A 45,380-nucleotide genomic window follows, 5' to 3' on the forward strand; every position below is an offset into this window, starting at 1 on the left:
CTGGTCCCGTTACCTGCCGGCCGTGTTTGTCCTGGCCGCCATAGTGCTGCTCGCCGCCGGGCGCCGCAATCGCCGCCAGCTGCTCGTCACCGCACCCTCCCCGTAACTCTTCCTCCTCGGCGATCCCCTTTTGGGGCATTCGCCGCTTTTGTGCACCCCTTTGCAGTTTTTCACCCCACCAAAAGGACTTCCATGCTCTCCTCTTCACCCCGCCCCTTCCGCTCACTGGCACCCGCCTTGATCGCCGGAGCCGCCGTTTTGACGCTCTCCCTGTCCGCGTGCGGCAGCGCGGCCACCACCGACACCGCCGCGGCAGCCAAGGGCGACGCCGCGTCGGTCAGCAATGGCGCAGCCCAGATTGCCGTTAGCGTTGAAAAGGTCGACGGCGAGGACCAGTGTGTGCCGGACTTCGCTTCCGCCCCGGCTGGCCCGGTCACGTTCACTATCTCCAACAAGGACGCCTCGGCCATCAGCGAGGTGGAGCTGCTCAGCGACAAGCGCATCCTCGGTGAGCGTGAAAACGTCATCCCGGGCTTGAAGGCCGTCAGCTTCACCGTGACGCTGGCCGGTGGCGAATACCAGCTCTACTGCCCCGGCGCCGCAAGTGAATACCAGCCGTTTACCGTCACGGGATCGGCAGCCTCGGCCGCCGCCAACGGTCTCAGCGGTCTCCTCAAGGAAGGAACGGCGGGCTACGCCACGTACGTTTCGGGTCAGGTCGATTCCCTCGTGCTCGCCGTCGCCGCACTCCAGGGCGCCGTCGACTCCGGCGATGTGGCCGCCAGCCAGAAGGCCTACGCCGAGGCTCGCCCGTTCTTCGAGCGGATCGAACCGGTCGCCGAGAGCTTCCCTGATCTGGACCCCGCGCTTGACCTGCGCGTGGCCGACGTCGAGCCCGGCACCGAATGGACCGGCTTCCACCCGCTGGAAAAGGACCTCTTTGAGTCCAAGGCCATCACGGATTCCTCCAAGGCACTCGCTGCCGGAATCGTCAAGAACGTGGCCACCTTGAAGTCCCTCACGGCTGAGCTGGAGTACCAGCCGGAGGAGCTGGCCAATGGCGCCAGCGGACTCCTGGAAGAAGTCCAGTCCTCCAAGATCACCGGCGAGGAAGAGGCCTATTCCAAGCTGGACCTCGTGGACTTCGCGGCCAACATCGAGGGCTCACAGCAGGCGTTTGAGTACCTCAAGCCGGCCCTGAAGGACATCGACGCCACCTTGACCGATCAGATCTCGGCCCAGTTCGAGACTGTCAACACGGCACTGGAAAGCTACAAGGACGCTGACGCCCTGGGCGGTTTCAAGGCGTACACGGAGGAACTGAAGAAGTCGGACGCTGCCAAGCTCACGGCCCTCATCCAGTCCCTGCAGGCTCCCCTGGCCAAGATTTCCGAGAAAGTAGCCACGGTTTAAATGTCTGAATCCATCCCGGCCGCCGACACTCTCTCGCGCCGCACCTTCTTTAACGGGACTGCGGCCGTGGCCGGTGTCGGCGGCCTGGTGCTCGGCGCCGGAGGTGCCCTCGCTGGAACCGCAGCCAAGGCACCTGCCGCATTGTCCGACGTCGACCTTATGGCCCAGCGCGCTACCCTGAGCTACCCCTTTTATGGGGGGCACCAGGCCGGCATCGAGACGCCCCCGCAGGACCACCTGGTCTTCACCGCCTTCGACGTCACGGCCCTGACCGCCGTGGAGTTGCAGCTCGTGCTGGCGAAGTGGTCGGCCGCGATGGCGGAGCTGACGGCGGGCGCACCCGTGGGCAAGATCCAGCCCGAGCGCGAGCAGGGCATCCCCGTCGACACGGGCGAGGCCACCGATATGGGGCCGCAGGGTTTGACGTTGACGCTGGGCTTTGGGCCGTCGCTCTTTGACGAGCGCTTTGGCCTGGAGAAGTTCAAGCCGCTGAACTTTGCCGACCTTCCGGCAATGGCCGGCGAATCCTTGAATCCGGCGCTGATGGGCGGGGATCTGTGCATTCAGGCCTGCGCAAATGACCCGCAGGTGGCCTATCATGCGGTCCGAAATCTGGCCCGCATGGCGCGCACAGCCGTGCGCACCAAGTGGACGGTGCTGGGCTTTGGCCGCGCCTCGGCCGGTGCCGCACAAAGCACGCCCCGGAATCTCATGGGGTTCAAGGACGGCACGCGCAATGCCAGCGGCGGCGTTGATTTTGACGAGCATGTTTGGGTGGGTGACGAAGCCGGCCAGCCGTGGATGGTGGGCGGCAGCTACCTCGTGGCCCGCAAGATTCACATGCTCATCGAGACCTGGGACGAAGATCCCATCGGCGATCAGCAAAGCATCTTTGGCCGCGACAAGAAGCAGGGCGCTCCCCTGTCCGGGACAGCGGAGCACGATGTGCCCGATTTCCACGCAACAGTGGACGGCACCCCGGTCATTGCCGCCGATTCGCACATCGCCCTAGCCGCGCATGAAAACAACAACGGCCTGAAGATCCTGCGCCGCGGCTACAACTTCACCGACGGGCTCGATTCCGTGGGTCGCCTCGATGCCGGGCTGATGTTCCTGAGCTTCCAAAAGAGCCCGGAACAATTCATCACGCTGCAACGCAAGCTCGGCAGCTCCGATCGGCTCAACGAGTACATCCGGCACGTAGGCTCGGGCGTCTTCGCCGTGCCGGCCGGAATTCCTGCCGCCGGAAGTTACTACGGCAAGGAATTCTTCGCCTAAAGCGGTGCTGCCGGGCTAGAGTGCCGGGGCCACAATCACGTTGGTCCCGGCCTCCTGGAAGGCTGCCATCTGTTCAGCCGTGATGCGTGAGTCCGTGATTAGATGGCGGAAGTCGTGCTCCTGCATCGTGGCAAAAGCCCGCTTGCCGATCTTGGACGCGTCGGCCAGAATGTACGACTCCGAGGAGCGCATGGCCATCTTGGAATTGATCGACGCCTCGCCCTCATCGTTCGTGGTGGGCCCGGAACCGGGTTCAATGCCATTGACGCCGATGAAGGCAATGTCCAGGGCCACGCGATCCAAAATGGTGTCGGCGTACGGACCCACCAGCTCGTACGAGCGTGGGTTCACGATGCCGCCGGTCACCATGATCTTAAAGTTCGGCCGGATAGCCAACTGTGCCGCGATATTGATGGCGTTGGTGACCACCGTCAGGGTGGGCCTGTTGGACTGCACCATGAGATCTTCACGTGTGGAGAGCACCTGCGCCAGCGCTGTGCTCGTAGTGCCACCACACAGCCCAATGACGGCGCCCTTGGGAATCAAGGCGCTGGCGGCATGGGCGATCTGCTGCTTTTCATCGGCAAAGTCATCGCGGTTATACCGACCGGGAAGATCGTAGGAGACCGAACCACTCCGTGCCCCTCCGCGAGTTCGCGTGAGCAGGCGTTCGTTGGCGAGGGAGTCAAGGTCGCGGCGTGCCGTGGCGGGAGAGACCGCCAGCTTCTCCACGATTTCCTCAACCTCTACCTGGCCAGCGGCAGCCAGGATGTCCAAGATCGCCGTGAGTCGTTCATTTCTGTTCATGATTCTTATCCTAGGTGGCCAGCAGGCCCTCAGGCCTCATTCTGGGCGGGAGTCACACCAGCAAAAACGTTGAGCAGGCGCGAAACTTCCGGGATGAGGGCCGCGCGTCCGGCTCCGAGATACTTACGGGAGTCTACGACGGCCGGGTTTTCATCCAGGTAGCTGCGCACGGCCCGCGTGAAGAAACCGTTCAGGTGGGTGGAAACGTTGATCTTGGTCATGCCTGCGGCAATGGCCGCGACAATATTCTCATCCGAGACACCCGAGGAACCGTGCAGCACCAGCGGCACGTCCAGGGCAGCCTTGAGCTCGGCAATCCGGGCCAGGTTCAAGGCCGCGCTGCGTTCGGTCATGGCGTGTGAAGAGCCCACCGCAACGGCGAGGGCATCAACGCCGGTGGCGGCAACAAAGGCCACGGCCTCGGCCGGATCGGTCAAAACACCCGGCGCATGGGCACCGTCCTTGCCGCCGACCTTCCCCAGCTCCGCCTCGACGTACACGCCCCGAGCGTGGGCATAGGCGGCCACGCGAGCCGTCACCTCCACATTGTGGGCATACTCGAGGTGGGCGCCGTCGAACATGATGGAGCCAAAGCCGAGGTCCACCGCCTGGTAGGCCAGGGCCTCATCCTCGGCATGATCCAGGTGCACGGCAACCGGCACTGATGCTTTGCGGGCGGCGGCCAGGGTGGCCAGGGCAACAGGCTCGAGCCCGCCGTGGAACTTGGCGCAGTTCTCGGAGATCTGCAAGATGACGGGCCGGCCGGCGGCCTCCGCTCCCCCGATCAAACCCTCGATGGTTTCCAGGTGAATCACGTTGAACGCGCCCTGGCCGGTGCCAGCCTTCGCCGCTAGATCCATGATGTCGCGAGTGTTTGTCAAAGCCATGAAGTGCGTTCCTTAGTGGTCTGTGATGATGAGTTGTTGGGCGAGTTCGGCGTAGCTGGGGGAAATTTCCCCCGCGCCGGGCATGAGGACGGCGGCGGCGCTCCACGCGGTGGCCTGCCGCAGAATCTCGCGCAGGCTTTCCTCCCCCTGTGCGAGTGCGACGGCGGCCGCGCTCACCGCCGCGTCGCCGGCGCCCGTGGGGTTGCCGCTGAGCGGGGCCGGCAGTTTGGCCTGGATCCAGGTTCCCGGGGCATCGGCACTGAAGGCCAGCATGCCTTCTTCACCCACGCTGACCAGGACGCGCTTGGCGCCGAAGCTCAGGAGTTTGCGGGCGGCGGAGACGAGGTCTTGCTCGCCCATGGCCTCCATGAGTTCGTGATTATTGGGCTTGAGGAGATCCGCTCCGGCTCGTGCCGCGGCGAGGATGCCACTGCCGGAGGTGTCGATAATGGCAGGAACTCCCGCCGCGTGCGCGAGGGCAACGAGGGCGGGATAAAAGTCTTCCGGCGCCTGGTCCGGGAGGGAACCGGAGCCGACGAGGACTCCTGGCCGGCTCACGCCGTCGGCCGTCTGCACCCCACCGAGGTGATCGACGACGGCGGCAGCCAGGGAGCGCCACTCGGCCGCGGACAGTGCCGGGCCGGATTCGTTGAAAATGCTGGTGGTGTTGTTGCTGCCGGTGTCGACGAAGGCGATGGTGCGGCGCGTTTCGGCGGACACGGGGACGAGTAGATGCGGGATGGCGGCGGCTTCGAGATCGCTGCGCAGAAGCTGGCCCGTGGTGCCGCCGCAGGTGGCGATAGCCAGAGTCGGGAAGCCGAGTTGCTGCGCCACGCGGGAGACGTTCAGGCCCTTGCCACCGGCGCGATTCAAGGGTGCCGGGACGCGGTGCGAGGAGCCTAGGTGGATGCCGGGGACGGTGTAGGTGACGTCGAGGGCGGGGTTAGGCGTGACCGTGAGGACCACAGGGTTCCCGCTCATGCGCCACCGGCAAGGCTGCGGGCTTTCAACGCCGAACCGATCAGGCCGGCATTTTCACCGAGAGCTGCGTGGACATACTCGGGGCGGCGGTGGAAGGTCAAGAGTTCATCCACGCGGGCGGCGAGAGGTTCAAACAAGGCCGGTCCCGCCATGGACAGGCCGCCGCCGAGCACCACGGTTTCGGTGCCCAGAATAGAGACGCACTGACTGATACTAAAGGCGAGGGCGTCGATCGCGTCCTTCCAGACGGCCACGGCTGCCGCGTCTCCCTCGGCGGCCAAGGCCACCACGTCACGGGCTCCGGAGACCACGCTCCCCGTTGCCTGTGTGTAGCGCCTCGCCACGGCACCGGCCGAGCCCAGGGATTCTAGAATGACCGGTGCGCCCTCCGGGCCCGGGACCAGGGCGTGGCCGATCTCGCCGGCATAGCCGCCGCCGGCCACACGGTGCCCGTCGCAGAGGACGGCACCGGCGATGCCCGTGCCAATCACCAGAATCAGCACATCTTTCTTGCCCACGGCGGCACCGAGACGGAATTCCGCCTCACCGGCCATGCTGACGTCGTGGCCGAAACCCACGGGAAGACCTAGGGCCTGCGTCAGGGTGGCCGTGAACGGAAAATCCTTCCACCCGAGGTTCGCCGAGAAGACCCCGATCCCAGCTTCCTCGTCGACAATGCCGGGCACCGTGACGCCCACGGCATCGATCACGAGCTGCGGATATGCCGCCCGATACTCCTGCGTGAGTTCCACGATCCGCGCGCACACGCTCTCGCCGGATCGTGCACCATCTAAGGGTGTGGGGTGGCGGCGCACGTCCAAAACCTCGATGGCCCCACTGTTCACGTCCCCGACGACGATGCCCGATTTCATATCGGTGCCGCCCACGTCAAAGGCCAAAACCGCGTTGCCGTGCTTTGCGGCCGATGAGTTTGCTTCGTGATGAGACGCGGCGGAGGGATCCGTCAAAGTGTTCATGGGAGGTCTTTCCGTGCAAGAGCCAGCAGGCGTGGTGAGAAAAGCAGCAGATCAGGGCGTGGGCATCCCACACAACAGTGGGATGCCCAACACTTTAGCGCGGCAAGATAGCCGCCGCCCGGTGGCCCGTCAACGAAGCTAGTCGTCCAGGATGACCGAACGGGTCAGGTTGCGCGGCAGATCCGGGTTCATGCCGCGGGCGCGGGCGCGTTCGAGCGTGATGCGGTGGACGCGGGCCAGCTCTGCCAGCGGGTGCGTGGTGGTGTTGATGTACAGCGCACCGGTCTTGGCGACGTCGCGGTCCAGGCCTTCGGGCTGCTCGCCGAACATCCAGGTGACACGGTTCGGGGCGGCGATGGAGATGGGGCCGTGGCGGTATTCCTTGGCCGGGTAGGACTCGGTCCAGCCCTGAACGGCCTCGCGCATCTTCAGCCCGGCCTCGTGCGCCAGGCCAACCGTCCAGCCGGTGCCGAGGAAGGTGAACTGCTCGGCGTCGATGAGCTCCTGCTCGACCGGCGCGGTGACGGCCGTCTTGGCATCCTCGACGGCGGCGCTTAGGTCAACACCGACGCTCGTGAGCAGGTATGTCAGGGCCGTCGTAGCAAAGCGGGTTTGAACCACTGACTGCTCATCGGCGTAGGGAAGTTCGACGACGGCATCAGCCAGGGCCATGATCGGCGAGTTGATGTCGCCCACCAAAGCAACGGTGCGCACCGTGCCCTTGATCGCGGTCAGGATTTCCAGCACCTCGGTCGTGGTGCCGGAACGGGTGATGGCAACCACCACGTCATAGCCACGATCCGCGCCCAGGAACGCCTCGGAGGCGGCGAAGGCGTCGGTGACACCCTTCCCGGCAGCCTCGCGTGCCGTGGCGTAGCTCTGGGCCATGAACCACGACGTGCCGCAGCCGATCACGGCAACGCGCTGACCGTCGGTCGGCAGGAGGCTCTCGCTCTTCGCCTGGGCAATAGCCTGGGCCCACACGTCCGGCTGGCTCGTGAGTTCAGCATCCATGAAGGGGCCAAGCTGGGTGTTATCGCTCATGCTGCGCGTTCTCCTTGAAATTTGGGGCTTCTTGAGGCCTCAGCGCCACCGATTCCCGGCAGCTTGAAGCGTTTTCGTCACGCCAATCGTAACACATAATGATCATAAGTTGATAGAAAACGTCACTTTCAATCACTCGAGCTCCTGCGTGGCGGCACAGCACTCCTTCCGGAAATCTTCTCGTAAAGATTCCCCAAACACTCGCCACACCACCGGCGCACTGTTACGGTGTTATGGATAACAGTGATGCGCGCCACCTTGGGGGATTTTCTTCTGGCAGCCTCACCAGCATCAGCCTCATCGATTCAAATGTGCACAAATGCCGTTTGATACCGCACCACAGTTCTTCAAGGAGTTCCTGATGTCATTGATCCGACACCACCGCACGTGGTTGGGGATGGGGATCGCCGGAGCCGTCATGGCCGGCACCATCATCCCCGTCGCGGCGGCAATCCCGGCCATGGCCGCCGAGGGCACGGCGGTGATCACCTCCGGGCAGCTCGCCGTAGAGGTCTCCACGGCGTTCCCCCAAGCACTGAAATACACCCTGTCCGATGCCGGGACACCGAAGACCATGACCGGCGCCACCGCCGTTGCGACGAAGCTGCGCATCAACGGCGTCGACCAGGCCGTCAACGTAACCTCGGCCGTGAATCCTGACGGCACCTCGATCGATTACATGATCGAGGTGCCCGGCATGGATGGCATCAGCCTGAAGGCTAAGCTTTCGGTTGCGAAGAACGTGCTCACGTTCAACATCACCGAAATCAAGGAAACCGGAGCGGATCAGGTCAACCGGATCCAGATCATGGATCAAGACCTGGTGACCGTGTCCTCCGCTGATGCCGGCGCGTCGGTGGCGACGGCTGTCGTCTCCACCGACCGGGCCATCTCCGGAGACAAGATCACCCCCATCACGGCCGGCACGACGGTTGATGCCGCAGCCCAGACATCAATGGTCGCCATCGCCAACACGGCCACCCTGGCCGCTGGTTTCGAGAGCAATTCGCTGTACGACGGCGCGTGGTCCACGGCGGACAACTCCCTCGCCGCCTCCGAGCGCGGGCGTTTCTGGCGCCAGGTCAAGGCCGCCGGCGCCAACAAAAAGGTGGGCATCTCCTCCGGCGCATGGCTGTACCGGGCCAAGGGGTCCACGGAAACCGAGCCACTGCCCGAGGCCAAGGTCATCATCACCGCTGACGCCAATGCGGACGGCACCATCAACTGGCAAGACGGCGCCATCGCCTCACGCGCGATTCAATACAAGCCCAAGGGCTGGGAAGATGTGAAGAACCGTGTAGTTCAGAACATCCCCTTCAACTTCGCCAGCCAGGCCACCAATCCCTTCCTGCGGACCCTTGACGACGTCAAGCACACCGCCCTAGCTACCGACGGCCTGGGCCAGTTCTCGCTCCTGAAGGGCTTCACCTCCGAAGGCCATGATTCTGCCAACACGGACTTCAGCGGCAACTGGAACGAACGCGCCGGCGGCATCAAGGACATGAACACACTGTTGACCCAGGCCAAGGAGTACGGGGCCACATTCAGCGTCCACATGAACAACACCGAGGCCTATCCCGAGTCCAAGGCGTTTAGCGACACCTTCATCAAGCAACCGCCAAGCAAAGGCTGGAACTGGCTCGAACAGTCCTACTACATTGACCAGCGCCGCGACGTGCTCTCCGGCGACCAGAACCAGCGCATCAAGGGTCTGGACGACGCAGCCGATGACAACCTGAGCGCCAATTACATTGACGTGTACTACGAGTCCGGCTGGGTCGGCGAGCGCCTCCAGCGCAACATCATGGACAACGGCTTCTCCGTGTCCTCCGAATTTGCCAACTCCATGGTTCGCAACAACACGTGGTCGCACTGGGCCGTCGATGAAAAATACGGTGGAAGCACGCTTAAGGGCTGGAACTCGGAGATCATCCGTTTCGCTCAGAACTCCCAACGCGACATCTGGAACCCGGACCCGCGCCTTGGCACCCAGCACATCATCGAATGGCAGGGCTGGACGGGACAGAACAACTACAACGCGTTCCTCAAGAACGTGTGGGACAACAACGTCCCCGTGAAGTTCCTGCAGCAGCAGGAAATCTCCACCTGGACCCCCGAGGCCATTACGCTCGGGAACAACGTGCGCGTGACCGGCACCTCGCTGGAGGATCGCGTCATCACCCAGAAGGGCGTTGAGGTGCTCAAGGGCCACGACTATCTTCTGCCGTGGTCCAGCGAGGCCGTGGAGTTTGGCGAAACGGCCAGCAACGACACGAACAAGCAGAGCAAGTTGTACAACTACAGTCTCAAGGGCGGCGCCCAAACGTGGACGCTGTTGCCCGAGTTCGCCAATCAGGCAACCCTGAAGCTCTATGAGCTCACGGATCAGGGGCGTTCCTTTGTCAGCGACGTGGCCGTCACCGACGGCAAGATCAACCTGACCCCCAAGGAAAACACCGCCTACGTTTTGGTCCCCACCACGGCACTGGCCACAACCCCGGCCATCACGGCCGTTGACACCGTGATACCCAATGCCACGACCGATTGGGGCCACGGCTCGAACGTCACTGACCCCGGCTTCAATGCCGGAAACTTGACCGCCTGGCATCCGAACGGAAATGTGAGTCTAGCCCGTTCCGCCAAGGGACTGACCTCGGCCCGCTTCGGCGATGGTGCCGCAAGCATCACGCAAACCTTGGGTGCCTTGCCACAGGGCAGCTACTCCGTCAGTGCGTGGGTTGAAATCGATCCCACCCTGGCCAGTGTGGAAAAATCCCCCCGCGGTAAGCGGGAGACCACGATCAGCGCCGCGGTCTCCGGCTCCCCCGCCGTCACCAACACGGTGAACTCCTCCGCCCTGTTCAATACGGTGGCGGCCGATCAAAAGAATCGTACCTACGCACAGCGGGTCCGCGTTCTCATCGACGTCAAGAACGACGGCGACAAGCCGGTCCTGACGATCTCGGCCGGAGCTGGCACCACCGCCGTCCTCATCGATGACGTGCGCGTGGTCAAGACCGCTAAGGTGAGCGGGTCCGACGTCGTCAGTGGGACCGTGCCAACCGGGGTGGTCCTCGCGGAAGACTTTGAAAACGTCGACCAGGGCTGGGGCCCGTTCGTCAAGGGCAACGCCGGCGGCATCACCGACCCGCGTACCCACCTGGCGCCGATCCACGCCCCCTTCACCCAGAAGGGCTGGAACGGCAAGGTCATGGACGATGTGCTCGATGGCGCCTTCTCCCTGCATTCCCATGAGGAAAACGGTGGCTTGGTGTACCGAACCACACCTGCCACCGTGAAGTTCACGCCCGGCCACGACTACGAAATCTCGTTCAATTACCAGTCCACCAAGGCCAATGAGTATTCCTGGGTGGGTGGCTACGATGGCTCGGCCGGAGCGGTTCAGACGCAGTCGACCCCGTTCCCGGCGATGCACGAAACGACCCGCTGGGTGCAAAACTTCACGGCGTCGGCCTGTGGTGATAGCTACGTTGGGCTGTTGCGCAACGGCTCCACGGCCGCGGATCTGTCCTTGGACAATCTGTTGATCCGTGACCTGGGCGAATCCACCGCCACACCGGCCTGTGCGCAGCTCTCGCTGACACAAACCGGACCCATCATTGAGCAGAACACCGTCAATGAGTTCACCACAACCCTGGTCTCCAATGAGCCCGCCCCGGTGAGCAACGCCGTCGTGACGCTGAAGCTGCCCGAAGGCTGGAGCGCCACCCCAACAACCCCCGCAACAGCAGCAACGCTGGCCCCGGGCGCCAAGCTCGTCACGAAGTGGAATGTCTTTGCCCCGGCCTCGGCCGACGGCAGCTACAACATCTCGTCCAACTCGGTGTACACCACCACGGTTGAGCCGATCGGCGAGCGCAAGGCGGAATCCACGCTGGGTGTGTACACCATGCCGCACCCGCCGGTGAAGGATACCTACGCCTCCGACATGCAGTGGATCGGCACCCCGACGAATGGGTGGGGTCCTGCCGAGAAGGATCTGACGAACGGTGAGCAGGGCGAGAAGGACGGCCCGGCCATCATGCTGGACGGCAAAGCCTATGCCAAGGGTCTGGGCGTGCATGCAGCCTCCACCGTCAAGTACTTTGTCGGCACACAGTGCGCCGCCTTCACGGCTGTTATCGGCATCGACGATTTCCAGGCCACGCGCGGCTCGGTCATCTTCAAGGTGCTCGGCGACGGCGTGGAACTGTTCAACTCCGGCGTACTGACGGGTGCCTCACCGGCGCTGCCCATCAATGTGGACCTGAAGGGTGCCAAGTACGTTGAACTTGTGGTTGACCCCAATGGCAGCAATGGCAATGACTGGGCCGACTGGGCGGACGCCATGTTCCGTTGCTCGGATGAGGCTCCCGCATTGGCGTTGACCCCCGTGGTCAACCCGGGCGGGCCACTGGAACGCGGCACTGACTACAGCGTCAGTGTTGGCGAGCTAACGGCCGGCACAGAAGCCACCTTCTCACTGGGCACCGCTGAGCTCGGCAAAGCCACGGCCTCCGCTGATGGCGTGGCAACCTTCTCCTCGAAGATTGCGGCCGACGCCGCCCTTGGTGCTGCAACCATCACGGTTGCTGGCACCGATACGAACGGCAAGGCAGCCACCGGCTCTGTTCCCGTGAGCATTGTCGGCACTCCCCCCGCAGCTCCCACCGCTGACATCTTTGCCAGCGACATGGAGTTTGTGGGCACGCCCATCAATGAGTGGGGTCCCGTGGAGCGCGACCTCAACAACGGAGAAAACGCCCAGGGCGATGGCACGCCCATCACGATCGACACCAAGGTCTACGAGAAGGGGCTCGGGGTCCACGCCGATTCCAGCGTCCGCCTCTACCTGGGCGGTCAGTGCACCTCCTTCAGCGCCCTGGTGGGCATTGACGATGCGAAGCTACCCAAGGCGCACCGCGGCAACGTGGTGTTCACCGTGGTGGGCGATGGCAAGACCCTTGCTACCTCACCCCAGTTGACGGTCGACGATGCGGGCTACGCCCTCTCCGTCGATGTCACGGGCGTGCGATACATCGATCTGAACGTCGCCAAGGTCATGGTGGCTGGTCTCAATGGCGACGAGTGGGCCGACTGGGCCGATGCCAAGTTCAGTTGCGCTGACCAGACGCCGGCCCTGGTGCTGGCTCCGGCAGTTGAGGGCGGTAACGCCGTCGAGCAGGGGTCAACGCACACCGTGACCGTTGCCGACCTGCAGGCTGATTCTTCAGCCACCTTGCAGCTGGCCGACGCCGAAGCACTCACCGCGATTGCCAATGCAGAAGGCGTAGCAACATTCACCCTGGTGGTCCCGGAGAACGCCGTGGTGGGTGTCGCCACACTGACCGCCACGGGCACGGACAAGTCCGGCAAGGCTGCCACCGGCACCACCACCATCTCGGTGACGGCGAAGCCAGTTGGACCTTCCGCGCCGGGCTTCACTCCTGAAGCGCCGCAGCTGAAGTTGCTCAAGAAGGACACCCAGATCGATCTTGGCCTGGGCTCCCAGAAGTTCCACCGCGGACCTTCCGAGGTGACGCTGGCCAAACTCGCCGCCGGTGAGTGGTTCTACGTCTACCTCAACGGCGACGGGCTTGGCTGGCATCAGACCCAGCCGGACGGCACCATCGAGGTCAACACGCCGGAAAGCACCCGCCCCGGCGATAACAAGGTGGTCCTGTTCAACGAGGCTGGCGGCCTCCATGGCTGGGCGGCCTTGAAGGTCACGGGTCCGCCTGTGAAGTAACTTCCGCCGTTCCCAACAACCTTCCCCACCCCTGTGTCAGCGCAGGGGTGGGGCCGGTTGTTTAACGCGCAGCTGCCGTTGGCTTGAGCCTGGCCATCGCCGGCTGTCAGACTATCTAGATGACGACCCCGATCCAGCTGATGGCGATCAGCCCCGAGTCCTTTCCTGCCTGGCGCGAGCGAAGCAGTCTCGAATACGAGAACGATCTCGTGGCCATGGGCGAAACAGCGGCGATTGCCCAGCAACGTGCCCAGGCCAGCCTCGCTGGCGCATTTCCCGAAGGTCACCCCACGCCGGACAATGCGGTCTTTTTCGTCGTCGACGATGCCGGAAGCACGGTGGGATATCTCTGGGTAGGTCGCGACACCTCCGATGACAGCAGCGCTTGGTGGGTGTGGGATATCGTGATCGACGCCGAGCAGCGAGGGAGAGGCCTGGGTCGGGCCACGATGCAGGCAGCCGAACGCTATGCCCGGTCCCACGGTGCGCGAACTCTCGGGCTCAACGTCTTTGGCTTCAACCACACAGCCCGGAGCCTCTACGAAACGCTGGGTTACGACACCACGGCCATCAAAATGCGCAAGCAGCTCTAGACCGCATGCACGCCCGCGCGCCAGACGGCCGCCGTCAACGGAACACCCGGCCGGTAGGCCAGATGTGTGGCCGACGGCGCCCGGAGCATGTGCAGATCCGCCCGATGCCCCACAGCAATAGATCCTACGGCCCGCTGCCCGTCAACATCCTCACCGGACTCACGCCCCAGCGCCAGCGCTCCACCAAAGGTTGCCGCCCGGACAGCCTCATGAACGCTCAGGCCCATCTGCAAGACCGCGGTCGCAACGCAAAAGGCCATAGACGAGGTATAGGACGTTCCGGGATTGGCGTTGGAGGCGATCGCAATCGGCACCCCGGCCTGAACAAGCCGCTTGGCCGGAGCCAGCGGCGCACGCGTCGACAAATCACACGCCGGCAAGACCGTCGCGACGGTCCCCCGAACCCCGGCCCCGCGCCCCGCATTAGCAGCCCCATCCCAACCGGACCATGACTGCGCGAGGGCGGAGACGTCGTCGTCCGTCAGGAAATTGACGTGGTCAACACTCGCGGCACCAAATTCGACGGCCAGCGCCACACCCTCGCCGTGCCCGAGCTGATTGCCGTGAACGCGCAGGCCCAGCCCGGCCGCCCGACACGCCGTCAAGACCCGGCGACTCTGCTCAGGGGTGAAGGCGCCTCGTTCGCAAAAGACATCAGCCCAACTCACGTACGGGCGCACGGCCTCGAGCATCTCGGAGCAGACGAGCTCAGTGTAGGCGTCGGCGTCGATGCCCTGGGGCACCAAATGCGCGCCGAGGAAGGTCACTTCATCGACCACCGTCGAGGCGATCCGGGCGCTGCGCCGCTCCTCCTCAACATCCAAGCCATAGCCGGTCTTGGTCTCCAGATAGGTGGTGCCCTGCGACATCGCCTCGGCAACCCGGCCCAGACCCAGCCGGGTGAGGTCATAATCGCTCGCGGCACGGGTAGCCTCGACCGACACGGCAATCCCGCCGGCCTTGTAACTCTCCCCCGCCACGCGCGCCTCAAATTCGGCCGTCCGATCACCGGCAAAAATCAGGTGTGTATGGGAATCTACCCACCCCGGCAGCACGGCCCGTCCCTGCGCGTCAACCACGGTGTCGGCGGCCGGGGCATGGATCGCGTCGCCAATCCACGCAATCCGTTCCCCCTCCAGGACCACGGCCGCCTTGCGCCGCGTACCCTGCTCGCGGTCCTGCGTCATCAATTCGCCAATGTTGGTGATCAGTTCGCTCATGCCCTTAGCGTACGACGTTCAACGGCTGGCTTGGGCGCTTGGCTCCCACCGAGTTGAAAGCAGTGTCTGGAATCACGGACGGTGTCGACGCCCAACCCTTGCCTCCGGTCAGGAACAGACCGGAGAATAGAATCCATGACCTTTGTTTCCCTGCTGGCCTTCGCCGGACTGTGCCTCATGCTTGCCCTGATTCCGGGACCGGACACCTTCATGGTGCTGCGTATTTCCCTGAACCGCGTGGGCGCCGGTGTGGCCGCAGCTGCAGGATCGGGCACGGGCGCTTTAGTGTGGGCGGCTCTTGTGGGGCTGGGTCTGGCCGCGATTTTGGAACAGTCGGCCGAGGTGTTCCGCTGGATCAAGATCGCCGGTGGACTGTACCTCTTATATCTAGGCCTGTCCTCCTTCATCAAGGCACGCAAGGCGGCCAAAGCTGGTCTGGCCACGGGCGAGGCTCCCGAACCCTTGGTGTACAGCAAACGCGCCGGTTATGGTGCCGGGCTGGTCTCGACTCTCTTGAACCCCAAGGTGGGACTGTTCTACCTCGCCGTGGTGCCGCAGTTCATCCCCCACGGCGCCAACACGCTGGCCACTGCCATGCTCCTGGGCCTGACCCTGGCCACGATCGGCTTCCTGTACCTAGCCACGATTGCCTTCGTGGCGTACAAGGCCATGAAGTGGCTGCGCAAGCCCAAGGTCAATACCCTGATTGAGCGCATCAGCAGCGGCATCCTCGCCGTTCTGGGCGTGGGCGTCATGGCCTCCGGGGCCACCAGCTAACAGCGCCGAGCGCTGCCAATGACGGGCGGCGTTCTGCACGTCACAGGGCTGTTCACTGCATAGACTAATGGGGCATTGATTCCACCAGGTGTAAAGAGAGCCCATGTCTAGTTGTTGCAGTCCCGACGCCGCCGATCACCGCGAGCACCGTCCCGACGCCCCGCAAACTTTTTCTCTCAGCGTCCCGCCGCGCACTGCCGGTGCCGCGCCACACACCGAGATTGCGCTCCCGGCAGGATCCTTTGCCATGGGCGATCCCTTTGACGAGGGCTACCCCAACGACGGCGAGACCCCCGTTCACCCCGTACAGCTTTCGGCCTTCAGCATCGATGCCACCACCGTGAGTAACGCTGCTTTTGCCGCCTTCGTTGACGCCACGGGGTACCGCACCGAGTCCGAGCTTTACGGCACCTCAGCCGTGTTTCACCTCGCCGTCCAAGCCGATACGGCCGACATCCTCGGCACCGCCAGCGGAACGCCTTGGTGGCTCAATGTGCGCGGCGCGGATTGGGCTCATCCTGCCGGACCACGATCCACGTGGGAAGAAATCGCCGATCACCCCGTCACGCAGGTGTCCCACAACGATGCCTTGGCCTACTGCACCTGGGCAGGGCGGGCGCTCCCCACGGAGGCCCAATGGGAATATGCGGCACGCGGCGGAACCGACCAGGCCCGCTACCCGTGGGGCAACGAACTCCTCGGCGTGACCCCTGAGGGTGAGCCGCTGCACCACTGCAATATTTGGCAGGGCACCTTCCCCACGGACAACAGCTGCGACGACGGATTTCTCACGACTGCCCCGGGGCATAGCTTTGAACCCAACGGCTTTGGCCTGTATCAAACCAGCGGCAATGTCTGGGAATGGTGCGCGGACTGGTTCTTGCCCAAGTACTACAAGAGCTGCCTCGCCCAGGGCACCGTGATGGATCCACCCGGGCCTACGATCGGCCGCGGCCGGGTCATGCGCGGCGGCTCCTACCTCTGTCACGACTCGTACTGCAACCGCTACCGGTTGGCCGCACGCAGCGCCAACTCCCCCGAATCCGCCAGCGGCAACCTAGGATTCAGGACAGTAGCGGCCTAGCTGACTGCCTCCCCACGCCTCTCCCACCCCACTCCCGCTCCTCTCCCATCTGTGTGGCAGTAGATACCAAAAAACGCCGATTTTTCGTCGATTTTCAGTATCTACTGCCACACAGATTTTAGAGGGAGGGAATGTCGCGGGATGGGGCGAGCGTGAGAACCGTGGCATCGTCGGCCACCTCGCCGATCTGTGCTTGTTTGAGCCGCAGTTCATGCATGAGGCCGAGCGCCCCCAAGGTGGTGCTGCAACGCTCGAGGAACTCCTCGGGGCCGCTGACCAAGCCGAGGTCGACGGCGCGCCACGCCCCATCGCTGGCCATCACCATGAGTTGCGGGACACCCAATTGCACGACATGCGCATGGTCAGCGGCTTCGCCCTCACGCCGAGCCACCCATAGTTTCCCTGGGGTATTGCGGAGTTCACGATCGCGGATGAGAAGCTCGCGGCGGGTGGGCGGCACGGCGTCCGCGGCGGAATCGACCGGATGAACGGCTGCGACCGTGGGCGGGATCCCGGCGTCGGCGTCACCTGCGCGCACGAGGTGCGTCACGTCGTCGTCCGTTCTGACGACGACGGTACAGTCCGCCAGACTCGCCACCTCGACGCCGTCAGCATTCAGCTGGGCGATGGAGAGGGCAGCGCTCGGGAATCGCACCTGTTCCTCGCCGACGAGCGGCGTGGCGGCCGCATCGATCGCCGTCAACGCACCGGCCAGGAGTGCCCGGACCCCGCGGCGGCTCGCGTCCGTGGGCTGCTGCGCCAAGATGACGTTGAGCTGCTGCGCGAGCCACTGCGGATTTGATGCGCCCGGCAGATCCAGGGGCTCCAGCAACGTCGTGGCACCGTCGATGACCCAGGCATCCGGCCCGCGAAAGCCGCAGCTGTCCTCTATGACGTGGGCGTCGCCCTCAAACTGCACGCGTGCCCGGATATCCCAAACAAAAGTCATGGTTTCATCTTGCCACGCGCGAGCCAGCCGCCCCCTGCACTAAGCCGCGCGGGCTGCGACGAAGGCCCGCACGCAAGCCTCGACGTCATCGGTGCTGTGGGCAGCGGAGAGCTGAACGCGGATGCGGGCGGCGCCGCGCGGGACTACGGGGAAGCTGAACGCTGTGACGAAGACGCCGTGGGACAGCATGGCATCAGCCACCCGGGCGGCCTCTACGGCGTCGCCGAACATGACGGGCACAATGGCGTGCTCGCCGGGCAGCAGTTCGAAGCCTTCCTCGCTCATGCGGCGGCGGAACAGGGCGGCGTTCTCGAACAGGCGGGTGCGTAGTTCTGCGGAGCCAGCCACGAGTTCGATTGCCTTCAGGGTTGCTGCGACGATGGCCGGCGCCAGGGAGTTGGAGAACAGGTACGGGCGGGCCTTTTGGCGCAGCATGGCGACGATCTCGCCGCGGCCGGAGACGTACCCGCCCGAGGCGCCGCCCAGGGCCTTGCCGAAGGTGCCCGTGTAGATGTCAACACGGTCGGACACGCCTGCGTGCTCGGGAGTTCCGGCGCCCGTGGCACCCATGAAGCCGACGGCGTGGGAGTCATCCACCATGACGAGGGCGTCGTACTTGTCGGCCAGATCGCAGATCGCCGCGAGCGGGGCCAGGAAACCGTCCATGGAGAACACGCCGTCGGTGACGATGATGGTGCGGCGTGCCCCGGCGCCGTCGTTGAGTGCCGCGGCGGCCTGCAACTGGGTTTCCAGATCGGCCATGTCCTGGTTGGCGTAGCGGAAGCGCGCGGCCTTGGACAGGCGGATGCCGTCGATGATGGAGGCGTGGTTGAGGGCGTCGGAGATGATGGCGTCCTCCGCTCCGAAGAGCGATTCAAATACGCCACCGTTAGCGTCGAAGCAGGAGGAGAACAGAATCGTGTCCTCGGTGCCGAGGAATGTGGAGACGGCCGCCTCGAGCTGCAGGTGCAGGTCCTGGGTGCCGCAGATAAAGCGGACGCTGGCCATGCCGAAGCCGTGGCTGTCCATGGCGGTCTTGGCGGCGTCGATAATGGCCGGGTGGTCGGCCAGGCCCAGGTAATTGTTGGCACAGAAGTTCAGCACGGGTGCCGTTTCACCATCCAGCGGGCCGGCGTTGACGTGGCTGGACTGGGCGGAGGTGATCTGGCGTTCGGTCTTGAACAGGCCGGCGGTGCGGATCTCGGACAGCTCGGCGGTGAGCGCATCTTTCATGGCGGTGTACATGGGACTCCTTGGAGTGAGGTGAGGGGCTGTGGGAGGAAGGCCGACGGCGGGAGCGCAGGTCCCGCCGTCGTACGTAAAAATTAGGAGAAGACGGACCAGCCGAGGACCACTTTGCCGCCGCGGCCGGAGCGGGCGATCTCGAAGGCCTGCTCCCATTCTGTGGCGGGCAAGACGTCGGTGACAACACTGGCGACGGCGGCGCGCAGGACCGGGTTGGAGGAGAGCATGGCGGACATGGCGTACCAGGTTTCAAACATTTCGCGCCCGTAAATGCCCTTAAGCGTGAGCATGTGGGTGACGACCTTGCCCCAGTTGATGTCGATCGACTCGCTGGGCAGGCCCAACATGGCGATGCGGCCGCCGTGATTCATGTTGTCGATCATTTCCGGCAGAGCCGTGGGGTGGCCGGACATTTCTAGGCCGATGTCGAAGCCCTCGCACATGCCGAGCTGGAGTTGCGCATCCTTGAGGCGGGTCGTGGCGACGTTGACGGCGAGGTCGGCGCCCATTGCGGCGGCCATGGCCAGGCGCGGTTCGGAGACGTCGGTGATGGCGATCTTGCGGGCACCGGCGTGACGGGCGACGGCGACGGCCATGAGTCCGATGGGGCCGGCTCCCGTGACGAGCACGTCCTCGCCGACCAGGCCAAAGCTCAGGGCCGTGTGCACGGCGTTGCCCAATGGGTCGAAGATGGCGCCGAGTTCGGGGGTGATGGACGGGTCCTTGTGCACCCACACATTGGATTCGGGGATGACCACGAATTCGGCGAAGGCGCCGTCGCGCTGCACGCCCACGGAGATCGTGTTGATGCACATGTGGCGGCGGCCGGCGCGGCAGTTGCGGCACATGCCGCACACCACGTGGCCCTCGCCGGAGACCTTGTCGCCGAGCTTGACATCGCGCACGTCGGAGCCGATCTCCACGACCTCGCCGTAGAATTCGTGCCCGGCGATGAGCGGGGCGTTGATGGTTTCCGCGGCCCACGCGTCCCACGCCTGGATGTGCAGATCGGTGCCGCACAGGCCCGTGGTGTGCACCTTGATCTTGACATCTCGCACGCCCGTTGTCGGCTCGGGGCGCTCAACGAGCTCGAAGCCTGCATACGGGCCGGACTTGTACAGTGCTTTCATCAGGGTGCGCCTTCGTGGTCAAAAAACTCATGCTCGGTTGTGGTCTGCATCCATTACAGCGCCCGAAACCATTTAGCACAATGAGAAATTTCAACATCATCGATTAAGCAAATGCTAAATGGTATGGTGAGGCCGTGGAAATTCATCAACTGCAAATGCTGCGCGACCTCGGCGAACTTGGCAGTGTGAAGGCCGTCGCCGACACACTGTCCGTCACGCCGTCGGCCGTCTCGCAGCAAATCTCGCTGCTGCAACGCCAGGTCGGCACGCCGCTGACCCGCAAGGACGGCCGCAATCTGGTCCTCACGGAGGCCGGTAAAGTGCTAGCCGACGCCGGCGCGGGCGTCATCAGCGCCCTGGCCACGGCGAAGGCAGCGATCGGCAGTTACCAACAGGACGCCGGCGGCATTGTGCGCGTCAGCGGTTTTCACAGCGCCGGACAGGCCTTGTTCGCCCCTCTGGTGCGCCGCCTGTCCGACGGCGGAGCTCACCACGGTGCCGCCGCGGCAGCGATCCCTCGACTCAGGCTCAGCGACGAAGACGTGGCCCAGCAGGACTTTCCGGCGCTGACAGCACGCTACGATTTGGTGCTGGCACACCGCATGGACCACAGCCCGGCCTGGCCGGAGACCCGAGTTCGCGTCATTCCCCTCGCGCACGAACCCTTGGATATTGCGATCGCCGCCGATCACCCCCTGGCAGCCCTGCCCGAGCTTTCACCCGAAGATGTGGTGGCCTACCCATGGGTGGCGAGCCGTAGCGGCTACTCACCCGCGGATGTTTTGACGGCCATCGGCGCCGTGGCGAGCCGCCCCGTGGAGGTGGTGCACCGCATCAACGACTACTCCGCGGCCGCCGCACTGGTGTCCACGGGCGAGGTCATCGGCCTGCTCCCCCGCTACACCTCCGGACACGCCTTGGATGCCGGCGTCACGCTACGTCCCCTCACAGGCATCAGCACACGGCGCCGCATTGACCTGCTGGCACGCCCCGAGGCGCTCAAACGCGCCTCCGTCACGCTCGTGGTGCAGGCGCTGCAAGACGTCATGGCTGAGCTGATGGCCGAATAACGCGCCGTGGCATTTATTTGCCACAGCGGACTCAGCGGGTGGGCTGCCCGGCGTTGAAATACTCGATCCAGGCGGCGGGCAGCGGCGGAATCTCCAGGGCGCCACCGCCTGAACGCAGTGACTGTGCCGCCATAACACCGGCCGCAACAGCCTCGCGGGCGGCAATCGGTGAGGTTTCGGTCATGCCCCCCTCTCTGGCAAAGCGCAGGAACTCGGCAATCAGCAAGGGATCGGCACCGCCGTGGCCGCCCTCGCCGTCGCGTATTTCAATTTCGGTATCCGGTGTCACGAAGCCATTTTGGGAGCGGCTGGTCCACACCTTGATGAGATCCCCCGGGCTATCGCCAAAGTTTTCCATGCGTCCCTTGGTGCCGATGACCATGTAATTGCGCCAGTAGTCAGGCGTGAAGTGGCATTGTTGATACGATGCCAAGGCTCCGTTATCCAGCACCATCTGCATCATGGAGATGTCTTCGACGTCGATGATGGGGTTCAGGTCTGTCTGCTCCGTGGGCGGCCAATTTTCCAGGGAGAACCAGTCACCCATGCGACGATCACTATTGTCCCGGCGGCTAGTGACACCCCCATAAACGGCGAGGTCCCCAATGGCCGAGACCTTCGTGGAATAGCCGCCGGCCAGCCAGTGAATCACGTCAATGTCGTGCGCACCCTTTTGCAGCAGCAGGCTCGTGGTGTTGGCTCGTTCGGCGTGCCAATCCTTGAAGTAGTAGTCGCCGCCATTGCCCACGAAGTGCCGGCACCAAATGGCCTTCACCTCGCCGATCTGACCGGACTCGATAACCTCCCGCATCTGCACCACCACAGGCATATGCCGCATATTGTGCCCAACATAGAGCCGGGTTCCGGACTCATACGCGGCAGCGAGAATCGAATCCGCGGCCTCCACTGTCACGTCCAGGGGCTTCTCGCAAAAGGTGGGGATCCCCGCGCGCAAGGTCTGCACGGCAATCTCGGCATGCCGGTTATCCGGGGTCAGCACCAGTACGGCGTCGAGCCCGGCCCCCAACAGCTCCTCGAGGCTCGAGGTGATGGCCGCCGTCGGAATTCGCTCGGCGGCATCGGAGCGTCCACGCTCGGACACATCACACACCATGACCACTTCGGAACCCTGTCCCGGTTGGTGCACGTGCTTCCACAAAGAGGCTCGCAGACCAAAGCCAACGATCCCCACGCGCATATCTTCGATTGCCGGAACCGTGTCCGGGCGTTCCTGAACTACATCTGTCACAATATGTCTTTTCTCTATACTAATGATCAATAGGTATGGGTGTCCGTGGTGCCGAATCCCGGACAAAGAGCTGCCAGGGAAATTCCAGCACCTGGTGTGGCGCGGACCCGTCGGTGGCCCGTTCCACCAGAAATTGCGCCAAGCGGTTAAAGAAGTCCACGGGCCCCACGCTGCTCAATGACGGTTCCATGGCCTCGCCCTGGAGGGTGTTTCCCACACCCACGACGGCAACATCGCCCGGAACTGAAAGCTTTAATCGTTGCGCCGCATTGATGGCCGCCATGGCGACAAAGTCGGAGGTGGCAAAGATTGCGGTGGGCGGATCAGGCTGACTCAGCAAGGCCACCGCCGCCTCGTAAGCGCCGAACTCGTCACCCTCAAAAGGCGCAACATAGTCCTCACGGAACGAGATTCCGGCGCGCCGCAGCCCGGCCAAATATGCGCCGTAGCGTTTGGGAGTAGGCACCTGCAGGCTGCCACGGGAGGTCAGGCATGCCACCTTGGTGTGCTGGGCCGTCAGGTGGTCCATGGCCGCATCCATACTGCCTCCGGCGACGGAACGAATAACATCGAAACCGTTTGGCTCGAGCGTCTCGCTAAACACCACGAGTCGACTCGTGCGGGCCAGTTCGGCGAGCAGTTCAGCATCACCGACCTGTGCTGCGGCATCGATGAAAATGACGTCAGCACTTTGCCGTTTGATGGCAGTCCGCCAATCGGTATCGGCCAAGATCATGGGTGTGATGCCGGCACTGGCAACAGCCGCACCAACAGCCTTACTCACCGACAACGACCAAGGGTCCGACAGCATGGTCAACGAGAGCATCATCAGATTGGACTTGCCGGTCCGAATGGTGCGAGCAGCCTGGTTGGGCCGGTAGCCCACCTTTTGCGCGGCCGCCTGAACCCGCTCGGCGGTGCTGGGGGAAATACCCGAACCGTTGCTCCGGGTGCGTCCGGCCAGAACATAAGAAACCGTGGCCGTTGATACGCCAGCTTCCGCTGCGACGGTCTTGATGGTGGGCCGACTCATTCTGATGTTCTCCTCGTTTAGGACGCTGTACCGCCCGCATTTGTTGTTTCCTCTAACTTATTGTCGGAGGAACGCGGGCGGTCCCGGTTGTCGACACGCCACGACTACGTGTCGACAACTAGCACTCTTGCTCTGGGCTACTTTGACAGCGTCTGCTGCGTAAAGACAGGCGCGTCCACATTCAGATCGGCCTCATACTCTGCGCGCATCTTGTCGCCACCTTCGGCCTTCCACCGCTTGAGGACCTCGGCATGCTCGGAGACCTTGGCGCGGCCGGTGATGATGTCGACGGTCTTGTCGCGGATGATCTTGGTGATCTTGGGCCCGACTTTGGCGTTCGTGTCGGAGTACGACCCGTTCGTGGGGTTACGCCAGGCAAATTCGAGCAGCTTCTTCTCTGCCTCATACACATAGTTCGTGACTTGCGGGAAGCCCGGGTTGAAGTTGACGCGCTCCGGTGCCGTCATGATGTTCAACGCGCTGACCACGCCGGGCACATTCTTGAGCCCTTCGGCATTGAGGATCGGGTTGCCATCGGCATCGTAGTCAAAGTCCTTGCCGGCGACGCCGTAGTTCTTGGCGAGGTATTCCTCGGTGCCAAACGGAGCCGAGAGCCAGTTAACCAGGGCCAGCTGTTCCTTGATGCGTTTCTCATCGGTCTTCTTGAAGGCCGTATAACCGACAGTTCCGTAGCCCATGTTGTAGCTCGGGGTGATCTTGCCATCGAAGCTAAACGGCACCAACAGCTCAATGTCCGCTTTGGCATCCAAGGCCCGGAAGCTGCCCACGTCGCGCGGACCGGAAACAACCATGGCACCCAGGGAACCGTTCACAATCCGGGTCTTGGCGTTGGTCATGTTGACGTCAGGGTAGAACGCACCGGCGGCAAAGAGTTTCGCCACGTATTCCAGACCGGAAAGGTAGGCTTCGGTCTCGTACAGGTGCGTCAGGCTGCGATCCGCATTGACGGCCCAGCCGTTCGGCGCACCAAGACACTGCGTCACAATATTGAGAACGTTGACGTACGCCGGCTCCAAAGCATATTGCTGCTTGGAGGGATCGCTGAGTTCTTTGACCTTGTCGAAGAATTCGTCCGCGTCCTTGGCGTTGAGCCCACCCACCTTGGACCAGGTGGCCTTATTGCCCAGCATGACCTGTCCAAAGGGTGTGCTGGGGATGGGTGCGCCCCAGATCTTTCCATTGACGACGGCGGTCCGCCAGGAATCGGGCTTAAGTGCGGCCAGGTTGGGGTACTCAAGGACGGCGTCCCCCGAGAGGTATGGCGTTAGATCTTCAAACTTGGCCTCGAGCATGGCACCCACATTGGGCAGGCCCTGGTTCGGCGGAATCCACATCAAATCCGGCAGCGTGTCACCGGCGAGAATCGTGGCGAACTTGGCCGGGTAGCCGTCTCCTGTATCCTCAACGATCTGCATGTTGAACTCGCCACCGAGGGCCGAGTTGAGGCGCTGCCAGAAGGGGTTGTCCGGCATGGCTGGAGCCATGATTTCAAAGGTCTCGGAGAGTACGCTGACGGGGCCGGTGAGCGGCTTGGCCGTTGTCGAGGCAACCGGCTTAGGCATATTGATAAACCCAGCCTCCAAACCATCGGCATTTCCGGGCAGGTCAGCAACCACATCGGTGAATTCCTTGTACGTGGGTAAGACGACCGCCTTGGACGCTTCGGCCCCGCCTCCCTTGGCCCCGGCACCGCCGCCGCAGGCTGAAAGCGTCCCACTCAAGGCCACTGCGGCAACTGAAATGCCGGCCAGCCCGAGGAAGTTACGTCGTGAAACTCCAACAGTATTGATAGAACGCTTCATGTTAAACCACTTTCTCTTGAAACCAGGTTGTGAAAAGTTGTGTGCTGACTAACCCTTGATGGCGCCGGTAATGACGCCCTTGGTGAAGTGCTTTTGTAGGAATGGGTAGACGATAAGAATGGGTAGCAGGGCCACCACCACAATGGCCATCTGCATCGATTGAGGAGGAGGCGTGGACGTCACCCCGATTGCTTCGGCCATCGATCCGCCCTGGACAACGTAGTTGCGCAGCACGAGCTGGACCGGATACAGGGTTTGATCGTTGATGTAGATCATGGCGTTGAAAAACGCGTTCCAGAACCCCACGGCATAAAAAAGACCCACGACGGCAATCACTGCTTTCGATAGCGGTAACACGACCTTGCGCAGAATCATGAAGTCGCTGGCCCCGTCGATACGAGCGGCCTCGATGAGTTCGGTGGGGATGTTCATGAAGAAAGACCGCATCACCACGAAGTTGAAGGCGGCAAATGTTCCCGGCAGGATCAGCGACCAGACCGTATTCAGCAGGCCCAGCTGCTTGACCATCAAGAACATGGGAATCAGGCCCGGCGCAAACAGCAAGGTAAACAGCACCAGCATCAACACCGGGCGGCCCAACATGACGGGCCGGCTGGTGGCATACGCCATCGTGATCGTGATGAACAGTGCCAAGAAGGTGCCCACCGCGGTGATGAAGGCGCTGACACCGAGTGCCCGGATCATGAATTCACCGCTGAAGATGGCTTGGTACGCGGCAAAACTGGGATGGGTGGGCCAGAGCACGAATCCACCGGCGGCTATCAACTGTTCGTCATCGGCGAGGGACGTGGAGATAACCAGCAGCAAGGGGATGACGATCGAAAGGCTGATCCCTCCGATGATGATGGCCTTGATGGTGCCGTATAGGGGTGAGGCCGGCTCTTTCCAGGCGGGCCGTCCCGGGTTGAAGCTCAACTGCTTGCTCAAGCGTTTCGTGGCGCGCCGGTCGGACAATGTCGCCGTCATGCTGCTCTCCTTGCTGGATGAGGTAATGGTCGGGGTGCTCATGAACCCACCTTCTTTTGGAAGATTCCGGGTTCGCCGAGGCGGTGGGCCACCTTGTTGGCCGCGAAAATCAAGAGTGCGCCCACCACACCCTTGGCGAGACCTGCCGCGGCACCGGCGCTCCAGCCGCCGCCAACAACGCCAGCAAAGTAGGTGAAGGTGTCCAGTACTTCGGAGGCTCCGGCGCCCACGGCATCGTGTTGCAGGAGGAATTGTTCAAAGCCCACGCTGAGAATGTCGCCGATGCGCAGGATCAACAACAAGACGATGATGGAGCGCAAGCCCGGAAGGGTGATGTGCCACATGCGGCGCCACCGTCCAGCGCCGTCGGCCGCTGCAGCTTCGTAGAGGGATCCATCGATGGAGGCCAGAGAGGCAAGGAAGATGATCATGGCCCACCCGGCGTCCTTCCAGACGAGCTGGATGGTGGCCAGGAGCGGGAAGGTATCTGGGTTAGTCATGAATGGAACGGTGTCCAAGCCCAGATCCCGCAGGGTGTTGTTGACCAGACCCGCACCACCTAACACCTGCTGGAACAAGGCAATGACGAGCACCCACGAGAGAAAGTGCGGCAGGTATACCAGCGATTGGAACCAGCGCCGGAGCTTGTTGCTCACGAGGGAGTCCACGATCAGCGCCAAGCCCAGGGGCACCGGGAAAAACAAGACCAGTTGCCATACGGCCAGTACGATCGTGTTTCGTAGCGCTACCCAGAAGTCCGGGTTGAAGTACAAGTCCACAAAGTTCTGCAGGCCAACCCATTCGCTGCCCGAGATCCCGAGAAACGGCTGGTAGTCCTGAAAGGCGATGACATTGCCCAGGATCGGGATATAAAAGAACAACGCCAGGAATGCCACACCCGGAACCATCATCAACAGCATCTGCCAGTCTCGGCCCAAACGGGTTCGCCACGAGAGCTTTCGCAGGGGAACATCGTGAGCAAGCGGGCGCCTCTTTCCGGAGGTTCGTCCCGGCGTGCGCTGCCGATCGGGTGCCGTCCCGGAAACATCGGCCGAGGCAATCCGCGACACCGTTTCCTCTTGCATCTGACTCATCGCTACTCCTGATCGTTACGGAACGGTCAACTCCTTCGTTGAACTCACGAAACCGTGCTTTCAACGGTCAATGGTTAACCGATTAACAACGATAAGTGACTCCCACCACATATGCAATATGTTGGATGAAATTCTTTTCAAACCGTCAGTAACAATCATGTTTCGTCTGCGTTTCGACAAAAGAAACGCCCGCCTCCCAGGAGTGCCCGGAGGTAACCGGGAACGCTTGGGAGGCGGGCGCAGGAACCGTTGCACGGGTGCAACGGTCAATGCCGCAAGGACTTAGCCCTCGACACCCAGGGTCTTGAGGATCAATTCGCGCACGCGGCCGGCGTCGGCCTGTCCACGTGTCACCTTCATGACGCCACCAACGATGGCACCAACGGCCTGAATCTTGCCGCCTCGGATCTTGTCCGCAACGTCGGGCTGAGCTGCCAAGGCTTCATCGATGGCGGTCTGCAACGCACCATCGTCGGACACCACGGCGAGGCCGCGCTTAGCCACCACCTCGGTGGGCGTACCCTCGCCCTCAAGGACGCCGTCGAGCACCTTGCGGGCCAACTTGTCATTGATGGCACCTGAGGCGATGAGCTTTTCGATCTCAACCACGACGGCGGGGCTGACGCCCAGCGCTGCGGGGTCAACGTCGGCCAGCTTGGCGCGGCGGGCGATCTCGCCCATCCACCATTTGCGGGCAGCCGCAGCGGTCGCACCGGCGGTGACGGTCTCTTCGATCTCGTCCATGAGTCCGGCGTTGACCACGTCGCGGAATTCCAGATCCGAGTAGCCCCAGTCAGCCTGGAGACGCTTGCGGCGCTCGGCCGGCGGCTCCGGCAAAGTGGCGCGGAGTTCTTCAACCCACTCGGCCGTGGTCACGATGGGCACCAGGTCCGGTTCCGGAAAGTAACGGTAGTCATCAGCATCGGACTTGGGACGGCCTGAGGTGGTCGACTTGGTGTCTTCGTGCCAGTGGCGGGTTTCCTGGGTGATCAACACACCGGAATCCAAGACGGCAGCGTGACGCTGGATCTCGAACTTCACGGCGTTCTCGACGGCGCGCAAGGAGTTCACGTTCTTCGTCTCGGTACGGGTACCGAACTTTTCCTGGCCGTAGGGGCGCAGGGAAACGTTGGCGTCGCAACGGACGTTGCCGCGCTCCATCTTGGCATCGGAGACGCCAAGGTTCTTGACGATTTCGCGGATGGCGGCAACATAAGCCTTGGCCAATTCGGGGGCACGTGAACCGACATTTTCGATGGGCTTGGTGACAATTTCCACCAACGGAACGCCCGAGCGGTTGTAGTCAACGAGCGAGAAATCCGCACCCTGGATGCGTCCGGTGGAGCCACCCATGTGGGTGAGCTTTCCGGCGTCCTCTTCCATGTGGGCACGCTCGATCTCGACGCGGAAGACCGTGCCGTCCTCGAGCTCAATGTCGATCCAGCCGTCGTAGCAAATCGGATCTTCGTACTGCGACGTCTGGAAGTTTTTGGGTGTGTCCGGGTAGAAGTACTGCTTGCGAGCAAAGGTGCAGTGCTCGGCAATCTTGCAGTTCAGCGCCAGGCCGATCAAGATCGAGGACTCAACAGCCTTCTTGTTCACAACCGGAAGGACGCCGGGCAGACCCAAGCAAACCTCGTTGACGTTCGAGTTGGGCTCGTCACCAAACACGTTCGGTGCGGAGGAGAACATCTTGGTCTTGGTGTTCAACTCAACGTGAACCTCAAAACCGAGAACGGGATCGTACTTTTCCATGGCTTCTTCGAAGCTCAAAATGGTGTCAACGCTCATTAGTTAGCCTCCTCGGCTGCAACAGCTGTGCTAGCAAGTTCGGGCGCCTGGTTCAGCATGGGGCCGCCCCACTTGGCCTCGAGCAGGGATTCCAAGACAGCACCCACACGGTAAACGCGGGCGTCTTCGCGAGCCGGAGCCAGCAGCTGGATACCAACGGGCAGGCCGTCTTCGTCAGCAAGGCCACCGGGCAGGGTCAGACCTGGGATACCGGCCAGGTTAGCCGGAATCGTGGCAACGTCCTGCAGGTACATCGACAGCGGATCATCGAGCTTCTCGCCGAGCTTGAACGCCGTGGTGGGCGTGGTCGGGGAGATCAGCACGTCAACCTGAGCAAATGCGGCCTCGAAGTCGCGCTGCACCAGGGTGCGCACGCGCTGTGCGGAACCGTAGTAAGCATCGTAGTAACCGGCGCTCAAGGCGTAGGTACCCAAGATGATGCGGCGCTTGACCTCGTCGCCAAACCCGGCGGCGCGAGTGGCACCCATGACGCGCTCGATGGTGAGCGGGCCTTCGGTGGGCAGAGTGCGCAAACCAAAGCGGACGCCGTCGAACTTGGCGAGGTTAGAAGAAGCCTCGCTGGGCATAATCAGGTAGTAGGCACCAAGGGCGTAACCAAAGTTCGGGCAGGAAACCTCGACGATTTCTGCCCCTGCTTCGCGCAGGAGTTCCAGGGATTCGTTGAAACGGTTTTCAACACCGGCCTGAAAACCTTCGCCGTGCAGTTCCTTGATGACACCGATCTTCATGCCCTTGACGTTGCCCAAACGAGCGGCGTCGGCCAGGCCCGTGGAGGCGTCGGTCAGCGAGGTGGAGTCCTGGGGATCGTATCCGCCGATGACTTCCTGCAACAGTGCTGAGTCCAAAACCGTGCGCGATACCGGGCCGATCTGGTCCAGCGAGGACGCCATAGCGATGGCACCATAACGCGACACCGCACCATAGGTGGGCTTGACGCCTACGGTGCCCGTGACGGAACCGGGCTGGCGGATGGATCCACCTGTGTCCGTTCCGAGGGCCAGAGGAGCCTCGAAGGAAGCAACGGCTGCGGCGGAACCACCACCGGAACCACCGGGAATCCGGTCCAGATCCCAAGGGTTGCGCGTGAGGCCATAAGCGGAGTGCTCCGTGGAGGAACCCATGGCGAATTCGTCGAGGTTGGTCTTACCCAGCATCGGCATGCGTGCGGCGCGGATCTTCTTGATGACGGTGGCGTCGTACGGGCTCATCCAGCCCTCAAGGATCTTGGAGGCAGCCGTGGTGGGCTGACCCTTCGTGACGATCAAGTCCTTGATGGCGATCGGCACACCGGCGAGCTCGTGGAGCTCTTCACCGGCAGCGCGGCGGGCGTCAACGTCAGCAGCAACCGCGAGGGCTTCTTCGCCGTTAACGTGCAAGAACGCGTGGATGCCGCGCTCTCCGCCGTCGATCTCGGCGATGCGGTTAAGGTGAGCCTGAACCAGTTCAACGGAGGTAATTTCTCCGGAGGCCAGCTTGGCGGCCATCTCGGCCGCGCTGGAACGGATCAATTCAGATGCAGTCATGGATTAGCTCTCCTCCAGAATTGCCGGAACCTTGAAGCGGCCGGAAGCAGCATCGGGTGCCCCGGACAGGGCTTCGTCAACGGTCAAAACATGGCCAACCACGTCTTCACGCATGACATTGGTCAGCGGAATCGGGTGTGAGGTGGCGGGAACATCCGCACCTGCAGCCTCGCTGACGCTCTTAATTGAATCCACAATTACTGCCAGCTCTGTGGCCATGCGGTCCAGTTCGTCGTCGCTCATCTCGATGTGAGCCAGTTGCGCCAAATGCGCCACGTCGTCACGGTTGATCGCAGCCATGGATCTCCCCTACAAAAAAGAAAAAAGTTATCGCTACTACCTTATCGTTTTCGCGCACCATGATTTGCCCTGTGCCAACAGATCGCTATCTCGTTGCCCACACCTTGCCGGTGCTGCTGGGCAGGTGCCCGGCAGCACCGGGCGTTATCGCTGTGCGACGAGTTCGATTTCAACCTTCATGGCGGCGTCAAGGAACGGCAAGACGTGGACCAGAGCCATGGTGGGGCGAATCTCGCCGAAGACTTCTCCGTGGGCCCGGCCGGCTTCTTCCCAGGCACTGATGTCTGTCAGGTAGATCTTGGACTGCACCACATCTGCGAAGGAGAATCCAGCCTCGGCCAGGACGGCTTCGAGCTTGCTCAGGATGTATGCGCTCTGCTCATAGAAGCCCTCGCCAACAACAGTCCCGTCCGGGCCCGCGGCCGAGGTTGCGGAAATGTACAGGGTGTCATTGACCTGCACGGCGCGGGAGTAACCAAGAGTCTTTTCCCAGCTGGAACCGGAACCATAAATTTTGCGCACGTAGTCTTCCTTAGCGTCGTGGGTACTGCACCCAAATAGTGGAGACCCAACTATAAGGGTGAGTCTTACCACCCTTGGAATTCATTGCGTTTTTCGACGATCTACCGGCGGTTGGGACCTACAGCTCCATCCGGTAAACGCGCAGCATCTTGCCGTTTTCCGGGATGGGCCAGTCGCGCTCCGGTACGCGTTTGAAGCCAAGCTTTCGGTAGAGTGCGTGGGCCGTGTGCCAATCGTCTCCCGTGGTCAGACTGACGGCCACAATCCCCGGGGTTGCCCGTGCATGCTCCAGAATCCAGGCCACCATGGCTTGTCCGGCACCACTGCGCTGCACCTCCGGATCGACCACGAGTAGGCGGAATTCCATCTCGTGTTCAAGCGCAATATCCGCCCACTCATCCCCCTGAACGGCCAAGGTTGCCGAGCCAATGACCACACCATCGCGTTCGGCCACGATGATGGGCGCCACAGTAGCCCGCTCCGCCACACGCATGATTTGTTGCATGTACGGGTAATCGGCGCTTTGGAAGTACCCCGCGCCGAGGTAGGCGGCGGAGGTGATCCGGGCGACGTCGTCGTAGTCGGCTTCGGTGATGGGACGGACGGTAAGGCTCATGCGTTATTGATTCCTGGATCGCGAGTAATTTTCACTGTCATGGACGGTGCCACCTTCATTTTCCACGACCATCTCTTCCCAACAAATTCCTTTAAGCAGCTCCTGCGGGTGCGGGCCGGTTCCTCGTTTCCTTTAAGCAGCTCCTGCGGGTGCGCTGACTAAACACCCACCGGAGCTGCTTAAGAGAATTCCGGAGCTACGCAACACCCGCAGGAGCTGCTTAAAAGAATCCCAAAGGGCGTGACTCAGGCCTCGCCTGTGGATAACTCCGAGCATGGGCGGCGATTTCGGATCAGACTGGGATCATGATGCAGCGACCTCCACTTCCCGGCTTTTTGGCTTGGCGTTCCTTCACATATAGCGAGGGAATCGCCGCCGGTGCCACGCCCAGCAGGATGCGAGCGAAGGATCTTTCTGTGCCTAGCCGCCAGATCCGGGTGCCACAAGGAATCGGGCAAAAGCTGCTGGACCGAGTTCGCCCGTATACGGAGCTCAGCGCAGGTGGCGTCATCTCGCACGTGACTGCTGCTCAACTCCATGGTTTTCCCCTGCCGTGGTTCAATGACGAGATCACCTCGGTCCATCTGAGCAGGCCGGCTGGTTCGGTGCAGCCACGGCGCAAGCACGTCATTGGACACAGCATGGCCCTGCCTCCCGAAGACATCATGCACTTAGGTGGAGTACCCGTCACCACACCTGCGCGGACCTTTCTGGATCTGGCTACCGTCCTCGACTTGGACGATCTTGTTGCGGTGGCCGACTTCCTCGTGTGTGAGCACGAACGGCACTTTGAAGCGAGGAAGGTTCCCATCTTGGCCGCGGCAGTGCTCCGTACCTTCATTGCCGATAAGCACGGGATTCCGGGCCTAGGCAAGGCCAGGGCTGCGCTGGAGCTCATGCGTGTGGGCGTGGATTCGCCACCGGAGACAAAACTGCGCCTCATGCTCCAACGCGCCGGACTGCCCGAGTTCACGACGAATTACGCCATCGCCGGAAATCCGCTCGTGTGGCCGGATCTGGCCTGCGAGAAGTACAAAACCAGCGCGCAATACGAGGGCGAGATTCACCAAACCACCAAGAAGCAATTGTTCGACCGAAACAGGGATGAGCGGACCGCCGCCCGCGGTTGGCTGCAGGTCAAGGTCTACAGCGCCGACATGCGCCAAGGCGAAGTCCACGTGGTAGCCATGGTCGAAGCCGCCCTGAGACGGCAAGGCTGGAGGCCCGGGCAAACCTAGAGCCAGTGCGGCTCGGCCCAGCCCAATCCCTGAGCCGGAATATCGGTCTCCGAAACAACACCCGTGATCTGAACCGCCGACGGCAGCCGCTGCCCAGGACCCCAGACGGTGTCTTCGGCCAGCAGCAAGGAACCATCCACATGCGGCGCAGGAGCATCAGGATCCGAAGGTTCCGAGCCCATCAATTCCACGGCCGTCCGGGCCAGGGATAACCGGGCATTCCGAACCGTGCCCTCGAGTCGCTCGCCCCATGCGGTGACAGCCGCGGCAGCACACAAGTACCCCGTGGCATGATCCAGCGCTTGCACCGGTAGCGGATGCGGCTTGAGCTCCGACAAGTCCTCCAAACCTCCGCCCTGCGCAAAGTACGCCCGGCCGGCATACGCAATCCCGCAGCTCATCTGCACCAGCGAGTCGAAGCCGCGGCGGTTAGCCCACTGTCCGCTCCACCCATAGGCATTGAGCGCCACGTTGATCAACGACGGATATCGCGCCGCCAGCTCCGCGTCGCTCAGGCCCAAGGCATCCAGCGCATCAGCACGATAGCCGTGGATGAAGATATCGGCCCCGGCGAGCAGTTCATGCAACTCCACCAACCCCGCAGCGGACTTCAGATCCAGCCGTGCACACCGCTTGCCGATCGTCAGCTCGGCTTCCAAGGACGGCTCGTCCCAGCACGGCGGATCAATCCGCAAGACCTCTGCGCCGTAAAACGCCAGGAAACGGGTGGCGACCGGACCGGCAATAATCCGCGTCAGATCCAGCACCCGCACTCCGGCCAGCGGACGCTGCGCACTCGCCTCACCGTCCTGCAGGGCCAGCACGGCTCGCGGATCGCCCCAGCCGATCAGCGGCTCGGAAGCGACGGCCCTCCCCTGCGGATGCTCGCGCCACTCCTGCGGTGATCGCAACAGTGCCGCGCAACCGTTCGCCGCCACGACGGCATCTTCGAGGGCCTGCCCCTCCCAAAGTACGACGGCGGCCATTACCTCCTCGCGGCTGACGTCACCTTCCAGCCCCAGCACCTTTAGGACGGCGGCGCGGTGATGTGGTGCGTTGGTGTGCAGACGAATCCAGCCATCGAGGCAACGATAATCCCCCGCGATGGCGTCCCACACCGGTGGTAACTCCCACCCGAGAGGCGTAAATGATCCCGCAAACCACAGTGATGCCAGATCCCGATTCACCGTGATCTCGGGGCTCTCGGCCCCATGCCGTTGCGCCAAGAGTGCCACAGCGGATGCAGCCTCGGACAGGGCAGTGACGGCCAGACCGGTCACGTCAAAAGCCGAAGGGAGCGTCCCCTCGCCGGTGATGTTCATGATGCCCTCCGCTGCATAAAAATGGAGAATCCAAGAGCTAAGGCCAGCGCCATCCAGCCCGTTAGCTCGTCGGCGCGAAGCCGCTCTCCAGGCCCGGAACACAGGCCGCCGTCCAGACCGACAAGACTTCCTCACGCGACGGCAAGCCGTTGATGGCCGGGCTCAGTTCCGGCCGGTGTACCCAGGCTCCTGCTTCCTCGGCAATGAGTCCAGCGGCCGCGAAGTCATGCTCAAACAATCCGTATTCCAGGTACGCGTCCACGGAACCCTCCGCCACGGCGCACAGTTCCAACGCCGCCGATCCTAAGCGCCGAACGTCGCCAAAGTTATCCATCCGGCTATCCAGCTCTGACACCAAACGACGTCGCACCACAGGATCATAGGTCAGGGCCGTCGACAATAACGTCCCACCCCGTTTCTCGGTAGGTCCGGACAGGCGGCGCAGCGACTGGACACCATCGGCCCGAATTTCATCGAGCCAGGCCCCGGCACCCTGCGAGGCAAAGTACACCCGGCGCAGCGCTGGTGCGTCAACGACTCCGGCGAGCCATGCGCCGTCGGGCCCCATGACCGCCACCGAAGTGCCGTAGTAGGCGATGTTGCGGATGAAGTTCATGGTGCCATCGAGCGGGTCAATGCTCCACCGGTACCCCGACGGCTCGGACGGCAGGGCCGGGGCCAGCTCCTCCCCCGTGATGACGTCGTGCGGGCGGGCCTCGCTGATGACGGAGCGGACGGCCTGTTCGGCGGCCAGATCGAAGGCGGTGACCCAGTCTGCGTCGGAGGATTTCTCCGTTGCACCAAAACCGGCCGGATCGCGGGCAGCCAAGACGGCGGCTCCTGCGGCTGCGGCGCGTAGGGCAAGCTGCAGCAACTCCTCAACAGTGGCAACGTTCGGGGTCATGACGGTCCTTTGCTTCGAGGGCGGTGACTTACTCGGCGGGTGTTGGCCCGGTGGCGAGAAGCGCAATGAACGCTTCCTCATCCAGCACGGGAATGCCGAGAGCTTCGGCCTTATCCAGCTTGGTGCCAGCGGCCTCCCCCGCCACAACGTAGGAGGTATTTTTGGACACGGATCCGGCAGCCTTGCCACCGCGGGTGATGATGGCTTCCTTCGCCTCATCACGGCTGAGCGTCGGCAACGTCCCCGTCACCACAATCGTGAGGCCCTCGAGCGTGCGCGGAACCGATTCATCCACGGCATCGGCCATAAGCACCCCGGCCGCAGCCCACGCAGCAACGATCTCCTGGTGCCAATCAACGGCAAACCACTCGATCAGCGCCTCCGCGATAATGCCGCCAACTCCGTCAACATTGGCCAGCTGCTCCCGCGCATCCGGGGCCAGCAGCGCTTCCTGGATCGCGGCCATCGTGCCGTAGCGAGTCGCCAACGCCCGCGACGCCGTGGGCCCAACATGCCTGATCGACAATGCCACGAGCACCCGCCACAGCGGAGCCTTCTTGGCCTTTTCCAGTTCCTCGTACAGCTTTTCGGTGGTCTTGGTGGGCACCGATGGCTTCTTCGAGGTGGCCTTGGTGTAGAAATACGGCACCTGCTGGAAGCGCCCCGTACCCTCACCCTTGGACCGGATTTCACGCCACACCACGACGCCGGACAGGTCCAGTTCCGCGATAGAGAAGACTTGCGCCTCACTCGTCAGCGGTCCAGGACCGGCCGGTGCGATGCTGCCGCCGTTCTCTGCCGGATCGGGTCCGGGGCCGGAGGTTAGGGCAACGGCCGCCTCGTACCCGAGCGCCTCAATATCGAAGCCGCCTCGGCCGGACAGGTGGGCCACGCGTTCCGTGAGCTGAATGGGGCACGACTTGGTATTGGGGCAGCGAATATCAATATCGCCGTCCTTGGCGGGTGCCAGCTCGGTGCCACACGAGGGGCAGTGTGTGGGCATGACGAACTCGCGCACGGGCGGATCCTGCAGCTCACGCAGCGCCATCACCGGGCCAACGATCTCCGGAATCACATCGCCGGCTTTACGCAGAACCACTACGTCACCAATCATGACACCCTTGGCCTTGACCACATCTTGGTTGTGCAGCGTGGCACGTTCCACCGTGGAGCCGGCTACCTTGACCGGCTCCATGATGCCGAACGGGGTCACACGGCCGGTGCGACCCACCTGCACCTGGATGTCCAACAGCTTCGTGTGGACCTCCTCCGGCGGGTATTTGTACGCCACCGACCAGCGCGGCACGCGTGAGGTGTGGCCCAGTTCGCGCTGCGTCGCCAGATCGTCGACCTTGACCACGATGCCGTCGATCTCGTGGATCAAATCGTGTCGGTGCTCGCCGTAGTAGGCGATGAAGTCCATGACCTCGGCCAGCGTGGACACCACCTTGAAGTACGGGCTGATCGGCATGCCCCACTCCTTGAGCAGCGCGTACGTCTCCGACTGGCTCGCCGTGGAGAGTCCCTCGCGGGCGCCGATGCCGTGGACGAACATGCTCAGCGGGCGCTTGGCGGTCTCGGCCGGGTCCTTCTGGCGCAGCGAACCGGCGGCGGAGTTCCTGGGGTTGGCAAAGGGTGCCTTGCCGGCGGCGACCATCTTTTCATTGAGCTCGGCAAAGTCCTTGGAGGCGATAAATACCTCGCCGCGAATCTCAACCTCGGAGGGGAAATTCGTGCCGCTGAGCTTCTGCGGAATGTCCTTGATGGTGGCCACATTGTGGGTGATGTCCTCACCCGTGGTGCCGTCACCGCGAGTTGCGGCACGCACCAGCACGCCGTCGCGGTAGAGCAGGTTCACGGCGAGCCCGTCGATCTTGAGCTCGGTGAGCCATTGCGGAGGCTGTCCGCCGCGCTTCTCAACGGAGGCGGCCGCCCTTACGAGCCAGGCTTCCAGCTCCTCGAGTGAGAAGACATCCTCCAGCGAGTACATGCGAGCCACATGGTCGACGGCGGCAAACGCCACCGAGACATCCCCGCCGACCACTTGGGTTGGGGAGTCGTTGGTCACGAGTTCCGGGTGCAGTGCCTCGAGCTTTTCCAGCTCGCTGTAGAGCAGGTCGAATTCCGCGTCGCTGGCCAGGGGCGCATCCTCGTTGTAATAGGCGACGCGATACTTTTGGATCAGGTCCACGAGAACGCTATAGCGATCACGGGCTGCCTGATCGGGGACCGCCTCTACGGCCTCTGATGCGGTGGAAATGTCCTGGGGTTCTACTGGCTCGCTACTCACGGTTCTATCTTGCCGTATTTTGGCGGCGATGGCGCCCCAGACACCAGGTGAATGGGGCGCCACCGTTTTTTAGCGTTAGTTCATTGAGCCCAGGGGCGCTTTAGAGCAATCCCTCGAAGAGCAGCGACACGCCGTCACCCAATTCGGCGATGTCCCCGTTTTCCAGGGTTACCTCTTCGCCCTGTCCCAGACGGTAGGCTTCTGCTCCCTCACGGATCAAGACCGTCCCATTGGTTGCGTTGAGATCCACGAGCACCACCTCCCACTGATCTAACCGGACTTCAACGTGCGAACGGGAAATATCGCCGTTCTCGCTCACGACCTGAACGAGCCGAGGCATAGCTCCCCCGAGCACCTGTGACAGCGAAGGCTGACGGCCGATGATGAGTGAGTGATCAAGGTCCACCACCTCACCGGAGGAGATGCGCATGGCACCCAAGCGGGGGCGGCCCACCTCCCGGGGCTCGGAATCCAGGATGGCTCCGCAATCAAAGCATGCGGTCCAGTTCGGCGGGTTGGCGTGTCCATTGGAACACAGGCGAGCTAAAACCATGGTTCCGGTGATGGGTCGCGTCTCGGGCTGCTGCTCGGTCGGTTCATCGCCCTCTTCAGCCTCGGAAGCCTCGACGGGATCGGACACGGAGTCCGTCTCAGTATCAGCAGCGTCGTCGGCTTCTGTATCTGCTTCAGCATCTGCTGCGGCATCCGCTTCAGCATCGGACTCGGCTTCGCCGTGTTCCTCGGCCTGAGCCTCGGTTACGGTTTCCGGTTCCACGTCTTCCACGGTGCCATCATCGTGGAAGCGCTCTTCGGCTACCTCGACCAGCGCAGCTGCAGAGGTGGGCGGCAGCGACGGCATGGGCGGAACCACATGCGCCGTGCTGACCGGGTACGCTACGGGCTCCGCGTCTTCGGCAGGATCTGTGTCGAGGCCGTCTTGCTCTGCCACGAACGCCGGAGCCTGACCGGCTGCCTCATCGTCGCTGGCAAGAGTTACATCCTCGGGCTCCTCAAGGAACGCCTCTGTGTCAGAACCTTCCGGCAGGATCTCCGGCTCGGCCGAGTTCTCTTCCTCGATGTGCTCGGAGGTCAGCCCACCGGTCGCCGAGATGAAGGCATCCAAGGCGTCGGGCCCCTCCAACGACGCCAGCTGGGCATTCCACTCGGCGTCCGCGGCTTCGGCGGCCTTGGCGAATTGTGCCAGCGTTTCCGCATCGTATTCCGGGTCGATCGGCTCCTCGGCAGCCGCCACCTCGGTGTTCGCGAATTCGGCGGAATCCACACGCTCGACACCCTCAGCAGCGTCCTCGGAAAGCTCGGCCTCAGGCTCTCCCGCAGCGTCGTCAGCGTTCACGACGGCGTCCTCGAGCGATGTGACACTCTCGGTCTCAGGCACCTCGAGCTCGACATCATCATCCGCAACATCGTGCTCTACTGCCGCTGCCGCCTCAGCCTGAGTTTCCTGAGCCGGTGCTTCCTCGACCTCGGCTTTAGCTTCGAACGCGACGTCGGCCGCCGGTGCCAGCGTGGCAACTACAGGAGTCACTAGCTCAGCGGCAACCGGCTCCTCCTCGGGAGCTGAAGGCTCGACGTCGGACGGCTGGGTTCCGGGAGCAGCGGAACCAACGGCCAACATGAGTACCGAACGCAGCTGAACCACCCCCTCGCTCAAGGGCAAGACGATGGCTTCCTCGATAGGCTCGCTCTCGGCCAGGACGAGCTCGATCGACTGGGCCAGCGGCAGGGAGCGTTCGCTCCAGGTCGCGACATGCTGCCCCGAGGCCGTCTCGACACCTTCGACGGTGCGGGCCACGAGGGTGATGTCTCCGCGCAAGATGATGTGTAGTCGATCGCTTTGTAGCACGATCGCAAAGGGCGGCATGCTGGTCAACGCGGTGCCAAACTTCGCCGTGACCTCGTTGAGTATGCCGTGAATCGTGGGCTCGTGGCCGAGGTAGTCCCACAGCGCTCCCACAATGGCAGGGTCGGTCCCCCGTTCAAGAACAATAAGCGATCCCGAGCGTACAATTCCCAGCCAGGAACCGGTGCTGTACGTGGTGCTAACCATGATTCTCCTCATGCAAATGTGTTACTGCAGGCGCTTGCTCTGCGGTGGGTAGTGCTGTGGTGTCTGAGAGCTGGGCCGTTGCGGGATCCTTGGTGGAGGATTCCTCGCCGGACGTCTCGCTGAGGTGGGCGTCGACCAAGACAATCGTGATGTTGTCTCGGCCTCCGGATCGTAGCGAGGCTTGTATCAGTGAATCGACGGCTTCCTGGGGATCCGCCACGCTTGTGAGGGTCTCGAGGATGTGGTCGTCACTGAGCTCGCCTGTGAGCCCATCGGAACACACCAGAATACGATCCCCATCGTCCACGGGAATCAGCCAGAAGTCAGCCTCGGCATCGGGGCCCAGACCTATAGCCCGGGTCACGACGTGACGACGCGGGTGGATGAGCGCCTCAGCGGGGGTGAGGTATCCGCCGTCGAGCATTTCCTGAACAGCGGAATGATCCACGGTGATTTGCTCGAGGCTGCCGCGGTTGAGACGGTATGTGCGGGAATCGCCCACGTTGAAGATCAGCCAGTGCGGGAGGCCGTGTTCCTCGACGAGGACGGCGCCCGTGACAGTTGTTCCCGCGCGAGCATTCGTCTGCTCCCGGATGCGGGCGTCGGCGCGTGTCAAGGCGTTGTGCAGATCTAGGGCCTTCGCGCTGCGCAGTCCGGACTGCAGCGTAGGCTCGTGGGTCAGGGTTTGAATGCACTCGTAGCTGGCCACCTCGCCCGCCACGTGGCCACCCATGCCGTCGGCGACAACAAATAAGGGGTCGGCGGCGCTGAAGGAATCCTCGTTGAGTTCACGGCGCAGACCTCGATCGGTGCCAGCGCCAATATTGAGGTGGAGGTGCGAGGGCGCACCCAGAGCACTATCAGCAGGGCTCATGCGTGACCACTCATAGCCAAACGAGAGGCAGCCATGATCTGACCACAACGAGGGCTGCGGCCAGTTTTCGGCACAGCACTGCCGGGGCAGAAATGTGCAATGAACGGCGAAATCATGTCTCCATGCTAACTGCCGAGGGCGCCACAACGCGGCGGCGCGGCACATTTCACCCTAGTTGCTCGTCACATAACCCTTGCGGGTTAGTCAACAACCAGGCCCTTGCCCGTGCCTCGCGAGAGCAAGACGGGCGATACTTCGCCGAATCCGCGTACATTTTCCACCGGCAGCTGGGTCAGCACGAAGCGGTCATCGCCGGTCAGCGCCGAGGCTGTGACCGAGTCGATCAACACAGTTCCCGGTTCGGCCAGGGATGTCAGGCGTGCGGCGAGATTCACGGTAGGACCATAAATATCGCCCAGGCGCGACAGCACCCGGCCCCACACCATGGCCACACGGGCCTCGGGCAGGAAGTCATCGGCGGCCATCGCCTCGGCCAGGGCCAGGGAAATCTGGGCTCCGGCCACCGGCGTCTCGCAGTTGAAGAGCACTTCGTCGCCGATGGTTTTGACGAGTCGTCCGCCACCGACGCTGATGATTTCGGCACAAATGTTTTCAAAGCGCTGTACCAGGCGGGCCAGCGTCTTTTCATTCATGCGGCGCGAGAGCGAGGTGTAGCTGACCATGTCGGCAAAGCCCACGGCCCGCGCGAGCGGCAGCGGAGCGTCGTCCTCATCACCGTCGCGGCCCAGCTCGCTCGCGGCTAGGCCCTCCTGCGCTCGGACGGCCAGGCGCTGGATGCCGGCATTGAGCTGACGCCGGTAGGAGTAAATCAAGAGTTCTTCGAGCGGGGCGATCAGATTCGGCAGCTCGGAGACCACGGCGCGGCGGGCCTCGGCATCGCTGATGCCGTGTTCGGCCACGAGGTCTTCAACGAGCGCCTCGATCTGCCACACGGCCATGCGATCGGTCATCTGCCCAATGGAACGCGTCACGGAGATGGCGGTTTCCTCCGTCAGCAGGCCCTCGCGCACCATCTTGACGACGATCCCCAGGGCTTCTTGATCGCGCGGTGTGAAGGCAACATCGTCATCCCCCAAGTTCGGGAAGCCCATGGCGCGCCAAATTTTGCGTGCGGAAAGAAGGGAAACACCGGCACCTGCGGCCACATCACGACGCTTGAGGGTACGCTCGCCGCCGAGAAGTTGCGTCTCCAAAGCCCGTGTTTGGCTTCGTGAGGCAGGGCGAAGCTGCGGCTCGGGTGGATCAACTATCTCTTCCAAGCTTGCGCAGCTCCTTTTCTGTTGTGTCAACGTCACCAGAGTATCCCTCTTGATAGGGAGTTTGCTGAATGGACGCTCGGATAACCTTTGTCCAAGCTTGTTGCACCTCATTATTAAAGCGGTAAAGCGCAGGAACTTCGGCAATGGTCCGCATGGGCCCACGGAACATGTGCAATTGCAGGTCCCCGGATGCCGCCATGCGTTGCCGCCATTTTTGCACGGGGCGCACCTCCTGGATCTGCTCCAGGACGTGGGTTTCCTTGACCCTGGCCAGGAGCCCTCTGCGGACCAGCAGGCGCTGATTTGTCAGGATATACCGCGTCCCGGCCCAGCGTAAGACGCGCCGCAGTGGATAGATCACGAGCAAGAAAAGTACGACCGCGATGACCAGAAAGAGGGCAGGCTCACGCAAGGTTTCTGCCCCGGAAGCCCATTTCGCAAAGGGTCCGGGCTGCAACGCGGCCACACCGGCGGAGCCAGCAAAGATCAGGGCCAGCCCTACCGTAATGGGCCATAAGAGAATGCGCGGGTGGGGGCGGCAACGGATTTCCACCTGTTCGTCCGCTAAAAGCCATCTAGGCATAGTGGACCCCGCCCTCTGAGTCTGTACGGCGCAGGTGAATCACATCCCCGGCACTGACGATCTGCTCGGTTCCGTTTTCTTCGCGCACCACGAGGCTGCCATCGAGCCGCAGCCCCGTGGCGATGCCATGCACGACCGCCCCGCCCGGCAATTCGGCACGCACCGCTTGCCCCAAGGTGCCCATGAACTCCCCCATCATTTCCATGAGGCTCGGACCCGAACTCAGGGGACGATCCGCATGCCCACCCACGGCGACAAAGTCTTGGTAGAGCGCGGCGAATTTGTTGAGGTAGGCAGGCAGGAGGACATTCCTATCGAGCTCCGCCACACCTTCCACGAGCAGCGAGGTGGCGCGTTCGGTGGGCAACGCTTCGGCGGTGAGGCTCACATTTACGCCCACACCCACCACGACGCCCAGACCCAGCGGTGCCCGGGGGCCAGCGGGCACTACCTGGGCGAGTATCCCGGCGAGCTTGCGGCCCTTAATGACCACGTCGTTGGGCCATTTCAGCTCGGCAGGGATGCCCGTGAGTGTTCGCAGGGAATCACATAAGGCCACCCCGGCTAGGACGGACAGCCAGCCATAGCCGGTCTGGGCAAAGTCCGGGACGCTTCGTGGGGAGCTCGCGGCCTGCTCACCTGGGTGCAGGAAAACGCTCGAGATCATGGCCGAACCGGCCGGGACCTCCCAGCTACGGCCCAGACGTCCCAGACCCGCTGGCTGGGCGTTGGCGATCAAAACACTCAGATCTGGGACGTGCTGCTGTGGATCAGAGGCGCTGGCGACCAGATCGCTATTCGTTGAACCGGCAGAGTCCACCACCTCCACACGGCCAAAAGATCCTTGGGGGTACGTCAACGCAGATTTCAGGGACGCCGCGTGCAGGGGTACTGCCTCCGAGGGAAGTGGGTCTTGGGAAGTTGCGGCACCAGTCATGATTTCAATCCTATCGGCCGCCTCTGACACTGTGGATTCTCGTTTTCGGTGACACGCTTTGCAACGCCATGTCGCCTATGTCTAACCGTTCTAGCTTTCGTGCCGCCGGTCGAATACTGACATCAGTCAAAGGAGTACCCAGTGGTTTTAGTTCCAGCCTTGGCCGCGGAGTTCGGGGTAGTTCGGGCGGGGTAGTCCGTGGTGGTAGGTGTTGCGGCGGGGTGTTTCACTGGGGTCTAGGAGGTAGGGGGCGGTGAAGAACGGGGTGCCCTGGACTAGCCGCATGCTCCAGTCTGTGTGGTGAAGGAGGGAATGGTGCCTGCTACAGAGTAAGGCGGCGTTGTTGATGTTGGTTTCGCCGCCGTGTTGCCAGGGAATGATGTGGTGCGCTTCGCACCACACCGCCAGAGCCGTGCAGTCCGGGAAGGAACAGCCTAGATCCCGGGCGAGGAGGATTTTACGTTGGGGCGGGGTAAAGAGCCGCCCGGCCCGACCCACACTGAGGATTTCTTGTCCTGTCCCGTAGCTGAGGCGGGTAATCTCTGGGTCGCAGAGGGATTGATCGAAAAGACTCAAGGGCACCGGCCCGCTATGAACAGTGAACGCTGTTCCCCGCCCATCCCGACGGTCAAGGTCTTCTTGACTGGTAGTGATGATCAATTGTGCTTTCAACCCACCATTGAGGGGAAGGGTGTCGGTGCGTGCGGCGAGTTGTAGGCAGTCGATCAGGCCATCGAGGAGTTTCTGCGGGTAACTCCGCTCATCAGCAACCACCCTGTCTGTACTGCCCGGATCGATAGGATCTAGCCCCTGCAGCATGTCTCCGGTGCCCGGGGCAGGAATCCACACACCCTCAGCACTCCACCACCCCACCCCACCAGACAAACCAACACCAACCCCAGTTGTTGTCGCTGTTGTCGTGTCTGAACCTGGGGAACCATCAGGGGTGGTCTCACTGTGGTGGGTGGTTTCCTCCGGGGATAGCGGGACCAACGGGCCGCTATCGTCCCAAATCGATTCCCACCCAAGCCACGCAGAACCCGCCGTGTCAGAACCCGCCAAGGAACCTGGAGCTACAGGGGCAGAGCCTTCTGGGCTATCTAGGCCTACTCCCAGCCCGGAACCATCCATAAGAGGTTCCGCCGCCGTATCCGGCGCAGAGCCTGCACTCAATGCTGATGCCAATCCACCAGATAACTCAGGAGACTCAGGAGGCTCAGGAGGCTCAGGAGGTTCGGGCGGGTCTGGTGGTGCGGTCGGTACTGGTGGTTCATTGGTTGCCAGGGTTGGTGGTAGCCATAGCCTTGGTTGCTGCAGCATTGGTTGTTGCACCGTGACTGGTTCAAGAACCGTGCCGGGGAACACGATGGGAATGTTGACCCCATCGCCACCACTACTGCCTTTGTCCTCACCGCCACCATCGTTACTGCCAGCATTGCCCTTACCACCACCAGTGCTGTTGCTGTTGTGGGTGGGGTCTAGGAGGCCATCGGCCCAGAGTTGGCCTAGTTGTGTTCCTGAGAGTGTGGTCGGTGTGCCAGTGACTGGACCTGTGGTGAAGAAACTATTCTCACTCACCACCCCATCACTACCATCACCCATCCCGCCATTAGCACCAGCGCCGGTAGCGGTGGTGGTGGTTTCGGTGGGGTTGATGTTTTTGTGGTGGTTGGGGTTAGCGAAGCGTCCGATGCTGGTGAGCATGATTTCGTATTGCTCGA

37 protein-coding genes (1 of these 37 cut by a window edge) are annotated in these 45,380 nt (G+C 62.7%); 9 read left to right on the top strand and 28 right to left on the bottom strand.

All coding sequences use genetic code 11. The features are described 5' to 3' along the window. From efeU to efeB, 3 genes are all read left to right on the top strand, one after another. A protein-coding gene (gene efeU / locus CVS30_RS11145) for an iron uptake transporter permease EfeU (protein WP_110485407.1) crosses the window boundary here: on the top strand, positions 1–106 show its 3' portion. It extends 1,490 nt beyond the left edge of the window; 106 of the gene's 1,596 nt are visible here — the last part of the coding sequence; the start codon falls outside the window, past its left edge; the stop codon is at positions 104–106. Positions 107–192: 86 nt separating this feature from the next. Further along, on the top strand, positions 193–1,413 hold the full coding sequence (efeO, locus tag CVS30_RS11150; RefSeq protein ID WP_110485408.1) for an iron uptake system protein EfeO: 1,221 nt from the start codon (positions 193–195) through the stop codon (positions 1,411–1,413). After that, complete coding sequence (gene efeB, locus CVS30_RS11155; protein ID WP_110485409.1) at positions 1,414–2,691, top strand: iron uptake transporter deferrochelatase/peroxidase subunit; 1,278 nt, start codon at positions 1,414–1,416, stop codon at positions 2,689–2,691. Between the two features lie 15 nt (positions 2,692–2,706). Here efeB and CVS30_RS11160 read toward each other — a convergent pair whose 3' ends face one another. The 5 genes from CVS30_RS11160 to CVS30_RS11180 form a co-directional block, all read right to left on the bottom strand. Next, positions 2,707–3,498, bottom strand: a complete 792-nt coding sequence (locus CVS30_RS11160) for a DeoR/GlpR family DNA-binding transcription regulator (protein ID WP_110485410.1) — start codon at positions 3,496–3,498, stop codon at positions 2,707–2,709. A gap of 29 nt (positions 3,499–3,527) precedes the next feature. Further along, entirely contained in the window at positions 3,528–4,385 is an 858-nt protein-coding gene (locus tag CVS30_RS11165; RefSeq protein WP_110485411.1) for a class II fructose-bisphosphate aldolase, read from the bottom strand. 12 nt (positions 4,386–4,397) lie between these two features. Further along, entirely contained in the window at positions 4,398–5,366 is a 969-nt protein-coding gene (locus CVS30_RS11170) for a 1-phosphofructokinase family hexose kinase (RefSeq protein ID WP_110485412.1), read from the bottom strand. Next, positions 5,363–6,343 carry an ROK family protein gene (locus tag CVS30_RS11175; RefSeq protein ID WP_110485413.1) on the bottom strand — a complete coding sequence of 327 codons (981 nt, stop codon included), beginning with the start codon at positions 6,341–6,343 and terminating at the stop codon, positions 5,363–5,365. Before CVS30_RS11175 ends, CVS30_RS11170 begins: the two co-directional genes overlap by 4 nt. Positions 6,344–6,481: 138 nt before the next feature. After that, positions 6,482–7,387 carry an SIS domain-containing protein gene (locus CVS30_RS11180; protein WP_110485414.1) on the bottom strand — a complete coding sequence of 302 codons (906 nt, stop codon included), beginning with the start codon at positions 7,385–7,387 and terminating at the stop codon, positions 6,482–6,484. A 361-nt stretch (positions 7,388–7,748) separates the two neighbouring features. On the opposite strand from CVS30_RS11180, the gene CVS30_RS11185 reads away from it, so the two are divergent. Together CVS30_RS11185 and CVS30_RS11190 are read left to right on the top strand one after the other, a co-directional pair. Continuing rightward, positions 7,749–13,136, top strand: coding sequence for an endo-alpha-N-acetylgalactosaminidase family protein (locus tag CVS30_RS11185; protein WP_181419777.1), 5,388 nt, complete (start codon positions 7,749–7,751; stop codon positions 13,134–13,136). 119 nt (positions 13,137–13,255) lie between these two features. Next, the gene (locus tag CVS30_RS11190; RefSeq protein ID WP_245934562.1) at positions 13,256–13,729 is read left to right on the top strand and encodes a GNAT family N-acetyltransferase; all 474 of its coding nucleotides are present in this window, start codon (positions 13,256–13,258) and stop codon (positions 13,727–13,729) included. Here CVS30_RS11190 and hutI read toward each other — a convergent pair. Beyond that, entirely contained in the window at positions 13,726–14,949 is a 1,224-nt protein-coding gene (gene hutI, locus CVS30_RS11195) for an imidazolonepropionase (protein ID WP_110485416.1), read from the bottom strand. The genes CVS30_RS11190 and hutI overlap by 4 nt on opposite strands. A 135-nt stretch (positions 14,950–15,084) precedes the next feature. On the opposite strand from hutI, the gene CVS30_RS11200 reads away from it, so the two are divergent. After that, positions 15,085–15,726, top strand: a complete 642-nt coding sequence (locus tag CVS30_RS11200; RefSeq protein ID WP_110485417.1) for a LysE family translocator — start codon at positions 15,085–15,087, stop codon at positions 15,724–15,726. 103 nt (positions 15,727–15,829) lie between these two features. Further along, the gene (locus CVS30_RS11205) at positions 15,830–16,810 is read left to right on the top strand and encodes a formylglycine-generating enzyme family protein (RefSeq protein ID WP_110485418.1); all 981 of its coding nucleotides are present in this window, start codon (positions 15,830–15,832) and stop codon (positions 16,808–16,810) included. Between the two features lie 118 nt (positions 16,811–16,928). Here the strand turns inward: CVS30_RS11205 and CVS30_RS11210 are convergent, their stop codons facing one another. The 3 genes from CVS30_RS11210 to tdh all read right to left on the bottom strand — a co-directional run bounded on the left by CVS30_RS11210 (position 16,929) and on the right by tdh (position 20,134). After that, positions 16,929–17,759: a hypothetical protein gene (locus CVS30_RS11210; protein WP_110485419.1), complete on the bottom strand. Its 831-nt coding sequence runs from the start codon at positions 17,757–17,759 to the stop codon at positions 16,929–16,931. Between the two features lie 39 nt (positions 17,760–17,798). Then, entirely contained in the window at positions 17,799–19,004 is a 1,206-nt protein-coding gene (locus CVS30_RS11215) for a glycine C-acetyltransferase (RefSeq protein ID WP_110485420.1), read from the bottom strand. Positions 19,005–19,084: 80 nt separating this feature from the next. Beyond that, on the bottom strand, positions 19,085–20,134 hold the full coding sequence (gene tdh, locus CVS30_RS11220; protein WP_110485421.1) for an L-threonine 3-dehydrogenase: 1,050 nt from the start codon (positions 20,132–20,134) through the stop codon (positions 19,085–19,087). Between the two features lie 134 nt (positions 20,135–20,268). Between tdh and CVS30_RS11225 the strand changes: the two genes are divergently transcribed. After that, positions 20,269–21,204 (top strand): LysR family transcriptional regulator, encoded by a 936-nt coding sequence (locus CVS30_RS11225; protein ID WP_110485422.1) that lies wholly within the window; start codon positions 20,269–20,271, stop codon positions 21,202–21,204. Positions 21,205–21,235: 31 nt separating this feature from the next. Here CVS30_RS11225 and CVS30_RS11230 read toward each other — a convergent pair whose 3' ends face one another. The 10 genes from CVS30_RS11230 to CVS30_RS11275 form a co-directional block, all read right to left on the bottom strand. Further along, positions 21,236–22,402, bottom strand: coding sequence for a Gfo/Idh/MocA family protein (locus CVS30_RS11230; protein ID WP_110485423.1), 1,167 nt, complete (start codon positions 22,400–22,402; stop codon positions 21,236–21,238). A 70-nt stretch (positions 22,403–22,472) separates the two neighbouring features. After that, positions 22,473–23,486, bottom strand: a complete 1,014-nt coding sequence (locus CVS30_RS11235; RefSeq protein WP_110485424.1) for a LacI family DNA-binding transcriptional regulator — start codon at positions 23,484–23,486, stop codon at positions 22,473–22,475. Between the two features lie 137 nt (positions 23,487–23,623). Further along, on the bottom strand, positions 23,624–25,309 hold the full coding sequence (locus tag CVS30_RS11240) for a type 2 periplasmic-binding domain-containing protein (RefSeq protein ID WP_110485425.1): 1,686 nt from the start codon (positions 25,307–25,309) through the stop codon (positions 23,624–23,626). Between the two features lie 48 nt (positions 25,310–25,357). Continuing rightward, a complete protein-coding gene (locus CVS30_RS11245) occupies positions 25,358–26,296 on the bottom strand; it encodes a carbohydrate ABC transporter permease (protein ID WP_110485450.1) in 939 nt (312 codons plus the stop codon). Between the two features lie 38 nt (positions 26,297–26,334). Then, positions 26,335–27,216 (bottom strand): ABC transporter permease, encoded by an 882-nt coding sequence (locus CVS30_RS11250; RefSeq protein WP_306418775.1) that lies wholly within the window; start codon positions 27,214–27,216, stop codon positions 26,335–26,337. A 456-nt stretch (positions 27,217–27,672) separates the two neighbouring features. Next, positions 27,673–29,181, bottom strand: a complete 1,509-nt coding sequence (gene gatB / locus CVS30_RS11255; RefSeq protein WP_110485426.1) for an Asp-tRNA(Asn)/Glu-tRNA(Gln) amidotransferase subunit GatB — start codon at positions 29,179–29,181, stop codon at positions 27,673–27,675. Continuing rightward, complete coding sequence (gene gatA, locus CVS30_RS11260) at positions 29,181–30,725, bottom strand: Asp-tRNA(Asn)/Glu-tRNA(Gln) amidotransferase subunit GatA (RefSeq protein ID WP_110485427.1); 1,545 nt, start codon at positions 30,723–30,725, stop codon at positions 29,181–29,183. The genes gatB and gatA overlap by 1 nt, the downstream gene beginning before the upstream one ends. Positions 30,726–30,728: 3 nt before the next feature. Beyond that, on the bottom strand, positions 30,729–31,025 hold the full coding sequence (gene gatC / locus CVS30_RS11265) for an Asp-tRNA(Asn)/Glu-tRNA(Gln) amidotransferase subunit GatC (protein ID WP_110485428.1): 297 nt from the start codon (positions 31,023–31,025) through the stop codon (positions 30,729–30,731). Between the two features lie 144 nt (positions 31,026–31,169). Then, complete coding sequence (locus tag CVS30_RS11270) at positions 31,170–31,547, bottom strand: RidA family protein (RefSeq protein WP_110485429.1); 378 nt, start codon at positions 31,545–31,547, stop codon at positions 31,170–31,172. Positions 31,548–31,665: 118 nt separating this feature from the next. Next, positions 31,666–32,163, bottom strand: a complete 498-nt coding sequence (locus tag CVS30_RS11275) for a GNAT family N-acetyltransferase (RefSeq protein ID WP_110485430.1) — start codon at positions 32,161–32,163, stop codon at positions 31,666–31,668. Positions 32,164–32,468: 305 nt separating this feature from the next. On the opposite strand from CVS30_RS11275, the gene CVS30_RS18320 reads away from it, so the two are divergent. Continuing rightward, entirely contained in the window at positions 32,469–33,401 is a 933-nt protein-coding gene (locus tag CVS30_RS18320; protein ID WP_245934565.1) for a type IV toxin-antitoxin system AbiEi family antitoxin, read from the top strand. On the opposite strand, the gene CVS30_RS11285 is transcribed toward CVS30_RS18320, so the two are convergent. The 9 genes from CVS30_RS11285 to CVS30_RS18145 form a co-directional block, all read right to left on the bottom strand. Then, complete coding sequence (locus CVS30_RS11285) at positions 33,398–34,723, bottom strand: CoA transferase (RefSeq protein ID WP_110485431.1); 1,326 nt, start codon at positions 34,721–34,723, stop codon at positions 33,398–33,400. The two genes, CVS30_RS18320 and CVS30_RS11285, sit on opposite strands and share 4 nt — an antisense overlap. A gap of 61 nt (positions 34,724–34,784) precedes the next feature. Continuing rightward, positions 34,785–35,627, bottom strand: a complete 843-nt coding sequence (locus CVS30_RS11290) for an inositol monophosphatase family protein (RefSeq protein WP_110485432.1) — start codon at positions 35,625–35,627, stop codon at positions 34,785–34,787. Positions 35,628–35,655: 28 nt separating this feature from the next. Then, entirely contained in the window at positions 35,656–37,917 is a 2,262-nt protein-coding gene (gene ligA / locus CVS30_RS11295; RefSeq protein ID WP_370800887.1) for an NAD-dependent DNA ligase LigA, read from the bottom strand. Positions 37,918–38,017: 100 nt separating this feature from the next. Continuing rightward, complete coding sequence (locus CVS30_RS11300; protein ID WP_110485433.1) at positions 38,018–39,985, bottom strand: FHA domain-containing protein; 1,968 nt, start codon at positions 39,983–39,985, stop codon at positions 38,018–38,020. Then, entirely contained in the window at positions 39,978–40,859 is an 882-nt protein-coding gene (locus tag CVS30_RS11305; protein WP_110485434.1) for a PP2C family protein-serine/threonine phosphatase, read from the bottom strand. Before CVS30_RS11305 ends, CVS30_RS11300 begins: the two co-directional genes overlap by 8 nt. A gap of 200 nt (positions 40,860–41,059) precedes the next feature. Then, entirely contained in the window at positions 41,060–42,139 is a 1,080-nt protein-coding gene (locus tag CVS30_RS11310) for an adenylate/guanylate cyclase domain-containing protein (protein ID WP_245934566.1), read from the bottom strand. Continuing rightward, positions 42,123–42,722 (bottom strand): PH domain-containing protein, encoded by a 600-nt coding sequence (locus CVS30_RS18325; protein WP_110485436.1) that lies wholly within the window; start codon positions 42,720–42,722, stop codon positions 42,123–42,125. The genes CVS30_RS11310 and CVS30_RS18325 overlap by 17 nt, the downstream gene beginning before the upstream one ends. Continuing rightward, positions 42,715–43,659, bottom strand: coding sequence for a biotin--[acetyl-CoA-carboxylase] ligase (locus tag CVS30_RS11320; protein ID WP_110485437.1), 945 nt, complete (start codon positions 43,657–43,659; stop codon positions 42,715–42,717). The genes CVS30_RS18325 and CVS30_RS11320 overlap by 8 nt, the downstream gene beginning before the upstream one ends. Before the next feature lie 147 nt (positions 43,660–43,806). Then, positions 43,807–45,380 (bottom strand): HNH endonuclease signature motif containing protein (locus CVS30_RS18145; protein WP_220033910.1); only part of this gene is annotated, 1,574 nt, incomplete at its 5' end.

The organism is Arthrobacter psychrolactophilus (assembly GCF_003219795.1).
GTDB classification, from domain to species: Bacteria; Actinomycetota; Actinomycetes; order Actinomycetales; family Micrococcaceae; genus Specibacter; species Specibacter psychrolactophilus.

Bases quoted from the DNA above. Each gene is read 5' to 3' on its own strand.
- CVS30_RS11275 (WP_110485430.1), bottom strand. From the start codon at position 32,163: ATGAGCCTTACCGTCCGTCCCATCACCGAAGCCGACTACGACGACGTC.
- CVS30_RS11290 (WP_110485432.1), bottom strand. From the start codon at position 35,627: ATGACCCCGAACGTTGCCACTGTTGAGGAGTTGCTGCAGCTTGCCCTA.
- efeB (WP_110485409.1), top strand. From the start codon at position 1,414: ATGTCTGAATCCATCCCGGCCGCCGACACTCTCTCGCGCCGCACCTTC.
- CVS30_RS11165 (WP_110485411.1), bottom strand. From the start codon at position 4,385: ATGGCTTTGACAAACACTCGCGACATCATGGATCTAGCGGCGAAGGCT.
- CVS30_RS11250 (WP_306418775.1), bottom strand. From the start codon at position 27,216: ATGCTGTTGATGATGGTTCCGGGTGTGGCATTCCTGGCGTTGTTCTTT.
- gatB (WP_110485426.1), bottom strand. From the start codon at position 29,181: ATGAGCGTTGACACCATTTTGAGCTTCGAAGAAGCCATGGAAAAGTAC.
- CVS30_RS11320 (WP_110485437.1), bottom strand. From the start codon at position 43,659: ATGACTGGTGCCGCAACTTCCCAAGACCCACTTCCCTCGGAGGCAGTA.
- efeO (WP_110485408.1), top strand. From the start codon at position 193: ATGCTCTCCTCTTCACCCCGCCCCTTCCGCTCACTGGCACCCGCCTTG.
- hutI (WP_110485416.1), bottom strand. From the start codon at position 14,949: ATGAGCGAACTGATCACCAACATTGGCGAATTGATGACGCAGGACCGC.
- CVS30_RS11160 (WP_110485410.1), bottom strand. From the start codon at position 3,498: ATGAACAGAAATGAACGACTCACGGCGATCTTGGACATCCTGGCTGCC.
- CVS30_RS11230 (WP_110485423.1), bottom strand. From the start codon at position 22,402: ATGCGCGTGGGGATCGTTGGCTTTGGTCTGCGAGCCTCTTTGTGGAAG.
- gatC (WP_110485428.1), bottom strand. From the start codon at position 31,025: ATGGCTGCGATCAACCGTGACGACGTGGCGCATTTGGCGCAACTGGCT.
- CVS30_RS11180 (WP_110485414.1), bottom strand. From the start codon at position 7,387: ATGAGCGATAACACCCAGCTTGGCCCCTTCATGGATGCTGAACTCACG.
- CVS30_RS11215 (WP_110485420.1), bottom strand. From the start codon at position 19,004: ATGTACACCGCCATGAAAGATGCGCTCACCGCCGAGCTGTCCGAGATC.
- CVS30_RS11235 (WP_110485424.1), bottom strand. From the start codon at position 23,486: ATGAGTCGGCCCACCATCAAGACCGTCGCAGCGGAAGCTGGCGTATCA.
- CVS30_RS11205 (WP_110485418.1), top strand. From the start codon at position 15,830: ATGTCTAGTTGTTGCAGTCCCGACGCCGCCGATCACCGCGAGCACCGT.
- tdh (WP_110485421.1), bottom strand. From the start codon at position 20,134: ATGAAAGCACTGTACAAGTCCGGCCCGTATGCAGGCTTCGAGCTCGTT.
- CVS30_RS11210 (WP_110485419.1), bottom strand. From the start codon at position 17,759: ATGACTTTTGTTTGGGATATCCGGGCACGCGTGCAGTTTGAGGGCGAC.
- gatA (WP_110485427.1), bottom strand. From the start codon at position 30,725: ATGACTGCATCTGAATTGATCCGTTCCAGCGCGGCCGAGATGGCCGCC.
- CVS30_RS11240 (WP_110485425.1), bottom strand. From the start codon at position 25,309: ATGAAGCGTTCTATCAATACTGTTGGAGTTTCACGACGTAACTTCCTC.
- CVS30_RS18320 (WP_245934565.1), top strand. From the start codon at position 32,469: ATGATGCAGCGACCTCCACTTCCCGGCTTTTTGGCTTGGCGTTCCTTC.
- CVS30_RS11190 (WP_245934562.1), top strand. From the start codon at position 13,256: ATGACGACCCCGATCCAGCTGATGGCGATCAGCCCCGAGTCCTTTCCT.
- CVS30_RS11285 (WP_110485431.1), bottom strand. From the start codon at position 34,723: ATGAACATCACCGGCGAGGGGACGCTCCCTTCGGCTTTTGACGTGACC.
- CVS30_RS11185 (WP_181419777.1), top strand. From the start codon at position 7,749: ATGTCATTGATCCGACACCACCGCACGTGGTTGGGGATGGGGATCGCC.
- CVS30_RS11305 (WP_110485434.1), bottom strand. From the start codon at position 40,859: ATGAGCCCTGCTGATAGTGCTCTGGGTGCGCCCTCGCACCTCCACCTC.
- CVS30_RS18325 (WP_110485436.1), bottom strand. From the start codon at position 42,722: ATGCCTAGATGGCTTTTAGCGGACGAACAGGTGGAAATCCGTTGCCGC.
- CVS30_RS11245 (WP_110485450.1), bottom strand. From the start codon at position 26,296: ATGACGGCGACATTGTCCGACCGGCGCGCCACGAAACGCTTGAGCAAG.
- CVS30_RS11175 (WP_110485413.1), bottom strand. From the start codon at position 6,343: ATGAACACTTTGACGGATCCCTCCGCCGCGTCTCATCACGAAGCAAAC.
- CVS30_RS11200 (WP_110485417.1), top strand. From the start codon at position 15,085: ATGACCTTTGTTTCCCTGCTGGCCTTCGCCGGACTGTGCCTCATGCTT.
- CVS30_RS11170 (WP_110485412.1), bottom strand. From the start codon at position 5,366: ATGAGCGGGAACCCTGTGGTCCTCACGGTCACGCCTAACCCCGCCCTC.
- CVS30_RS11300 (WP_110485433.1), bottom strand. From the start codon at position 39,985: ATGGTTAGCACCACGTACAGCACCGGTTCCTGGCTGGGAATTGTACGC.